Annotated in this window: 44 protein-coding genes; 21 read left to right on the top strand and 23 right to left on the bottom strand. The window is 70.2% G+C overall.

Annotated features, from left to right (window positions below; genetic code table 11):
• Positions 1 to 364: 364 nt before the first annotated feature.
• The 13 genes from ACFWYW_RS45740 to ACFWYW_RS45680 form a co-directional block, all read right to left on the bottom strand.
• Positions 365 to 1471: a hypothetical protein gene (locus ACFWYW_RS45740; protein WP_379610653.1), complete on the bottom strand. Its 1107-nt coding sequence runs from the start codon at positions 1469 to 1471 to the stop codon at positions 365 to 367.
• Positions 1472 to 1584: 113 nt separating this feature from the next.
• Positions 1585 to 2829, bottom strand: a complete 1245-nt coding sequence (locus ACFWYW_RS45735; protein ID WP_379610654.1) for a hypothetical protein — start codon at positions 2827 to 2829, stop codon at positions 1585 to 1587.
• Positions 2830 to 2888: 59 nt separating this feature from the next.
• The gene (locus tag ACFWYW_RS45730) at positions 2889 to 3278 is read right to left on the bottom strand and encodes a (deoxy)nucleoside triphosphate pyrophosphohydrolase (RefSeq protein ID WP_379610655.1); all 390 of its coding nucleotides are present in this window, start codon (positions 3276 to 3278) and stop codon (positions 2889 to 2891) included.
• The gene (locus ACFWYW_RS45725) at positions 3275 to 4372 is read right to left on the bottom strand and encodes an NlpC/P60 family protein (protein ID WP_379610656.1); all 1098 of its coding nucleotides are present in this window, start codon (positions 4370 to 4372) and stop codon (positions 3275 to 3277) included. Before ACFWYW_RS45725 ends, ACFWYW_RS45730 begins: the two co-directional genes overlap by 4 nt.
• Complete coding sequence (locus ACFWYW_RS45720) at positions 4369 to 4995, bottom strand: hypothetical protein (protein ID WP_379610657.1); 627 nt, start codon at positions 4993 to 4995, stop codon at positions 4369 to 4371. Before ACFWYW_RS45720 ends, ACFWYW_RS45725 begins: the two co-directional genes overlap by 4 nt.
• Before the next feature lies 1 nt (position 4996).
• The gene (locus tag ACFWYW_RS45715) at positions 4997 to 7249 is read right to left on the bottom strand and encodes a type IV secretion system protein (RefSeq protein WP_379610658.1); all 2253 of its coding nucleotides are present in this window, start codon (positions 7247 to 7249) and stop codon (positions 4997 to 4999) included.
• Positions 7246 to 9723, bottom strand: a complete 2478-nt coding sequence (locus ACFWYW_RS45710; RefSeq protein WP_379610659.1) for an ATP-binding protein — start codon at positions 9721 to 9723, stop codon at positions 7246 to 7248. Before ACFWYW_RS45710 ends, ACFWYW_RS45715 begins: the two co-directional genes overlap by 4 nt.
• Positions 9724 to 9770: 47 nt before the next feature.
• Complete coding sequence (locus ACFWYW_RS45705) at positions 9771 to 12338, bottom strand: TcpE family conjugal transfer membrane protein (RefSeq protein ID WP_379610660.1); 2568 nt, start codon at positions 12336 to 12338, stop codon at positions 9771 to 9773.
• 59 nt (positions 12339 to 12397) lie between these two features.
• On the bottom strand, positions 12398 to 12691 hold the full coding sequence (locus ACFWYW_RS45700; RefSeq protein WP_379610661.1) for a hypothetical protein: 294 nt from the start codon (positions 12689 to 12691) through the stop codon (positions 12398 to 12400).
• A gap of 47 nt (positions 12692 to 12738) precedes the next feature.
• Positions 12739 to 13563, bottom strand: coding sequence for a conjugal transfer protein (locus ACFWYW_RS45695; protein ID WP_379610662.1), 825 nt, complete (start codon positions 13561 to 13563; stop codon positions 12739 to 12741).
• Between the two features lie 548 nt (positions 13564 to 14111).
• On the bottom strand, positions 14112 to 14468 hold the full coding sequence (locus ACFWYW_RS45690) for a hypothetical protein (protein ID WP_379610663.1): 357 nt from the start codon (positions 14466 to 14468) through the stop codon (positions 14112 to 14114).
• A 73-nt stretch (positions 14469 to 14541) separates the two neighbouring features.
• The gene (ychF, locus tag ACFWYW_RS45685; protein ID WP_379610664.1) at positions 14542 to 15618 is read right to left on the bottom strand and encodes a redox-regulated ATPase YchF; all 1077 of its coding nucleotides are present in this window, start codon (positions 15616 to 15618) and stop codon (positions 14542 to 14544) included.
• 11 nt (positions 15619 to 15629) lie between these two features.
• Positions 15630 to 16382: a hypothetical protein gene (locus tag ACFWYW_RS45680; protein WP_379610665.1), complete on the bottom strand. Its 753-nt coding sequence runs from the start codon at positions 16380 to 16382 to the stop codon at positions 15630 to 15632.
• 87 nt (positions 16383 to 16469) lie between these two features.
• Here ACFWYW_RS45680 and rmuC point away from each other — a divergent pair, with 87 nt between their 5' ends.
• Both rmuC and ACFWYW_RS45670 read left to right on the top strand, forming a co-directional pair.
• A complete protein-coding gene (gene rmuC, locus ACFWYW_RS45675) occupies positions 16470 to 17735 on the top strand; it encodes a DNA recombination protein RmuC (protein WP_379610666.1) in 1266 nt (421 codons plus the stop codon).
• A gap of 41 nt (positions 17736 to 17776) precedes the next feature.
• Positions 17777 to 18268, top strand: coding sequence for a DUF6542 domain-containing protein (locus ACFWYW_RS45670; RefSeq protein WP_312896584.1), 492 nt, complete (start codon positions 17777 to 17779; stop codon positions 18266 to 18268).
• Between the two features lie 58 nt (positions 18269 to 18326).
• Here ACFWYW_RS45670 and ACFWYW_RS45665 read toward each other — a convergent pair whose 3' ends face one another.
• Positions 18327 to 19292: a 4-hydroxy-3-methylbut-2-enyl diphosphate reductase gene (locus tag ACFWYW_RS45665; RefSeq protein ID WP_379610668.1), complete on the bottom strand. Its 966-nt coding sequence runs from the start codon at positions 19290 to 19292 to the stop codon at positions 18327 to 18329.
• A 114-nt stretch (positions 19293 to 19406) separates the two neighbouring features.
• Between ACFWYW_RS45665 and ACFWYW_RS45660 the strand changes: the two genes are divergently transcribed.
• From ACFWYW_RS45660 to ACFWYW_RS45650, 3 genes are all read left to right on the top strand, one after another.
• The gene (locus ACFWYW_RS45660) at positions 19407 to 20555 is read left to right on the top strand and encodes a hypothetical protein (protein WP_379610669.1); all 1149 of its coding nucleotides are present in this window, start codon (positions 19407 to 19409) and stop codon (positions 20553 to 20555) included.
• A gap of 26 nt (positions 20556 to 20581) precedes the next feature.
• The gene (gene xseA, locus ACFWYW_RS45655) at positions 20582 to 21874 is read left to right on the top strand and encodes an exodeoxyribonuclease VII large subunit (RefSeq protein WP_379610670.1); all 1293 of its coding nucleotides are present in this window, start codon (positions 20582 to 20584) and stop codon (positions 21872 to 21874) included.
• A gap of 78 nt (positions 21875 to 21952) precedes the next feature.
• Positions 21953 to 22201, top strand: a complete 249-nt coding sequence (locus ACFWYW_RS45650) for an exodeoxyribonuclease VII small subunit (RefSeq protein ID WP_379610671.1) — start codon at positions 21953 to 21955, stop codon at positions 22199 to 22201.
• A 334-nt stretch (positions 22202 to 22535) separates the two neighbouring features.
• On the opposite strand, the gene ACFWYW_RS45645 is transcribed toward ACFWYW_RS45650, so the two are convergent.
• Complete coding sequence (locus ACFWYW_RS45645) at positions 22536 to 22943, bottom strand: nitroreductase family deazaflavin-dependent oxidoreductase (protein WP_379610672.1); 408 nt, start codon at positions 22941 to 22943, stop codon at positions 22536 to 22538.
• A gap of 86 nt (positions 22944 to 23029) precedes the next feature.
• Between ACFWYW_RS45645 and ACFWYW_RS45640 the strand changes: the two genes are divergently transcribed.
• The gene (locus ACFWYW_RS45640) at positions 23030 to 23629 is read left to right on the top strand and encodes a TetR/AcrR family transcriptional regulator (protein WP_379610673.1); all 600 of its coding nucleotides are present in this window, start codon (positions 23030 to 23032) and stop codon (positions 23627 to 23629) included.
• Position 23630: 1 nt separating this feature from the next.
• Here the strand turns inward: ACFWYW_RS45640 and ACFWYW_RS45635 are convergent, their stop codons facing one another.
• Positions 23631 to 24164: a DUF4245 domain-containing protein gene (locus ACFWYW_RS45635; protein WP_379610674.1), complete on the bottom strand. Its 534-nt coding sequence runs from the start codon at positions 24162 to 24164 to the stop codon at positions 23631 to 23633.
• Between the two features lie 11 nt (positions 24165 to 24175).
• Positions 24176 to 24757 carry a TetR/AcrR family transcriptional regulator gene (locus tag ACFWYW_RS45630; protein ID WP_379610676.1) on the bottom strand — a complete coding sequence of 194 codons (582 nt, stop codon included), beginning with the start codon at positions 24755 to 24757 and terminating at the stop codon, positions 24176 to 24178.
• Between the two features lie 82 nt (positions 24758 to 24839).
• On the opposite strand from ACFWYW_RS45630, the gene glpX reads away from it, so the two are divergent.
• Positions 24840 to 25874 carry a class II fructose-bisphosphatase gene (glpX, locus tag ACFWYW_RS45625; protein WP_379610677.1) on the top strand — a complete coding sequence of 345 codons (1035 nt, stop codon included), beginning with the start codon at positions 24840 to 24842 and terminating at the stop codon, positions 25872 to 25874.
• A gap of 42 nt (positions 25875 to 25916) precedes the next feature.
• On the opposite strand, the gene ACFWYW_RS45620 is transcribed toward glpX, so the two are convergent.
• Positions 25917 to 26567, bottom strand: a complete 651-nt coding sequence (locus ACFWYW_RS45620; protein WP_379610678.1) for a DUF1707 domain-containing protein — start codon at positions 26565 to 26567, stop codon at positions 25917 to 25919.
• Positions 26568 to 26626: 59 nt separating this feature from the next.
• Positions 26627 to 27175 carry a hypothetical protein gene (locus ACFWYW_RS45615; RefSeq protein WP_379610679.1) on the bottom strand — a complete coding sequence of 183 codons (549 nt, stop codon included), beginning with the start codon at positions 27173 to 27175 and terminating at the stop codon, positions 26627 to 26629.
• Between the two features lie 72 nt (positions 27176 to 27247).
• Here ACFWYW_RS45615 and ACFWYW_RS45610 point away from each other — a divergent pair, with 72 nt between their 5' ends.
• Positions 27248 to 27904 carry a DUF998 domain-containing protein gene (locus ACFWYW_RS45610; protein ID WP_379610680.1) on the top strand — a complete coding sequence of 219 codons (657 nt, stop codon included), beginning with the start codon at positions 27248 to 27250 and terminating at the stop codon, positions 27902 to 27904.
• A gap of 26 nt (positions 27905 to 27930) precedes the next feature.
• On the opposite strand, the gene ACFWYW_RS45605 is transcribed toward ACFWYW_RS45610, so the two are convergent.
• Positions 27931 to 28527, bottom strand: a complete 597-nt coding sequence (locus ACFWYW_RS45605) for a TetR/AcrR family transcriptional regulator (RefSeq protein WP_379610681.1) — start codon at positions 28525 to 28527, stop codon at positions 27931 to 27933.
• A 73-nt stretch (positions 28528 to 28600) separates the two neighbouring features.
• Between ACFWYW_RS45605 and ACFWYW_RS45600 the strand changes: the two genes are divergently transcribed.
• From ACFWYW_RS45600 to ACFWYW_RS45590, 3 genes are all read left to right on the top strand, one after another.
• A complete protein-coding gene (locus tag ACFWYW_RS45600; protein WP_379610682.1) occupies positions 28601 to 29248 on the top strand; it encodes a phosphatase PAP2 family protein in 648 nt (215 codons plus the stop codon).
• 32 nt (positions 29249 to 29280) lie between these two features.
• Positions 29281 to 30441 (top strand): MFS transporter, encoded by a 1161-nt coding sequence (locus ACFWYW_RS45595; protein WP_379610683.1) that lies wholly within the window; start codon positions 29281 to 29283, stop codon positions 30439 to 30441.
• Between the two features lie 271 nt (positions 30442 to 30712).
• Positions 30713 to 30838 carry a hypothetical protein gene (locus ACFWYW_RS45590; protein WP_379610684.1) on the top strand — a complete coding sequence of 42 codons (126 nt, stop codon included), beginning with the start codon at positions 30713 to 30715 and terminating at the stop codon, positions 30836 to 30838.
• Here the strand turns inward: ACFWYW_RS45590 and ACFWYW_RS45585 are convergent.
• A complete protein-coding gene (locus ACFWYW_RS45585) occupies positions 30804 to 31688 on the bottom strand; it encodes an EamA family transporter (RefSeq protein ID WP_379610685.1) in 885 nt (294 codons plus the stop codon). The two genes, ACFWYW_RS45590 and ACFWYW_RS45585, sit on opposite strands and share 35 nt — an antisense overlap.
• 68 nt (positions 31689 to 31756) lie before the next feature.
• Between ACFWYW_RS45585 and ACFWYW_RS45580 the strand changes: the two genes are divergently transcribed.
• The 3 genes from ACFWYW_RS45580 to ACFWYW_RS45570 are packed head-to-tail and all read left to right on the top strand — an operon-like array spanning position 31757 to position 34956.
• Positions 31757 to 33118, top strand: coding sequence for a PLP-dependent aminotransferase family protein (locus tag ACFWYW_RS45580; protein WP_379610686.1), 1362 nt, complete (start codon positions 31757 to 31759; stop codon positions 33116 to 33118).
• 46 nt (positions 33119 to 33164) lie between these two features.
• On the top strand, positions 33165 to 34103 hold the full coding sequence (locus ACFWYW_RS45575) for a Gfo/Idh/MocA family oxidoreductase (protein WP_379610688.1): 939 nt from the start codon (positions 33165 to 33167) through the stop codon (positions 34101 to 34103).
• Positions 34096 to 34956, top strand: a complete 861-nt coding sequence (locus ACFWYW_RS45570; RefSeq protein WP_379610689.1) for a deoxyribose-phosphate aldolase — start codon at positions 34096 to 34098, stop codon at positions 34954 to 34956. The genes ACFWYW_RS45575 and ACFWYW_RS45570 overlap by 8 nt, the downstream gene beginning before the upstream one ends.
• On the opposite strand, the gene ACFWYW_RS45565 is transcribed toward ACFWYW_RS45570, so the two are convergent.
• A complete protein-coding gene (locus ACFWYW_RS45565) occupies positions 34946 to 35794 on the bottom strand; it encodes an SDR family oxidoreductase (protein ID WP_379610690.1) in 849 nt (282 codons plus the stop codon). The two genes, ACFWYW_RS45570 and ACFWYW_RS45565, sit on opposite strands and share 11 nt — an antisense overlap.
• 98 nt (positions 35795 to 35892) lie before the next feature.
• Complete coding sequence (locus tag ACFWYW_RS45560) at positions 35893 to 36525, bottom strand: maleylpyruvate isomerase N-terminal domain-containing protein (RefSeq protein ID WP_379610691.1); 633 nt, start codon at positions 36523 to 36525, stop codon at positions 35893 to 35895.
• A gap of 264 nt (positions 36526 to 36789) precedes the next feature.
• On the opposite strand from ACFWYW_RS45560, the gene ACFWYW_RS45555 reads away from it, so the two are divergent.
• From ACFWYW_RS45555 to ACFWYW_RS45525, 7 genes are all read left to right on the top strand, one after another.
• A complete protein-coding gene (locus tag ACFWYW_RS45555) occupies positions 36790 to 38436 on the top strand; it encodes a fumarate hydratase (protein ID WP_379610692.1) in 1647 nt (548 codons plus the stop codon).
• Between the two features lie 174 nt (positions 38437 to 38610).
• Positions 38611 to 38862 (top strand): hypothetical protein, encoded by a 252-nt coding sequence (locus ACFWYW_RS45550; protein WP_379610693.1) that lies wholly within the window; start codon positions 38611 to 38613, stop codon positions 38860 to 38862.
• Positions 38828 to 39328 (top strand): DUF6879 family protein, encoded by a 501-nt coding sequence (locus tag ACFWYW_RS45545; protein WP_379610694.1) that lies wholly within the window; start codon positions 38828 to 38830, stop codon positions 39326 to 39328. Before ACFWYW_RS45550 ends, ACFWYW_RS45545 begins: the two co-directional genes overlap by 35 nt.
• 33 nt (positions 39329 to 39361) lie before the next feature.
• Complete coding sequence (locus tag ACFWYW_RS45540) at positions 39362 to 40222, top strand: DUF5753 domain-containing protein (RefSeq protein ID WP_379610695.1); 861 nt, start codon at positions 39362 to 39364, stop codon at positions 40220 to 40222.
• 61 nt (positions 40223 to 40283) lie between these two features.
• Positions 40284 to 40688, top strand: coding sequence for a hypothetical protein (locus tag ACFWYW_RS45535; protein WP_379610696.1), 405 nt, complete (start codon positions 40284 to 40286; stop codon positions 40686 to 40688).
• Positions 40685 to 41320 (top strand): hypothetical protein, encoded by a 636-nt coding sequence (locus ACFWYW_RS45530; RefSeq protein WP_379610697.1) that lies wholly within the window; start codon positions 40685 to 40687, stop codon positions 41318 to 41320. Before ACFWYW_RS45535 ends, ACFWYW_RS45530 begins: the two co-directional genes overlap by 4 nt.
• A 350-nt stretch (positions 41321 to 41670) precedes the next feature.
• On the top strand, positions 41671 to 41964 hold the full coding sequence (locus ACFWYW_RS45525) for a hypothetical protein (RefSeq protein WP_379610698.1): 294 nt from the start codon (positions 41671 to 41673) through the stop codon (positions 41962 to 41964).
• Positions 41965 to 42145: the final 181 nt, after the last annotated feature.

The raw sequence follows: 42145 nt of genomic DNA, 5'->3' as shown, positions 1-42145 counted from the left end.
CTTTCCGCCCCGTCAAGCGCCCGCCGCCCCCTGACTGCGGGCGCTTTTCCGCGCCTTCAAGCCGATGATCTGTTACGGCAAGCCGCCCCCACGCCACCCACCGCCGCTGGCTCACGTGTCGGGGGGATCGCTTCTCACGCCGGACAAACGCACCCCCGCCACGGCGCACCCTGCCCCGCCAAGTGGTCAAGGCTTTGAGGCTTGTCCGGCCAGCGGGGCGGTCGTTGCGGTGGGCGGCCATGCGCGGCCTGCCTGCCGTGACCCTGGAATGTCCTCAGCCACGTACGGCGGGTGGGGGTGGGGCGGCTGGCCGTAACGGATAAAAGCCCTGAAAGGCTTTGGAACTGCACGAACAGAAAGAAGACTAATCCCTGCGGAAAAGGTCCTCGTCGCCGGGCTCGGCGGCGGAGCCGGGGGAGAGGGGCATCTCGCGGGTCGCGTCGTACGGGCCGGAGCCGCCGGACGGGATGTCGGCGGGTGGGGCCTCCGGCGGGACCAGGGGCTCGAACGCGCCGCGCACCTTGTCGTCGTCCGGCTCGTGGCTGTAGGAGTCGAACTCGTCCGGGTGCAGCACCACGGGCTCGGGCGGCGGCTCGGGGGTGGGGGGCTGCTGCGGGTAAGGCTGGGTATAGGTGCCCGGGTCCTGGTAGGCGGGCTGGTTGGTCGGGTACGTCTGTACCGGCACGAAGCTGATGATCGGCGCATACGCCGTGCCGCCCGGATATCCGGGGTAGCCCTGCGGCGGATGCGGGCCGCTCGGGTGGGCGCCCGGGTAGGCGGTGTACGCGGGGCCGGCGGGGTAGCCGTGGGGGTCCTGGACGGGGCCGGCCTTGCGGACCGCGGCGGCGTGGGCCATGCGGCGGAGCCTGCCCTCGAAGATCAGTACGGCGAACAGGGTCAGCAGCACCAGAACCAGCGCCGGGATGCTCAGCTTCTGCGTCAGCGTCCGCTGGTCGAACTCGGGAGCCGCGTTCCGCAACTCCAGCTGCTGCGACTCCTCGGTGGGCTCCTCCGAGACCGGCGGGGTCGGCGACGTCGTCGTGGGCGGCTGCGAACCGGCCACCGTGGGCAGTTGCACCGGGGCCTCGGTCGTCGGCTGCTCCGCGGAGGGCGTCGGGACCGGGACGTTCGGCGAACTGGGCACGATCGGCTGCGGCTGGCTCGCCGGGCTGGACGCCTTGGGCGTGGGGGTGCTCTTGGGCGTCTTCGTGGGCTTGGGGGTCGGGGACTTGGTGACGGTCTTGGTGATCGTCGTCTCCGGCTGCTCAGGCTCCGGCGATTCGGTCACGGTCTGCGTGATGGTGACCTCGGGGTCACACACCTCGCCCGCGTCACAGCCCTCGATGGGCGGGGGCTCTAAGGCGTACGCGGACGCGCTGGCCGCCTGGATGACGAACGGCGAGACCGCCGCCCCGGTGAGACCGAGAGCGAGGAACAACGCGGACACGGCCGTCGCTCGTGTGCGTGCCACCGGTGCCCTCCGCGCCATCCCGGAACCATGGTCAAGGGAATACTAGTCAGGTCAAAGTAACAGTAAAGCCCTGTTCTCCGATGTTGTCACGCTGTGACCTGGGCTGGAACGGTTCAATGCTGATTTTCGGCGATCCTGCGGCGCTGCCCGCGGGCGACGAACCACAGCGCGACCAGCAGAACCGCGATCCCGCCTGCCGCGACGGACAGGCCGCGGTGACCGGTGAGCAGGTTCAGGGGCTCGGTGGTCTCGAACGTCTTGGCGGCCACCGCGATCTGCCGGGGCAGCGGCACACCGGCGGCCTCCGTCGTGGCGGCGGACGCGGGAGCGACCTTGGGCAGCCGGATGTTCGGGTCGTTCCACAACCCCTCCGGCCGGGCGGAGGCGACCTGAGCGGGGCGCGGCCCGACATAGGGGCTGACGTTGCGCGGGGCGACATAAGGGCCGGCACTGCGCGGGGCCGCGTTCTGGGTGGCGTTGCGCGGGCCGACGTTGGTGAGGGCGCCGCGTGGTCCGGTGTACGAGCTGCGCGGCCTGGCCTCGTCCCCCTTGCCGGGTCGCTGGGCCTGGGCGGGCTTGGCCATCGGGGTGGGCAGCGGGATCACCACGGTTTCCGGGGGCGGCGCGGCGGCGGGCCGGGGCATCGGCCCGGTCCCCACCGGGGTGCGGGCGCTCCCGCTGAGCGTGGACACGCCGCCGCTCCCCCACACCTGGGCCACCGCGGCCAGGACGACCTCGTTCACCCCCTGCGGCACCGTCAGACGCACGTCCACGGCCCGCTCCCCCGACACCTTCCCCAGCCTGCACACCTCGGCCCCACGCGCCGCCACGCCCACGGCGGGCGTCGGCGCGGTGCCGGGCGTCAGCGTCCCATCCACTTGAGGCACGCCCAACGCCCCCGCCGCCCTGCCGTCCGCCGAGCCGTCGTCCGCCGGAGCGCTCCCCGACGACACAAGAGGCGCCCCAGACACTTGTGAAGACACGGCTCCAAGCGCCTCAGGCGCTCCTGAAGACGCGGCGGCGGGCACCCCAGGCGCTTGTGCGGGCGGTGCGGCGATCACCCCTGGGTCGCCGGTGGCGGGGCTCCGGGGCGCGCAGGTGACCGTGGACAGGGCTTCGCCCGGACTGGCGGCCAGAGCGAGGCGGGCGTCCTGGGCGTCGCCGGCGAGCCGTACCCGGAAACGCAGGACATCCCCGGTCCGCACCCACGCGCCGATGTCGTCGGGGTCGCCCACGCGGTCGAAGACCAGAGCCACCTCGCCGGCCACAGCCGCCGACGCGGCCGACAGAGTCCCGAGGATCAGGGCACCGGTTCCCACCGCCACCGCGACCCCACGGGATCGCCTGCGCTCGAACATGACGGTTCCCCCCGAATGCAGACACACCTAGTAGTGGTTATGTCACAGAACGGAGTCGCCTAATCCTGTCCGAGCAGATCCGCCACAGCTTCCATCACCGGCAGGTCGGCGCCCAGCCAGTCGACGGCGAAGTACTCCTCCGGCCCCAGCCACCGCAGCGCCAGGTGTTCCTTGGCCACCGGCGTCCCCGCCTCCAGCGCGGCCAACCACACCCGCATCACGTACCCGGGCGAAAGCGGCCAGTCACCGCCCACCCGGCGCCCGACGGAGATCTCGACCCCGAGCTCCTCCCGGCACTCGCGGACCAGAGCCTCCTCCTCGCCCTCCCCCGGATCCACCTTGCCGCCGGGGAACTCCCATCCTCCGGCCAGCGCCGGCGGTTCGGCGCGCTGGGCGGCGAGCACCCGCCCGTCCGAGACGATGACGGCGGCCACCACGACGATGCTCATAGGGCCGCATTCTCCTGCTTCTTCAGCTGATCGAGGACGGCGGGGTTCTGCAGCGGCCGGGTGAAGCCCATCAGCGTGTCCCGCGTCTGGTAGCTGGTCACCTTGATCGGCCCGCACAGCCGGCAGCGCGCCTCGATCATCTTCCCCTTGGAGACGACCATGCCGACGTGGCCGGGGTTGTTGGGGCCGGTTCCGGGGCCGGCGTTGAAGAAGACCAGGTCGCCGGGCTGCTCGCTCCCCTGTTCGATCTTGATTCCGAACGGCCACTGGCCGAACGTGGTACGCGGGATCGTCAGGCCGACGCTGCGGTAGGCCATGAAGATGATCCCCGAGCAGTCGAAGGCGTCGGGTCCCGTCCCGCCCCAGAGGTACGGCTTGCCCCGCTGATCCAGCGCGTAGGAGAGGATCTTGGCCACCACGTCGGTCGGCGCCGCCTGCACCAGGGGCTCGTCGCACTGGGGGTCGGCCTGCGGGGGCAGCTTCACCTCACCGGACTTGGCGTACTTCTTGGCGATGGCCTCGACCTGGTCCACGTACCACCAGGCCCGGTTGTAGACGAACAGCGCCCGCCGTACGTTCTCCGGAGCCCCGTTGCGCTTCAGCATCCGCGCGGCGCCCAGGATGGCGTCGGCGGGGTTGTAGACGTCGGCGATACCGTCGCCGTCGCCGTCGGAGGCGTAGCCGTTGAACTTCGACGGGATCGGGATCCTGGCCTTGCCGCCCCACGTGCTGATCAGGAACTGCATCGGCCCGGCGGCGCCGGCGTAGTTGGTGCCGCTCTTGACGCCCTGCAGGTTGGAGCGGCCGTGGTCGGTCTCGCGTTTGCCCACGGCGGCCAGGATGTTCCACTGGACGCCGATCTTCTTGCCGTGCTTCTTGTACAGCTCCAGCAGGTCGGGCGGGATGTCGGAGGAGCCCGAGTCGGAGACGTCCTCGACCTGGGCGTCGTCCTCGCAGTCGGTGGTCGTGGAGTTGCCGATGAAGGACGGCATGCCGGGCATCATCATCATCGGCGACACGATGATGACGCCGAGAAGCAGCAGGCCCGCCAGGCCGACGGCCAGGCCGATGCGGGCGCGTGAGGAGACGTTCACCCTTCGGGGTCCCCGTCTTGGCCGTCCCCGGCCGGCTGCACGTCGAAGACCCGCCAGTCGTTGCCCACGGGCGTGAGCGTGACGGCGAGGTCCTCGGCGCGCTCGCTGGTGCCCGACTTGCCGGTGAGCTTCTGCGTGCTGGTGACCACGAAGATGATCGAGGTCGCGCCGACCTGCCTGATCTCCTTCATCTTCGCCGTGGCGGTGGCGACCGTCTGCTCGGTCTTGTTCTGCTCGATGGTGCCCGGCGAGGTGAGCGCCTTGGTGAGGAAGGCGGCCAGCTCGCCGGTGGTGAACACCTTGACCCGATCGGCGTAGACGGACGGGTCCTCGTCGTAGCGGAAGGAGCCGTAGCTGGCGGTGAACCGCTCGGCCAGGTCGGCGGCGGCGGCCAGCTGCTGCCTGCTCATCGGCAGGTAGTCGTAGATGTCGAACGGCGCGTCGCTGGCGGTGGCCAGCGGCTTGCTGGTGACCGGGACGCTCGGCGCCGCGCTGCCGGTCGTGGCGGTCACGGGCGCCGGGTCGGAGTCGCCCGGCCACATCGTCACATAGAGGCCGACCGCGGCCACGACCGCCACGATCGCGACGAAGATCACCCCGCGCTTGTCACCTGACTGCGCCATCTCAATCCTTGTCGGGACTATTGGGCTTCAACCAGAACGGCACCGACGGCTCGTCACCGCCCCGGCCACTGCCGCTCTGCCGGGTCGGCAGCCAGAGCGGGGGCGGCTCCGAGCCGCGCGCCTTGGGCACCTCGGCCGAGTTCCGGCCGCCGGATCCGCCCCCGAAAATGCCGCCACCCGACGAACCACCGGACCCGCCGAAGAAACCGCCGCCGCCCGAAGAGCGGCGCTCGGTCGAACCACGCCTGCTGCCGGACGAGCCGCCGCCGAACAGCCCACCGCCGCCGGAGCGCGAACCGCCCGAGGACGTGCGCGAACCACCGGACCGCGTACCCGGGCCGCCGGAGCGTGAGCCCGAGCCGCCGCGCGGCGCCCAGCCGCCACCGGACCGGCCGCCGAACCAGCCGCCGCCACCGGAACCACCGGACGCCGAACCTCCGGAGCCGCCGCCGCTCGTGCCACCGCCACCGCCACCTCCGCCACGGCCGCCGGAGCGGGGGGTGCGGGTGGGCGTGCCGCCCAGGTTGAGCGGCGGCGCCGAGCCGGTCCTGGCGGCGGGAGCCGTACGGGCTCCGCCCTTGCCTGGCTGGTCGGTGTTGAGCGGTGCGGGGGTCGCGGGCATCCGGTTGCCGGACGGCGTGCCGTTGCCGTTACCGTCGCCGCCGCCCGCGGTCGCGCGTGCCGCGGCCGCTCCGGCCGCCGCGCCCGCGGATCCGGCCGCCGCCGCCTGAAGCACCGGCTCGGCCTTGCGTACGCCCCAGTTCTTGACCTTGTTGGCCGCGACGGGAGGCAGCACGGTCGCCGCCTGGTTCAGCACCGGGGCGGTCGTGGCGTCGCCGAGCATGCGGGTGGTCAGCGTGTGCCCGTTCATGGAGGCGAACAGGTGCTGGAACGGCCGGCGGTAGAAGTAGACCGCGAGCGTCAGCAGCGCCATGAACAGGATCTGCATACCCCAGGGCAGCGCCGAGGACATGATCAGCGCGTAGCCGTAGACCAGGACACCGAGCACCAGCGCCAGTACGGCCTGCCGCAGCAGAGTGCCGATCAGCATCTCCACCCAGCGCATGGCGATGATGCGCCCGCTGCCCGGATGCACGCCGATCAGCAGGAAGATCGGCCCAAGGATGAGCAGGAGCAGGAAGCTGACCTTCAGTACCAGCAGCGAGACCGCCACCAGGAAGATCAGCAGACCGGCGACCAGAGCGGCGATGAGCGCGCCGATGGCCACGCCGACCCTGCTGGTCCACTCCTTGCCCTGGAAGACGAAGTAGCGCGGGTCGCCTCTGAGCTTGTCGGCGTACTCGGCGTACTTGGCCTGGTGGGCGCCGTTGTCCCGGCTGCCGCTGGCCATCTCGGCGGCGTCGATCGTCTGGATCTCCAGCATGGCCCGGCCGTAGTCGCGCACGATCGGCTGGTTGGGGTCGGCGGTGCCGAACATGCCCATCAGCCACGGCTTGCAGACCAGCGTGGACCAGAGGGCGTCGGCGTTCTGGTCGACCGTGGGCGTGCCCGTGTGGGCGTAGCCGCCCGCCTTGACCTGCGGGCTCGTCTGGCCTGGTCCGGGCAGGCAGGAGGTGCCGCCGGAGCCGGGCAGGCCGGAGAACGCGGAGTTGACCACCTCGCCGGTCTTGTCGGTGACCACCTTGCCGAGCCCGGTGAAGTCCTGCGGGCGGCTGAAGAACCAGGTGGCCACGGTGACGGCGAGGATCATCCAGATGACGCCCTCGGTGGTCGTGGTGGCCCGCTTGCGGATCAGCCCGTACCAGGCCAGCCAGATCGCGCCGAGGATGACGATCGGCCGCAGGTAGGGCCAGTACATGGCTTCCGACAGGTTCGTGACGATGTCGTCGACGACGTCCTTGATCGCCTCCAGCGGCCCCTCGGTGGCGGCCGCCTGGTACGTGGTGATCGTCAGCCGGTCGATCGCCTTGGCCCACAGGAACACCTGGTTGGCCCAGGAGTTGCCGATGAAGGAGCCGAAGTCGCAGCCGATGTCGTAGGTGTGCCAGAACTGGCCGCTGGTGCCGAACTGCTGGTAGTTGGTCGTCGGCGCGGCGGGCGCCGTACTGCTGGGCGCGGGGGGCGAGAGCAGCCCGTCCACGCCGCCGCCGACCAGCTCCGGCGCGAGCGTGCCGGAAAGATCACACGGAGCAGCGGCCGCGGGTGACGCGGCGCCGGCGATCGCGGGCAACACGATGATGCCCGCGAGCAGCGCCAGAGCAACCGCCAGCCGCCTGGCTAGCCGGACCTTCATGACCGCACCTCCTGCGCCCTGCTGCCCACTCCCCCTTGAAGATCATTCCCGCTGTCGCCGGGTTTGTCATGCGTAGGATTCGTGTCGAGCCAGCGCAGTAGCTCTTCAGAGATCAGGTCTACTGCAATGCGTCCCGCCCTGCCATCCAGATCGCGGAATACGCATTCGCCGTTGCCCAGCGAGCGCAGCACGGCCTTGTGCTCCTCCGAGGGGTCCACACCGAGCAGCGCCATCACGTGGTCGACCTCCACCCGTTCTGTCGATCGGAAGGCGAAGACCGACGAGAGGCAGTTGGTCACCTGCTCGTTCAGCAGGTCGCCGGCGTTCTGCGAGACCAGGACCAGCGCCGTGTTGCGGGAGCGGCCCATACGGCTGACCTCGGGCACCAGCTTGGCTCCCTCGGGCGTGGAGGTGATGGCCCACGCCTCGTCCAGGAAGATCGCCTTGGGCGCCCTCCTGTCGAGGCTGTTCATGAGCCTGCGGGCGAACTGGGAGACCAGGTAGAGCAGGGCCACCGACAGCCGCTGCTCGTAGGAGTAGTCGTCGCGGCCGGTGGCCACGTCGGGCAGCGTCAGCCCGCCCAGCGTGAACACCGTCGTCCAGCCCTCGGTGTCGATCTGCTCGCCGCCGGACGGGTCGAAGCAGAGCCGGGCCAGGTGCATCTCCGACATCGAACGGAGCACCGCGCCCAGGTTCTTGGAGGCGGCGTCGTCGGACTGCTCCAGGTAGTCCACGACCTTGCCCAGCGACGGGTCCGGCGCGTTCGAGACCGCGGCGACCGCCTGGATCATCGCCGACTCACGCTCCTCGGACATGCGCGGCAGCAGCAGCCGCAGCGTCTCGGTCGCCATCGTCTTCTTGGCCGCGATGTCGTCGCCGAAGGAGAACGGGTCGAGCAGGCCGGGCGCCGCCGAGCCCAGCGGGATCATCCGGGCCTTGCGCCCGCGCTTCTGCAGCAGTTGCACCAGCGAGTCGGCGTCGCCCTTGGGGTCGATCACCGCCACCGTGACGCCGCGCAACGCCATCTGGTAGATCATCAGCAGCGCCAGCGTGGTCTTGCCGCCGCCGGGCTCACCGGTGATCGCGATGGCCGTGGGCCGGTTGCGCATCGCCGCCACGAGCGGGTCGAAGTGCACGATGCTGCGCGCCCTTCCCACCGTCTCCCCGATGTACGGCCCGAGCCAGCCGGAAACCGGATCCTCCATCCGGTCGCCCAGGTCGACCGTGGCCGTGGCCATGCCGCCCGCGATCGTGCGCAGGGGCTGGCGTTGCGCGTAGGCGTTGACCCGTACCTTCTCCCCCGGCAGCGTCTCGCAGAACAGCGAGAACTGGTCGCCGGTGGAGTTGACCACGTCGATGCCCATGTCGCGGTAGTGCTCGACGACCGCCTCGACCCGTTGCACGCAGATCTCCTCGGTCGGGGCGCTGATGATCAGGCGGTGCCAGCCGTACACGAAGGGCAGGCGCTCCTTGGTGATCCCGTGCTCCAGCATGCGGGCGGCGTCGATCTGCTCGGCCAGCGCGATCGGCGCCTCTGCCCCCGCCTCGCGGATGTGGATGTCCATGTCACGGGCGTGCGCGAGCTTGCGCGCCACGTCCTTCGAGGCCCTGACCGGCGGGATCAGCCGCATCCTGCTGGAGATCTCGACCGGGAACGGCAACTGGTCGGAGAAGTGCATCCACGGCTCGCCGTCCGGGAACGGCATCAGGTCGGGGAAGCGGGCGAACGACAGGTGGGCCACATAAGAGTCGCCCTGCGGCTGCACCATGCGCAGCAGCGACCTGCCGTTGCGGATCTCGCCCTCGACCAGCGACTCGATCTCGCCCCTGCCCCAGCGGCGGCGCGGGCTTGCCGACGGCGGCGGGTCGCCGAGCGAGCCGGACGCGGCGTGCTGGAACAACCACGCCACCTCGGTCGAGGTGGCGTGCCGGGCGTAGAGTGCGCTGGATGCGAGTGCTCTGCCCAGGCGTTCCGCCTGTTCGGTCCATCTGCTGATCTCGCTGTCCGGCACGTGGTCGTCGTCGAGGCCGAGCACCTTCTCGGTGCGCTGGTAGAAGCCGAACAACTGGGCCAGGACTCCCTGCCCGAGCTGGCGGCCGCGGGAGCCCAGCCGTACCCCGATGTAGACCTCTTTCGACCAGAAGTCCTTCGCCCAGACGTGCCGGTACATCTCCTCCAGGTAGTCGCGCCAGCCCGCCCCCTCGTCGGAGGTGCCGTTCAGGGCCATCGCCCACTCGGCGGCGGGGTACGTGCGGTGCGCCACGCGCAGGTGCACCTCCGCGTCGGGCATCCTGATCGCCGCCAGCGCGATCGTGATGTTGGTCGCCAGAGCCTCGCGCTCCTCGGGCGTGACGAACTCATAGCTGACCGTCGGAAGCCGGAAATAGGCCCATGCGTTGGAGTCAGTGAGCAGGATGCGGTCGTCGAAGTAGCGGACCGCAAGACGCTGGTGCGCTCGCGACGCCCTGCTCATGCCGCCCCCTCGGCGCATGAACGGGCCTGACCTGCACGCATGTTCACTTAACGCTCACCGATTCTCGTGCCCGGGGGGTCACTCGCCAACTCCTCTTCGCTCGCTCGGACCGTCTGTGCCGCGAAGCCCGCCACCACGACCCCAGCGAGGGCCAGATAGGCCCGCCGCCCGGCCGCGCGCAACTGCCCCGGATCGACGGCGTCGACGCCGTCCGGCGCCAGCTCGTCCTCCCAGGGGACCCGGACGATCGCCCGGCACCTGCCACGGGCCACCGCCTCGGCCTGCTCGACGTCGGCCATCGAGCGCCTGCTCACACCGTTGACCACGATCACCGCGCGCCTGCGCAGATCGGCACAGCCGTGGCCGTCGAGCCACTCGAACGTCATCGCCACCGCCTCCGACGCCTCCTCGCTCGCGGGGACGACGAGGACCAGTTGGTCGGCGTACGGCAGGACGCGGGCGGCCAGCGCCGCGGCCGGATCGATCACGGCGAGCTTGTAGTGGCGGTCCAGCAGGTGAACCGCCTGGCCGAGCCGGTGGTCGGAGAACAACGTCCGGTCCGACATCCGCTGCTCGGCCCCCGCGTCGGTGTCGGCCCCGATCACCTCCAGCCCCGAAGAGGTACGGCTGGTGTAGCCACGCATCGTCAGATACCCGCTGACCCGGTCGAGCCCGGACAGCAGGCTGGCCAGCGTCTCGGGGGACTCGGGCTTGATGCGGCTGGTCAGGGTGTTGGCGCCGGTGTTGGCGTCGACGGCCACCACCCGGTCGTCGCGGATCTTGGCCAGGGTGTGGCCGAGCATCAACGCGGTCGTGCTCTGCCCGGCGCCGCCCGTACACCCGAGCACCACGATCCGGCGGCTGCCCCCGAACACGGCGCGGGCGCGCGCCTCGTCGATCTCCGACCCGTCGGTCCTGGGCCCGCCGCCGCCGACCACGACCTGCGCGATGCGCCGCCAGCCGCCGGAGTCCCGCCCGACGACGGACTCGACCCGCCGCACCCGCCCGTCACCCGTCCTGGGCCCCGGCACCCGCTCGTCCTGCCCCTCGCTCGGCCGCACCGCCTCGGCCCGCTTCCCCCCGGGCCCGCCGACCTGCTCGGCCCCCACGGGGTGACCGGCGACGGGCAGCCCGGCGGCCGGAAGCCCCGCCCCGGGCTTGCCGACCGGCTTCGCGTCCGGCTTGGACACGGGGTTGGTGACCGGCTTGGCGACCGGGCTCGTCACCGGCTTGGCGACGGGGTTGGTGAGAGGGTTCGTGACCGGCTTGGGCTCCTTGGGCTCCTTGGGCTCCTTCGCGGACGGCCAGGCGGGCTGGCCCCCCGGCAACGGCAGCGGAGCGCCCGGCCTGGGCGGCTGTCCCTTGCGATGCTGCAACCGCGCCTCGTCCGGAACCTGCTCCCCCGGCGCCTCGGGCAGCGGCGGACCTTGAACAGCGTCGCCCTGTGCGGCACCCGGGTCCGCGGTGGCCGCGAGCCGCCGCAACCTGCGCAACGCCTCGGCATCGATCGGCTTCCCCGCCGCGACGCCCTTCTCCGGTACGCGCCCAGCCCCGGCAACCTCGCGCCCCGTCCCAGCAACCTCGGGACCGGTCCCAGCAACCTCGGGGCCAGCCACATCCTGGCCAGACGCCCCAGCCGCTGTGGTGTCCTCCCGCACCCCCTCCAGCCGCACCGCCTCCGGGCGGGCCGCTTCAGGGCGTGCCGCTTCAGGGCGTGCCGTTTCGGGATGGGCAGCTTCAGGGCGGGCCGCTTCGGAGTGGGCAGGGTCGACGCGGGCCGTCTCGGCGTCCGCCGCCTGCGGACGGACCCCCTCCAGGCGCACCGGTTCCAGCCGCCCCGCCTCCGGTCGCACCATCTCCGGGCGTACCGGATCCGGGCGTACCGGATCCGGGTGTGCCTGTTCGGGGTGGGGTTGCTCGAAGGGGTCGGCGTGCCGTACCGGAATCTCGGCGGGGCGCTTGGTGGCGCGTCTCGACCCGGGCGCGCGCTGGGGCTCTTCGGCCCGCACGGGCGGGTCGGCGACCGGCTCGGCGGGAGAGAGCTGGGCGGTGGCCAGGGCCGGGGCGGTGCCGCGGCGGCCCGGTGTCGCGGCGCCCCAGCGGGTGGGCGGGGTGGCGACCGGCGCGGACGTCGCGGCGGCGGCCGCCGCGGCCACGGCGGGGCGGACGGAACGGACGGAGGGCGCGGGGGCCGTGGCGGGCTTGCGCATCGCGTGGCGGGCCTTCTTGGGCGCCTTCGCCCGGACGGGCAGCACCCGCCACACCCGGCCGGAGAACGTCACCGCCTCCGGCTCGGCGGCCGGAGCCATGCGGGTCCAGGCGCGCGGCTCGCCCATGTAGCGCAGCTGCGACTGCATGACCTCGGTCAGGCGCTTGTTCTCGATGACGGGGCGGGTGGACAGCCAGGTGACGATGCCGGGAGGCACGAGGTAGACCACGTGCCACGGAGTCTCGAACGGCAGGCCGACGATGTAGAGCAGGAACGACCACGGGGCCAGGACACCGGCGAAGATCCCGATCCAGACGATGGGGAGCGGCGTCGGCAGCCGTAGGTCGTACAGCTTGTAGAGCCGCTTCTCAATTCGCCAGATATTGGTATACGTGGGCAGGTCCACGCGGTCCTCCTCTCCACCCGCTCGCTCGTTCAATGACCGCCAGGGCCCGGGTTCAACCCTTACTTGATACCCAGAGCCCCAGCGATCGCCTTGGCCGTGACTTCGATGATGTTGGGAACGTAGAAGATCACGCCGATCCCCACAGCCAAGATCAGGAATTGCACGAATCTCGTGATCTCGCGGGTGAAGAGGAAGAAGAGCGCGACCACGGAGACGACGACGAGGAAGAGCGGGGCGAAGAAGCCGCGCAGGAAGTTGGCGAGCCCCGAGGTGTCGGGGCCCGTCGGTGCGGGCGAGGGCGTGAGCGCCGCCGCCAGGTCGATCAAGTTGAGCACTACGGTCTTCAAGATCACTTCTTGTCCTCCCGGGGGGTGCCGATCAGCAACGCGAGTGTGTGCGTCTATCCAACGGCCCGACCGGCGCCACGGATGTCCTGGACGTACCACTTGTCGCCCTGCTTCACGACAGTGAGGCGATAGGCCTGCTCGAGACGGCCGCCGACCGCGTTGGGGTCGGCGGTCGGTTCGGCCGACGGCGTCGCACCGGTCGGCACGACCCACACCACCTCGGCCTTGATCTCTCTGGTGGCACCCCCCACAGGCACCACGACACTCTTGAGCTCGCCGAAGGACAGCGCCCCGCCCAGGTCGGGCAGGGTCTCCCCCGCGACGAAGTAGCGCTTGAGCGACTGGGTGTCGCCCTGCGCGTAGGCCTTGAAGAAGGCTTCGAGCTGAGGCTTGAGCTCCGTCTGCGCCGCCTCGTCGCCCTCGGGCCCGGCCACCTGAGGCAGGTCGGCCGCGCCGGGAGCGGGCAGCAGGGCGGGCCTGCCGGAGACGACGAACTTCCGCCCGCCGTCGTCACCCGAGTAGTAGACCGGCACGGACAGCAGCAATCTGCGGTTGCCCGTCTGGAAGACCACCGAGACCACCGCGTTCTTCGCGTCGGTGACCTCGATGGTGTACGGCTGGATGCCGACCGCGCCGAGGCGGCCATAGCTGTCCCAGCCGAACTGCGGGTCGGCGCCGTCGGGCAGGAAGGCCGCGAGCTTGCCCGCCCTGCTCGCCGCCTCCGCCGCGGTGAAATTCAGGTAAACGCCGGCGAACTGCGCGGCGAAGGCGGAGGCCTGGTCGCTGGGGAATCCCTGCGCGACCTGCGAGGTCTCATTCGCGGCCGGGGTATTCGACTGGGTGGCCCGCTCGAATAGGGCACGAACCCCATTCACCACGATAACCACAATAAGCGCCCAGAGAATGGCGCGGCCGGCCCAGACCAGCCAGCGTCCGCCACCGCCCGACCAGCGGCCACGCCGCGGCCTGGTGGCCGGCGCGCCGAAGTCAGCCGTTTCAGGGCGCGCGGAAAGGTCAGGGTCGCCAGAGGTCCGAGGACCGTGCTGGACGGTTGACCTACGAGCCATCACGCCTCCGCTCGCGCCCGTCCCCCCGGCTGGCGCGGTGTCGTCCGTTGCCGATCCCCATCATCCGTGGTGAAGGTGTCACCTTATCCGGTCCCGCCAATTGTTCCAGGAAAGCCACGCCCATGCTGCAGGCATCGCCGCTCGGGGGCAAACCGAGTCCGTATGACAGGACGGAGTGCCGCCTCCTGTCCCTTTCCTGTGGAATTGGCATTCGACCAGGCCTGATGGGCGCCGCCCATTACCCAACGGCCAGAGATTGCTGTCCAAATGGCGCGGGGACTGTCCCGATCTGCGCATTTGGTATAAGACGCGACAAACCGCACCCCGAGCGGAGTGCGGTCTGACGATCTTCGCGCTGGTCAGGCGGGCTCAGGATCCTCCGCCTGGCGACGCCCGTGCAACTCGACGACGTTGCGGCCACGAAGGTCGATGACATTGCGCCGGGAGCCCCGGTCGATGGCCCGGTCGATGGCTCTGTGCCGGGGCAGCGCGCGCTCCAGCGAGTCGCGCAGCCCGGCAAGGATGTCCGCGGCGTCCGCGCCGTGCAGGCGGGCGGCGGCCTCGGCCCGCTCATCGACCTTCCTGCGCAGATAGGCCTCGCGGTTGACCCGCAGGCCGTACATGAGCTCAACCCTGAGCAAGGCGAGCTCCTCCTCCGTGCTGATGCCGGTCAGCGACGGCGTGGGGCGTCGTTTGCGAAGTATGCGACGGATCATCAGGCCCTCCCGAGTCAGCGTGAACGCCGTGACGATTCGACGCATGAGCGCCGGGAGGGGTTGACGTAGATGGTCAAACGTTGAAGCGAAACTCGACGACATCACCATCGCGCATGACGTAGTCCTTACCTTCGATCCGGGCCTTCCCCGCCGACCGGGCATTGGCGATCGAACCCGCACCGACCAGGTCACCGAAGGAGACGATCTCGGCCTTGATGAAGCCGCGCTGGAAGTCGGTGTGGATCACTCCGGCCGCCTCTGGGGCGGTGGCGCCCTTCTTGATCGTCCAGGCCCGCGTCTCCTTGGGACCGGCCGTCAGGTACGTCTGCAGACCCAGCGTCTCGAAGCCCACCCGAGCGAGCTGCGACAGTCCGGACTCCTCCTGGCCGACCGACTGGAGCAGCTCCAGGGCCTCCTCGTCGTCCAGCTCGACCAGCTCGGACTCGATCTTGGCGTCGAGGAAGACCGCTTCGGCCGGAGCCACCAGCGCGGACAGCTGCTCGCGCAGGGCGGGGTCGACGAGCTCGTCGGCGTCGAGGTTGAACACGTAGAGGAACGGCTTGGCCGTCAGCAGGTGCAGCTCGCGCAGCCCCTCCAGGTCCAGCCCGCTCTCGAAGACGGTCTTGCCGGTCTCCAGCACCTTGGCCGCGGCCTCCGCCGCCTCCAGCGCGCTCTTCTTGTCCTTGTTGGTACGCGCCTCCTTCTGCAGGCGCGGGATCGCCTTCTCCACGGTCTGCAGGTCGGCGTAGATGAGCTCGGTGTTGATCGTCTCGATGTCGCGCTTGGGAGAGATCTCGCCGTCGACGTGGGTCACGTCGGGATCGGCGAAGACCCGGATGACCTGGCAGATCGCGTCGGTGTCGCGGATGTTGGCGAGGAACTGGTTACCCCTGCCCTGCCCCTCGGAGGCGCCCCGCACCAGGCCCGCGATGTCGACGAACTCGACCTTCGCCGGGAGGATCCTGGCCGAGCCGAAGATCTCGGCCAGCTTGGGCAGCCGGTCGTCGGGCACGCCCACGATGCCCACGTTGGGCTCGATGGTGGCGAACGGGTAGTTGGCCGCCAGCGCGTTGCCGGTCTTGGTCAGCGCGTTGAAGAGCGTGGACTTACCGACGTTGGGCAGGCCGACGATGCCGATTGAGAGGCTCACGTCGGGTGAGTTTACTTGCTCACAAGGTGCAAGCAGGTCACCGGGCGAAAGGCGCCGCGAGCGCGCAGATAGCGGTCCGAGCCTTGGGGGCAGCCCCGGGCCGAGGTCCCGAACGAGGTGACGCGGGCCCAGGCGCGCGGCGACGAGCACGGTACGCCCGCGATGGCCGACCGCATGACCACGCCCTTGCCCGGCTTGGCCACGCACATCCCTTCGGCCAGGACGTTCCCGCCCCTGCCGAGGCAGACGACGCCGTCCCTGAGCGCCAGGGCGTCGAGGGTGGCCGCCGGGCAGGCGTCCGCTTCGCCGGTTATGGCGACGGCTCTGCCGTACCAGCTGGAGCTTGTGCAGGGACGCTCGCGGCCGTCCAAGGCCACGCAGTCGCCCGCGCGCAGCACGCCGCCGCCCGCGCCCGCGCGGCCGGGGTGGGGCTCCAGGAACGCGCGCACGCAGGCGGTACGGCCCCGCCCCACCCGCACCACCTCGTCGGTGTCGTCGGGACACCGGCCGCGGCCGGGCGGGTCGGCGGCGAGCGTGAGGACCTCGGCCTCGCCCCTGACGCACGGGGCCAGCGCGAAGCGGGCGCCGTCGCGGCTCACGCAGGCGCCGGGCGACCACATCAGCGTCTGGCGGGGCGGCTGGGCGAGTGGGGGCGGCGCGGGCCCGGAGCGGCCCGCGATGACCGTGCTCGCCGCGGCGAGCACGACGGCGGCCACCGCGACGGTGGCGGCGAGCGAGACGATCATCCGCGATCCGGTAGCCATATGGGTACTCTGAGTGACGCGAGATGTACCGCACAAGCGGAATGCACAAGCGTGTCGGGAAGATCCACTGCCCGATGTCATGCGACCATGCGTGGAGTGGATGTCGTCTCGCTTCTCATCGGACTGGCCGTCGGGGTCGCCATCGGGTTCCTGCTGGCGCGGACCAGGATGGCGGTACGGGTGGCCGAGGCCGACGCGAGGGCGAAGGCGTCCGCCGACAAGCTCGCCTACGTCGAGGGGCAGCTCGCGGAGCGGTTCCAGGCGCTGTCGACCCGCGCGCTCGACGTCAACAACATCCGCTTCCTCGAACTCGCCGAGACCCGCTTCGCCGCCACCCGCGCCGAGGCAAGCGGCGAGCTGGAACAGCGCAAGCAGGCCGTCGAGCACCTGGTGGAGCCACTGAAGGACCTGCTGGCCCGGGTCGAGACGCAGCTGCGCGACAGCGAGACGGGCGCGCGCGCCGCCCGCGCCGAGCTGTCACAGCAGATGGAGTTCGTACGGCAGAGCAACGAACAACTCCGCTCCCAGACGACGACGCTCGTGCGCGCATTGCAGCGGCCGGAGGCGCGCGGACGCTGGGGCGAACTGCAGCTGCGCCGCGTGGCCGAGATCGCCGGCATGCAGCGCCACTGCGACTTCGACGAGCAGGTCACCGAGGGCGCCCAGCGCCCCGACATGGTCGTACGGCTGGCCGGCGGCAAGAACATCGTGGTCGACTCCAAGGTCTCCCTCGCCGCCTACCTGGAGGCCGCGGAGGCCGGGGACGAGTCCCTGGCATCGGTACGCCTCGACGCCCACGCCAAGCACGTACGCCAGCACGTCGACCAGCTCGCCTCGAAGGCGTACTGGCAGGGGTTCAACCCGTCGCCCGAGTTCGTGGTGCTGTTCATCCCGGGCGAGGCGTTCCTGGCGCCGGCGTTGGAACGTGACCCGGGGCTGCTGGAGTACGCGATGGTCAGGCGGGTGCACATCGCCACCCCGACCACGCTGATCACGATGCTGCGCACCGCGCACTACGCCTGGCAGCAGGCGGCGCTGAGCGAGAACGCGCGGGCGGTGTTCGAGCTGGGCAAGGAACTGTACGAGCGGCTGTCGTCGCTGGGGCGTAACGTGGACGCGCTGGGCAAGGCTCTGACGCGGTCCGTGGAGGCGTACAACAAGACGGTCGGTTCGCTCGAAAGCCGTGTTCTGGTCACGGCGCGCAAGCTTCACGATCTCGGCGTCGTCGACGGCGACCTCGACGCGCCCGAGATGCTCGAGGGGCTGCCCAGGCCCCTCGCCTCCCCCGAACTACTGGAAACCTCGTCTCTGCTTTCGCAGGCGAACGGTAAGTTGGCCAACGGGTCGCAGTAAGGGGGGCGGGACCGGTGAGTGGGAAAGGCAGGCGTTCGGCTGTGAAGCTGACCGCCCGGGGCGCGGTCGCGCTCGCCTTCGTGGCCACCGTGGCGGGATATGTCCTGGCATCGGTGTTCGGGCTGGGGTTCCTGATGGGACTGGTCTTCATCGCGGGGAACCTGTTCGGGGCGATGCTCGTCAACCGGCGCGAACTGTTGTCGCTGGTGGTGACGCCGCCTCTGGTGTTCTTCTGCGCCACGTTCATCGTCGAGCTGCTGCGGGCCTTCAGCTCCGCGTCGGTGCTCGGCTCACTCGCGCTCGGCCTCTACACCTCGATGTCGGCGGGCGCGCCCTGGCTGTTCGCGGGGTCGGCGATCGTGCTGGCCGTCGCCTGGCGGCGCGGCCTGCGCGACAACGTGCGCGACCTGCGCGAGGAGCTGCGGTCGGTGACGGACGTGCCGCGCCCGCGCAGGGAGCAGGCCTTCGCGCCCGAACCCGAGGGCTACTTCGAGCCTCGCGTGTACGGCACCGCCCGCCGCGACGAGCCCTGACCACCCTTTGCCGGGGGCCCACCAGGGCCTTCGTCCCTCGCGGCGGGTCCATCTGGGCTCAGGAGGCGCGCAGGTCCTTGCGCAGCTCGTGGGGCAGGGCGAAGCGCACGCGCTCGTCCACCGGCTGCACTTCGCGCACGTCGTCGAAGCCGTGCTTGGCCAGGCGGACCAGCACCTCCTCGACCAGTTCCTCGGGAACCGAGGCGCCGCTGGTCACGCCGACTGTGTCGACGCCCTCCAGCCACTCGTCCCGGATGTCGGCGGCGTAGTCGACCAGGTAGGAGGCGTCGGCGCCGTAGTCCTTGGCCACCTCGACCAGGCGCTTGGAGTTGGAGGAGTTCTCCGAGCCGACCACGATGACGAGCTGTGACTCCGCGGCGATCTCCTTCACCGCGACCTGGCGGTTCTGGGTGGCGTAGCAGATGTCGTCGCTCGGCGGGTCGAGCAGCGTCGGGAAGCGCTCCTTCAGGCGGTTGACCGTCTCGACGGTCTCGTCGACCGACAGGGTCGTCTGCGAGAGCCAGACCAGCCGGCTCGGGTCCTTGACCTGGATGCGCTCGACCGAGTCGAGGCCGTCGACGAGCTGGATGTGCTCCGGGGCCTCGCCCGCGGTGCCTTCCACCTCTTCGTGGCCCTCGTGGCCGATGAGCAGGATGTCGTAGTCCTGGCCGGCGAAGCGCTTGGCCTCGTTGTGGACCTTCGTCACCAGCGGGCAGGTGGCGTCGATCGTGCGCAGCTGCCGGTTGCGGGCCTCCTCGTGGACCGCCGGGCTCACGCCGTGGGCGGAGAAGACCACGATCTCGCCTTCGGGGACCTCCTCGGTCTCCTCGACGAAAATGGCGCCCCTGGCCTCCAGGGTCTTGACCACGTGGGTGTTGTGGACGATCTGCTTGCGCACGTAAATGGGGGCGCCGTACTGCTCCAAAGCCTTCTCGACCGCGACCACGGCTCGATCGACTCCGGCGCAGTAGCCGCGGGGCTTGGCCACGAGGACGCGTCGGCTGGTGGGGGTCTTCGGCTCCATGCTCCCTATGCTACGTGGAGCGGCGAACCGGCCGGCGCGTGCGTGCCCGTTACGCGTTTGCCAGACTAGCCGTCCAATACGGGCCCCCCGCCCCGCGTAAACCAGGGAGTCCTCATGTCCCTCAGCGACGTGATACGGAACATCGCCAAGACCATCACCAACAAGGAAAAGGCCAAGGAGCTGCCACTCGTCGTCATCCAGTCCACCTTGAGCGCCGCCGGGCAGGCGTTGCTGCTCGTGGACCGGGTCAAGAACTCGATCAAGGGGCTGGCCTCACGGGAAGAGGCGGAGGAGACCAAGCGTCCCGCCACCGAACAGCTGGCCGAGAGCACGGAGGACAAGCCCGCGCGCCGGGAGCCGGTCATCTTCGCGCCCCGTCCGAGCGCCACGGGCGCCGCCGAGCCGAACGGCACCGCCCCGAAGGCCAAGGCGGACCCGGTCATCTTCACCCCGTCCGCCAAGCCGGACCCCACCCCCTCGGCCACCGAGCCCACCCCGCCCGCATCCCCGGCGACCGAGGCCACCACCGCGGCCGAGGCTGTTTCCGCCACTGAGGCTGTCGAGGTCAAGCCGGTTGTCGTGGAGGAACCGGCTCCCAAGAAGCCCACCGCCACCGATGCCGCCACCACCGAGCCCGTCGCCAAGGAGGCCGTCACCACCGAGGCCGTCGCCGAGGAGCCCGTCAGCGCGGAGCCCGTCGCCAAGGACGCCGTCATCGAGGCGGTTGTCGTCGAGTCGGCCGAGCCTGTGGCCAAGCGCACGACCGCCAAGCGCGCGAGCGCCAAGCCGAAGACCGCGGCTCCGAAGGCCGCGACCCCGGAGGCCGCCACCACGGCTACCGCTTCCGAAGCCGCGATCGGGACCGAGGCCGAGGCGCCGGTCAAGAAGCCCGCGCGGAAGGCGCCTGCCAGGACCGCCACCGCGAAGCCCGCCGCCGCGAAGCCCGCCGCCTCCAAGCCCGCCGCTTCCAAGCCCGCCGCTTCCAAGGCCCCCGCTTCAAGGGCCGCTGCTTCCAAGCCCGCCGCCAAGAAGGCTGTTGCCGAGCCGGGTGCCGGGGAGGCTGTTCAGGGGGCGGGAGCCGTACCTGGGGAGCCTTTGGTGGGGTATGGGGAGCTGACGGTTGCTTCGCTCCGCGCGCGGATGCGTGGGAAGAGCGCGGCGCAGATCGGTGAGCTGCTCGCCTACGAGCGGGCCACGCAGGGGCGGCCGGAGGTCGTGAAGATGTACGAGAACCGCCTGGCCAAGCTCGAAGCCGGAGAATAGTCGGCCGGGCACCGTAGTCTGCCGCCATGAGCTCGAAGACCTCTCCCGAGTCGCCCTTGCCGATCCGTACGGTCCTGCAGATGGTCGGCGGGTGGATCGGCAAGCTCGGCACGGTCTGGGTCGAGGGCCAGATCACCGACCTGAGCGCGCGCGGCGGCACGGTCTTCCTGACCCTGCGCGACCCGGTGGCCAACGTCAGCGCGCGGGTCACCGCGCCGCGCGGCGTCTACGAGGCGACCGTGCCGAGGCCGACCGACGGCGCCAGGGTCGTCGTGCACGTCAAGCCGGACTTCTGGGTCAACAGGGGATCGTTCGCGTTCACCGCCCTGGAGATCCGGCCGGTCGGTGTGGGCGAACTGCTGGCCAGGCTGGAGCGGTTGCGGCAGTTGCTGGCCGCCGAAGGGCTGTTCAACGCCGACCGCAAGCGCAGGCTGCCGTTCCTGCCGGGCACGATCGGGCTGATCTGCGGCCGTGACTCGGCGGCCGAGCGCGACGTGCTGGAGAACTCGCGGCGCCGCTGGCCGGCGGTGCGGTTCAAGGTCGAGGAGGTGGCCGTCCAGGGGCCTTACGCCGTGGGCGAGGTCACCGAGGCGCTCGGCAAGCTCGACGCCGACCGCGAGGTCGACGTGATCGTGGTCGCGCGGGGCGGGGGTTCGCTGGAGGACCTGCTGCCGTTCTCGGACGAGAGCCTGGTCAGGGCGGTGGCGGCCTGCCGTACCCCGGTGGTGAGCGCGATCGGCCACGAGCAGGACAGTCCGCTGCTCGACCTGGTGGCCGACGTGCGCGCCTCCACGCCGACGGACGCGGCCAAGAAGGTCGTGCCGGACGTCGGCGAGCAGCTGACGCTGGTGCGGCAACTGCGTGACCGGGGGCGCCGGGTGGTGGGCGGCTGGCTCGACCGCGAGATGTCGTGGCTGACGTCGGTGCGTTCGCGCCCGTCGCTGGCGGATCCGGTACGCGAGCTCGAACGCAGGGCCGAGCAGGTCGACGCGCTGCGGGATCGCACGCGGCGCAGCCTGACGGGTTCGCTGGACCGGGCCGCCGACTCGCTGTCGCACCTGCGGGCCCAGCTCGTGGCCCTGTCTCCGGCGGCGACGTTGGAGCGGGGGTATGCGATCGTGCAGCGTCCCGACGGGGACGTGGTACGGCTGGCCAAGGATGTGGCGCCGGGCGACGTGCTGACGATCCGGCTGAGCGACGACCGGCTGGCCGTACGGGCCGAGGGCGGCACCGGTTCTGGGGGTGACGCGGCGCCGAAGCCTGCCAGGAAGCCGCGCAAGAAGGCCGCGCCCGAGCAGCCCGCCCTCGACGAGTCCTAGGCGAACCAGGTCAGGGCCGGGTACGGCCATCGGCGGGCCAGGGCGCGATTGTCGGTCTCTGACTCTAGGGTGGGTCGCGTGGCAGATGAGAACGCACCCGGGGCCTCCTCCGACAGGACACCGTCGTACGAGCAGGCTCGGGAGGAGCTGACCGAGGTGGTGCGCCGCCTGGAGACGGGCGGGCTGACCTTGGAGCAGTCGATCGAGCTGTGGGAGCGGGGGGAGAAGCTGGCCGCGGTGTGCGAGGAGTGGCTGCAGGGGGCCCGCGTCAAACTCGCCGCCGCCATGGCCCGCCGCACCGAACCCACCGACGACACCCCGTTCTAGCACCACGCCACGGGGTTCGGAACCGGCGGTCCGCGCCTGGTTCCGGCCGGCGAACCCGCCGCGTGGGCTCGGGGTTGGCGGTGAGCGCGGGGTCGGGGTTGGTGGGCTGCCGCGTGGTCGGACCCGTGGACCACGCGGGTGGCCGGCGGGGCGGTCGTTACGGTGGCCCGCCACGCACGCTGGACGACCGTTCCCCTGGACGGGGCCCAGCCACGGACGGCGGGTGGGGCTCACTTGGCTGGGCCGTAAATGCTGGGCGGGGTTGAAGCAGTTTGAAGGGGTTTGGGCGTGCGCGCGAGACGCCCAAGGCGCGCAGGAAGCGTGAAGAGAGATATCAGGTGCGGTGGAGGGAGAGGACGGGGATGCGGCGCGTGGTTTTGGCCTCGTATTCGGCGAAGCCGGGGGCGATGGCGACCATGCGGGCGTAGAGCTCGTCGCGTTCCTTGCCGTCGATCTGCTGGGCCTTGGCGGAGAACGTCTCGGTGCCGATCTCGGCGGTCAACTCCGGGTTGGCCAGCAGGTTGTGGTACCAGGCCGGGTGGTTGTCGGCGCCGGCGTTCGAGGCGATGATCACGTAGCGGTCGCCGTCCGGGAGGTACATCACCGGCGAGGTCGTCTCGTTGCCGGTCTTGGCGCCCTTGGTGGTGAGAAGGACGAGGTCGTGACCTTCGAAGTATCCGCCGACCTTTCCGGCGTTGGCCCGGAACTCCTCGATCACCTTCTGGTTGAAGTCGTTCGGCATTGCCACTCCCAAAACATATAAACGGAGAACTCTCCGCATCAGACTAACCGGAGAAGTCTCCGTTTCCAAGTGGCTATGCTCAAGCTGTGTGCGAACGCCAGCTCCTCCCCGTTCTCGGGCAACCTCCTCCCGAACGCGCCGATGCCGCACGCAACCGGCAGAAGATCGTCGACTGCGCCGCCCGCATGATCGCCGAACGCGGCGCCGAGCAGCTCTCGCTCGACGAGGTGGCGCGTGAGGCCTGCGTGGGAGTCGGGACCGTCTACCGCCGCTTCGGCGACCGCGCGGGGCTGCTCTACGCGCTCATCGACGAGCGGGAACGGCACTTCCAGGCGGCGTTCCTGAGCGGTCCCTCACCGCTGGGGCCGGGGGGCACGCCCGGCGAGCGGATCTCCGCGTTCCTGCGCGCCCTCGTCGACCACTTCTTCGGGCAGGAAGAACTCTTTCTGCTCCTGGAGAAGAGTTCGCCGAAGGCCCGCTTCACCGGCCCGTACCACGTCTACCACGCCCACCTGACCGCGCTGCTCGCCCAGCTCCGGCCGGGCGCCGACCAGCGTTTCCTGGCCGACGTACTGCTCGCGCCCGTCAACGTGGGCCTGCTCAGCTTCCAGCGCACCGAGCGCGGGTTCACGGTCGAGCAGATCAAGGACGGGCTCGACGCGCTGGTCGGGGCGATCGCGCGGTAGCTCAGGCGGCGGGCTTGGGGACTTCCTTGAGGGCGGCGGCCAGCTGGGCGAGTTCGGGCCAGTCGGCCGTGCCGGTGACCACGAGGGTGACTCCGGGCAGCGTTCTGATCAGGGTCCGCTGGTTCTTGTCCTCGCGGAAGCGCTTGTCCCAGGGCTGGCCGTTGACCTGCTCGGTGCCGACGGACTTGTCGCTGTTGGCCATGCGGTTGCCGAACCCGGCGCTCGGCTGCTCACCCGACTGGGCGAACATGGCATGCTCGCGCTTCGCGGTCGCGTACCCCAGATAGAGGACCTTCGCGCCGTTCGCGCCGTCGGCGATGCGGTTGCTGTTGGGGACCCAGCCGCCGGGGTCCTGGGCGGGGCCCCACACCTTGTACGGCACGGCCCGGTTGAAGTTGGCCAGCGTGATCGAGTAGTCCCGCTTGGGGATGCGCTCTGTCCTGCTCTGGGGCGTCATCAGCAGGAACAGGCCCACCGCCGCCAGGCAGACGAGCAGGGCCACCACGTAGGAGTAGAAAGTTCGGGTCAACCGCACAACTGATGAGGCTACCCTGCCGGGGCGACGGGTCGGAGTTGGCCGATGATGGCGAGGACGTCGTCGGCCAGCTTGCGGTCGCCGGAGAGCGTGACCTCGTTCACGGCCGCGGCCAGCGCGCCGGTGATGGCGATCACCAGGGCGGGCTGTCCCTCGAACAGGGCGGCGTTGCGCGAGGCCCACGTGCGGAGCCGATCGCGCATGACGACCTCGAATCCGGGCGGCCCGTCCCCGCGCAGGAACAGCGCGGCCAGCTCGCGCTCTTCCAGGCAGCCGTCGAGGTAGGCGCGGGCGGCGCGCAGGAAGACGCGCATCGGGTCCTGGTCGCCCGTCTCGCGGGCCTCGCGGGCGGCCCGCTTGGTCCGCTGCGTCTGTCTGCCCTGGAAGTCCTCGAACAGCGTGAGGTAGAGATCGGCCTTGCCGGAGAAGTGGTGGTAGAGGCTGCCGACGCTTGCGTTGGCGCGCGCCACCACATCGGTCACGCCCGCCTCCGCGAAACCCTTCGAGACGAAGACCTCTTTGGCCGCCGTGAGAAGGCCGACACGGGTGGCCGCGCCCCGGCCCGTCACCGCCCGTTCCACATCGCTGCTCATGAGAGGCACATTATCCTCCGCTGACCGGGGATAGAGGGGCAACTACGATCGAGGCAGTTGTCCACGAGGAGGCCCCACCATCATGTCCGATCAGACGTCTGTACCCGCAGCGCTGGCCACGGGCGAGCACGCCCCTGATCGAAACCTCGCCATGGAGCTCGTCCGCGTCACCGAGGCGGCCGCGATGGCCGCCGCGCGCTGGGTGGGCAGAGGCGACAAGAACGGCGCGGACGGCGCCGCCGTCAACGCGATGCGCCAGCTCATCAACACCGTGTCCATGAACGGTGTCGTCGTGATCGGCGAGGGCGAGAAGGACCACGCGCCCATGTTGTTCAACGGCGAGCAGGTCGGTGACGGGAGCGGTCCCGAGTGCGACGTGGCCGTCGACCCGATCGACGGCACCCGGCTCACGGCGCTCGGCATGCCGGACGCGGTCTCGGTGATCGCGGTGAGCGAGCGGGGCTCGATGTTCGACCCGTCGGCCGTGTTCTACATGGAGAAGCTCGTCACCGGCCCGGAAGCGGCCGACGTGGTGGACATCGAAGCCCCCGTGGCGGCGAACATCCAGGCCGTCGCCCGCGCCAAGGGCTCCTCCCCCGCCGACGTCACCGTGGTCATCCTCGACCGCCCGCGGCACGACCAGATCGTCAAGGAGATCAGGGAGACGGGCGCGCGGATCAAGTTCATCCCCGACGGCGACGTGGCCGGCGCCATCATGGCCGCGCGCGCCGGCACGGGCATCGACCTGATGCTCGGCATCGGCGGCACCCCGGAAGGCATCGTGGCCGCCTGCGCGCTGAAGTGCCTGGGCGGCGTCATCCAGGGCAAGCTGTGGCCGCGTGACGAGGCCGAGCGGCGCAAGGCGCTCGACGCCGGCCTGAACCTCGGCCAGGTCCTCACCACCAACGACCTCGTCCGCTCCGACGACGTCTTCTTCGCCGCGACCGGGATCACGCAGGGCGAGCTCATGCAGGGTGTGCGCTTCCGCGGTGGCGTGGCGGTGACGCACTCGCTGGTGATGCGCGGCCGTTCGGGAACGATCAGGAAGATCGAGAGCGAGCACCAGCTCTGGAAGCTGCGCGCCTACTCCGCGATCAACTTCGACACCGCGGGCTGAGCCCGCTTTTCCGGCTTCCGGTACGGCGGGCCGTACCGGAAGTCAGCGACGGCGCTTACGGCGAGGCGGCTCCTTGACCTTGACGTCGCCCATGAAGTTGGTGGTGCGGACCTCGACCACCGGCCCGTCGGGCTCGGTGGGCTGCTTGGTGAGGCGCACGGTCTTGTCCTTGGACACGCGGATCACCTCAAGCCCCTCGGGCACGTGGATCTCCAGCCCGCCGAGTACCAGCGTCGCGTTGATGATGACGCGCCGGTTCTGCAGGATCGCGTCGCGCAGGTCGAGTTTGGTCGTCCCGAACATCGCGGTCACGGCGAGCTCCGCCGGAACCACCCAGCGGCCGCCGCGCTCCTCCTTCTTGAAGATCGCCGCGACCGGCCGCCCGTCCAGGAGCAGCGGCTGCTCGTCGGCGGGGAGCAGGTCGACGGTGAGGCCGGCCAGGTCGCCGAGGGTGCGGGCGGAGTAGAGGACGCCGAGGCGTTCCTCCAGCTCGTCGAGGGTGATGCGGCCGTCGGCGTGGGCGTCCTGGAGCACTTGGGCGACGCGCTCGCGGTCGGCGTCGGAGGCGCGCAGTTCGTGCGGCTGGGGCAGGTCGCTCGCGCGCTGCTGGCCGCGCGCCGACTGCCATTCCTCGGCCAGCCGCTCGCCCACCTCGGCGAGTTTCGGCAGCCAGGATCCGGGACGTTCATTCACACTTCGACGATATCCGGCGCGCGGCGGAAACTGTCGGTGCCGACGCCTAACGTTTCGGCTCAATGAAGGGTGGGGCCGCTCACGTCCAGGGTGGTGAGCACCTCGCCGTCCTCGCCGAGCGCCTCCACCGCGGGTGCCCGGCGGGCCGACCAGACCACGATCAGGAAGCCGTGGAAGGGGACTTCGATGAGGCGTCCGCGCACCCGCACCCGCCGTACCTCGGCCGAGGCGGTCAGCTCGGCGTGCCGTAGATACCAGCCGGTCCAGGGCAGCCGGTGCTCCGGGTTCATCAGCACCCCGCCGTTACCCGGGCACCGCAGGTAGTCCTCGGGCCCCTTCGCCGGCACGCGGCCGACCAGCGGATACTCGATCGTCCCGCCTCCGCCGCCGCCCCGGTGCTCCCAGTCGCCACCCCGCTTCTTGAACAGGTGGACCATGATCATGGGCCCGCCGTTGCGGTCGGACAGCACCGCCACCGCCCCGCCCTCACCCGATCTGTCCATGGCCAGCGGCAGGTAGCCCCGATCGGCGTCGAACGCCGTGCGGACCTCTTGCGGCATGCCGTGATCGAGCAGGTGACGGCATTCGGCAAGCATCCCCTTGTCCATCTTCCGAACGTAACCCAGCCCCTCCACGTTTCCACCCGGAATCGGGCCGGGATCGCGGCCGTTGTCTTCTGCATGGAGAGAGCGGCACGGGCGGGGCTCGGGGCGGTCGTGGCCGGGGTGGCGGTGATCATCGGGCTGGATCTCGCCTACCTGGGCGAGGTCAACCCCCTGCGCCGCACGATCAGCGAGCACGGCCTGGGCGACCAGGGATGGATCTTCGGACTCGGCGTGGGCACGCTGGCCCTCGGCTCGGCGGCGATCGGGCTGTCACTGGCCAGGCGGCGCATCGCCGGCTGGTTCGGGACCGTCGCACTGCTGGCCTGGAGCGTGGGGCTGCTGATCACGGCGTCGTTCCCCAAGCACGACTGGGCGGTCGGGCCGAGCCTGAGCGGCAGCATCCACCGGGTGGGCAGCTTCATCGCCTTCCTGAGCCTGCCGATCGCGGCGCTGGTCATCGCGCGGCCGTGGCGGCATCGGCACGGGATGTCCTGGGTGACGTTCCTGCTCGGGCTCGGGTCGGTGATGTGGGTGGCGGGCATCGGCGCGGCCATCGTGCTGGCCACCCGCAACGGGCTCGCGTGGTGGCAGGTCATGCCGCTCGGCCTGGTCGAACGCGGCATGGCCGCCACGGAGGTGGCCGCGGTCATCGCCCTGGGCGCCTGGGCCGGCCTCAGGGGTCCCGAACGGGCTCCAGCCGTCGCTCCGGTCCGGGAGGCGGCCTCCGGTTGAGCGGGGTCAGGATGTGCGGCGCGTGGTCAGGGCTCGCGGAGGGCGGCGGCCAGGTCGGTGACGTAGCCGCGGAAGATCGCCGGCATGTCCACGCGGTCCGGGTCGAGGAGCCACTGGGTCTGCAGGCCGTCCATCATGGCGATGAGGCGGTCGGCGTGGGCCTCGGCGTCGAGGTCGGCGCGGAACTGGCCGCTCTCGGCGCTGCGGCGCAGGGCGGCGGCGACGCCTTCGCGCAGGCGGTGGTAACGGTTCCTGGCCCACTCGTGGCCGGGGTGGTCGGCCGTCACGGCCTCGCCGCTGATGACGGAGAACAGTTGCACGAGGCCGGGCACGCGGGAGTTGTACTCGACCACGTCCACCAGCACCTTCAGCATCTCCGGCCCGTCGCTGGCGTCGAAGCCGTAGCGGCGCATGTCCATCTCGTCCCGGTAGTCGAGGACGGCCAGGAGCAGGCGTTCCTTGCTCTTGAAGTGGTGGAGCAGGCCGGCCTGGGTGAGCTCCGCGCGTTCGGCTATGCGGGCCAGTGAGGCGCCGCGGTAGCCGTTCTCGGCGAACTCGAGCAGGGCGATGGCGAGGATGCGCTCGCGCCGTGCCTCCCCAGTGGCGTATCCCCGGCGTTTCACCCCGGCACCTTACCAGGTCACATAATTGCAACAAACCTACCGAGCATTAAGGGGTTCGCCTATCTTCCCCGGCATGGAAATCCGCCCCCGCTGGACGCTCGCGTGCGGCCTCGTCCTTCTCGCCCTGGGCGCCGTCTTCACCGGGATCATGCTGGCCGACCCGGCGGCGCCGTTCACGCAAGGCTTCGACACCGCGTGGCACGAGGCCATGCTCGGCACCCGCAACGACGCGCTCACCCTGCTGTCGCACCTGCTCAACCTCAGCGGCGGGCGGGGCAGTGTGGTGATCATGGTGGTCCTGATGGCCTGGTGGCTGGCGACGGGGCGGCGCTGGGGCGCGGTGCTGCTGCTCACCGCCGCCGCTGCCACCACCGTCGTGGCGCAGGGCGTCAAGCGGCTGGTGCTGCGCGAGCGGCCGGCCGATCCGATGGTGAGCGTGGACATCGGCTCGTTCCCTTCTGGGCACGTGGTGACGGCGGTGGCGTTCTGCCTGGTCATCGTGGCCGTGATGGCCGCCGGGAATCTGCGGGCCGGGCTGACGGCGAGCGCCGTCTTCACGGTCCTGATGGTCTGGGACCGCACCTACCTCAGCGCCCACTGGTTCTCCGACACGATCGGCGGCGTACTGCTGGGCGGGGGCACGACGCTGCTGCTGTGGTGGGGGTTCGCGCCGCTGCTGCGGCAGGACCTGGTCAGGAGAGAGGCCAAGGCACTAACCTGACGCCACCTCATGTTTACTGCAGGAGGCACGCGGTGAAGACCCCCCGAAACCGCCTGGCCCGCTCCGGCACGTTCGCCGTGTTCGCGGTGCAAGGACTCTCCTTCGCCACCCTGCTCACGCAGGTCGCCGCCATTCAGGGCCGGCATCGGCTCGACGAAGGCGAACTGACCCTCCTGTTGCTGATCGTCCCGGTATTGGCCGGGGTCGGCAGCGTCGGCGCGGGCACGCTGGCCGCGCGCCTGGGCAGCAAGTGGCTGCTCCGCCTGGCCCAGCCGCTGGTCGCCGCCGCCGTCGTCCTCACCGGCCTGGCGCCCAACGTGCCCGTCCTGCTCGTGGCCCTGCTCCTGTTCGGGCTGGGCGTCGGCGCGGTCGACGCCGGCATGAACATGCAGGGCGTCGCCGTCGAGCGCCGGTACGGCCGGCCGCTGCTCAACGGCTTCCACTGCGTATGGAGCGTCGCCAGCCTGCTCGGCGCGCTGTGGGCGTCGGCCATGGCCGCCGTCCTCCCTCTGTCGCTGACGATGGCCCTGCCCATGGTGCTGGCCGTCGCGGGCTCACTGATCGCCGGGCCGCTGCTCTGCACGATCGAGGAGGAGAAGACCGAGCAGACCGCGCCCGCCGCCGCCCGCTTCCCGTGGAAGCCGATCATCCCGCTCTGCCTGGCGATGGCCTTCCTGTACGTCGGGGACGCCGCCATCTCCAACTTCTCCACCGTCTACATGAAGGACGTCCTGGCCGCCGGCGCCTCGGTCATCCCGCTGGCCTACGCCGCGTACCAGGCGACCACGCTGCTCGTGCGCCTCGGCGGCGACTTCGCCGTCAGAAGGTACGGCCCCGCGGCCATCGTGCGGATCGGCGGCGCGATCGCCGCCCTGGGCTTCCTGGGCATCGTCCTGGCCCCGAACCAGCCGCTCGCCATCGTCGCCTTCGGCCTGACCGGGGTGGGACTGTCGGTGGTGGCGCCCCAGTCGTTCTCGGCCGCCGGACGCCTGGACCCGGCGGGCACGGGGGTGGCGATCGCCCGCGTGAACCTCTTCAACTACGTGGGCTTCATCGTGGGCGCCGCACTGGTCGGCGGCATCGCGGACGCGGCCGGGATGCAGGTGGCGTTCGCGGCACCCCTGGTCCTGGCGGCCGCCATCATCGCCCTGGCCCCCGGCTTCCACCCCAAACTCCCCGCCCAGACCTCCTGACCCGGTTCAGGCGCGAGCAACCGAACCCCACAGGCGCCACCCACCCCGCACCGCACCGGGCCCGCCCAGCGGCCTGCCCCGCAGAGGGTGGCCGGCGGGCTGCGGGCGGTCCAAGAGAGGGCGGTTGCGGGCAGATGGCAGTGGGGAGCGGAGGATCCCGGGGCGGGTGGTCTCTGTGGCTAGTGGCGCAAAATCTCGGTAAAACGCGAAATATCGGGACACCAGGTGCCTTCCTCCCGGCGTTTCATCCGGTAAGAGGAGGGAGGCCGCCATGGAAGTCGGATACATCGTCGTCATGGCCATCGGCCTGCTCGTCGTGGGCGGCATCGGGGTCGCCACCGTGTTCATCGTGCTGAGCGGCATCAAGAGCGGACAGTGGCCGACGCTGAAACGCTAGCCGCGGAGGGCCCGCGCCGAGCGGTGAGCCCGGCCACGATGCCGACGATCACCAGCCCGGCACCCAGCAGGTCGTAGGCGGAGGGTGTGGCGACGCCGAGCAGCATCCCGGTCACGATCGCACCGACCGGGATCATCCCGGCGAACAATCCCGCCCGCCCCGCCCCGAGCCTGGGCAACGCCGAGTACCAGAGGAAGAACGCCACCACCGTCACCACAACGGCCAGGTAGAGCAGCCCGAGCGCCTCCGGCATCGTGGGCGCCCGGAGCATCGACGTGCCCTCGACCGCCACCCCCGCCACGGCCAGCATGGGCACCGCCAGCGCCGTCGAGTAGGCCGACACCCGGATCGCCCCCAGCTTCGGCAGCAGCGGAATGGCCAGGAGCGAGAAGCTCACCTCGCCCACCAGCGCGCCGAGCGCCCACAGCAGCCCGCCGGTGCTCCCCGTCCCGAGCCCGGTGGCCAGCGTCGCGCCCGCCACGACGACGACCGCCCCCGCCAGCAGCCGCGGCGCCGGTCGGCCGCTGACCAGCGCGAGCACCAGCGGTACGGTCCCCAGTACGGTGCCGACCAGCGCCGGGCCGGAGTCGCGCGTGGACTCGATCACGCAGATGTTGAACACGACCAGCCCCAGTACGGCCAGCCCCACCAGGCAACCGGTCTCCCGGAGCGTCAGCCGGACGAACCGCAGCCCGAGCGCCCTGGTCACCACCAGCAGGACCGCCGCGGCAAGGAGGTAGCGCACGGCCTGCCCGCCGTACACCGGATAGTCCTTGATCAGGCCGGATACGGCGGCGAGCGTTCCCACCATGAACATGGCCGTGGCCGCGCCGAGGGCTCCGTTTCTCATGGTCAGCATGCTAGAAAGACAATGGCTTGCCGAAACAGTCCAATATCCCGCGATAAACGGGGACCAATGTGACCGATCTTCATGTTCCGCTCGATCGGGAGCGGGGCGGGCTGGCCGCGCAGATCGCCGCCGAGCTGCGCGGGTCGATCCGCGACGGCCGCCTCGCGCCCGGTACGCGCCTGCCCGCCAGCCGGGACCTCGCCGCCGATCTGGCCGTGTCGCGAGGCGTGGTGGTCGAGGCGTATGAGCAGCTGGTCGCGGAGGGGTTCCTGGTCTCGCGGGTGGGCAAGGGCACGCACGTGGCCGCCGCCGTCGCCGCGCCGCGCCAGGCGCCGCCGCCGCGCCAGGACACCGTCTGCGCCCCCTTCTACGGCCATCGCCCCACCTCGCCCGACCTCAGCGGTTTCCCGCGCGAGCGCTGGCTGGCCTCGGTCAGGCACGTGCTGGCCACGCTGCCCTCCGACGCGTTCGACTACGGCGACCCGGGCGGCGTGCCGGAGCTCAGGCAGGAGCTGGCCGGCTACCTCAAGCGGGTCAGGGCCGCCGACGTGCGCCCGGAGAACCTCATCATCGTCGGCGGCGTGGCGCAGGGACTCAGCCTGAGCCTGCTCGTACTCGGCGTCGAACGGCTGGCCATCGAGGACCCCAGCAGCCCGCGCCAGGTCCCGCTGGTCAGGAGGGCGGGCGCGACGCCGGTACCGGTGCCCAGCGACGACGAGGGCCTGAACGTGAAGGCGCTGGCAGCCAGCGGGGCGGACACGGTGTTGCTCACACCGGCCCACCACTACCCGACCGGCGTCGTGCTCTCCCCCGGCCGCCGCGCCGAGCTCATCGAGTGGGGCGGGATCGTCCTGGAGGACGACTACGACGCCGAGTTCCGCTTCGACCGCGACCCCGTCGGCTGCCTGCAGGGGCTCGCGCCCGACCGGGTGATCCTCTCCGGCAGCGTGAGCAAGTCGCTGGCGCCGGGCCTGCGGCTGGGCTGGGTGGCCGCGCCGGAAGACCTCGCCGCCGCCGTACGGCGGGCGCGCGGCGAACTCGACCTCGGCTCCCCGGTGATCGAGCAGTACGCGCTGGCCCACTTCCTGCGCACCGGCGGCTACGACCGGCACCTGCGGCGCACCCGCAGGGAGTACAGGAGGCGCAGGGACGCCCTGGTCACCGCGCTGAACGAGGAACTGCCCGAGATCCGGGTGCGGGGCATCGAGGCCGGGCTGCACATGTACCTGGAGCTGCCCGAGGACTGGGACGAGGCGGCCGCGGCCGCCGCCGCGCAGGCGCTCGGGCTGGCCGCCGAGCCGGTGGGGCCGATGCGGTTCAGCCCGGGGCCGCCGGCGATGGTGGTCGGCTTCGCGCGGGTGCCGGTGCATCGGGCGGCGGGAGCCGTACAGGAGCTAAAGGTCAGAATGTCAGGACAAAGTCTTGACTGAGGCAGAGGCGTCGCCTAGAAAGAAAGCCGACACCCTTGGAGGCGCGATGCGCGTCGGACTGCTCGGCCTGGGCAGGATCGGAGCCTTCCACGCGGCCACGCTGGCCGCCCACCCGCTCGTCGAGGAACTGATCGTCGCCGACCCGGTGCGCACGTCGCCGCACGGGCGGCCGGGTGACCCGTTCACCTGCGACGCGCTGGTCATCGCCACGCCGACCGGAACGCACGCCGAACTGCTGAGGACGGCCATCGAGCGTGGCATCCCGGCCTTCTGCGAGAAGCCGGTCGCCGCGACCGTCGAGGAGACCCGCGCGCTGGCCGAACTGGCCGCCAAGAAGGGCGCGCACGTGCAGATCGGCTTCCAGCGCCGCTTCGACCCCGGTTTCGCCGAAGCCGCTCGGGCGCTGCGCGCGGGTGAGCTGGGCGAACCACACCGGCTCCACCTCATCACCGCGGACCCGGCTCCGCCGTCCGCCGAGTACATCGCCACCTCGGGCGGGATCTTCCGCGACTGCCACATCCACGACTTCGACCTCGTGCGCTGGATCACCGGCCGCGAGGTGGCCACCGTCTACGCCACCGGCTCGAACCTGGGCCCGGCGGACTTCTTCGCCGCCGCGGGGGACGTGGACACCAGCGCCGCGCTGCTCACACTCGACGACGGCACGCTGGCCACCGTACAGGGCTCGCGCTACAACGGCGCCGGCTACGACGTGCGGATGGAACTGGCCGGGAGCAAGGCCACCCACGTGGTCGGGCTGGGCCCGCGCGCGCCGATCAGCGGGTTCGACGGGCCGCCGTGGCCGGACTTCGTGACCCGGTTCGCCGAGGCGTACGCGCTGGAGATCGATGCCTTTCTGCGCGGCTCGACCGGTCAGTGCACGATCGGGGACGCGCTGGCCGCCCTCTACGTGGCCGAGGCGGCGGAGCTGTCGCGGCGCGAGCGGCGTCCTGTCGAAATCACTGAGATGGTGGGCATTGGCTGACTACCGCGAGATCAGGCAGATCAGGGCCCTGTATCCGGAGCGCATCGCGGACGCGGCGGCCTCGCGGCGGCGCCGTCCCGCCACCGGCGCGCGCGGCCAGCTCATGATCATCGCGGCCGACCATCCCGCGCGCGGCGCGCTGAGGGCGGGCCCGCGCCCGCTGGCGATGGGCAGCCGGGTGGAGCTGCTCGACCGCCTGGTGACCGCGCTGGCCAGGCCGGGCGTGGACGGGCTGCTGGCCACGCCGGACGTCATCGAGGACCTGTTGCTGCTCGGCGCCCTGCACGGCAAGATCGTGATCGGCTCCATGAACCGGGGCGGCATCCAGGGAGCGGTCTTCGAGTTCGACGACCGCTTCACCGCCTACGACGTGCCGACGATCGCCCGGATGCGGCTCGACGGCGGCAAGATGCTCTGCCGCATCGCCCTCGACGAGCCGGGCACCGCCGCCACGCTGGAATCCTGCGGCAGGGCGGTGACCGAACTCGCCGCCGGTGGCCTGATCGCCATGGTCGAGCCGTTCTGGTCGGCGCGCTCCGGCCACGACCTGTCGCCCGAGGGCGTCATCAAGGCCGTCAACGTCGCCCAGGGCCTCGGCGCGACCTCGGCCAGGACCTGGCTGAAGATCCCGGTCGTGGCGGACATGGAGCGCGTCATGGCCGCCACCACCCTGCCCACGCTTCTGCTGGGCGGCGATCCCGGTGACGCGCCCGACCTGGCGTACGCGGCGTGGCGCAAGGCCCTGCAGTTGCCCGGTGTGCGCGGGCTGGTCGTGGGCCGGGCACTGCTGTACCCGCAGGACGACGACGTGGCCGGGGCCGTGGACACCGCCGTCTCCATGCTCACGCCGTGAGCCCGGGAGCGGGCACCGCCTTCTCGGCGGCCCGGCTGACCTCCTCCCAGGCGGCCCACGTCTCCATGCGCTGCTGGGAGACGCTGAACGCCAGGTCGTAGACCAGGCTGCCGAGCAGGAGCCGCAGCGGCGGGTTCGGGCTGTCGACCAGCTTCAGCATGGCCTCGGCGGCCAGGCGCGGCTCGCTGTCCACCGAACCCTCCGCCCACTGCTTGGCCAGTTCGGCCCGCAGTTCGGCGTACTCCGGGCGCGGCTCGGCCGTGGCCATGCTCGTGTACAGATCGGTCCAGTAGCCGCCCGGCTGGACCATCGTGAGCTTGACCCCGAACTGGGCGGCCTCCATGGCCAGCGCCTCGCTCATGCCCTCAAGCGCGAACTTGCTCGCGCTGTACAGGCCGGTCGTGGGGAACGCGCCGAGCGCCCCGATGCTGGAGATCTGCACGATGTGCCCCGACCTCTGCTCTCTCAGGTACGGCATCGCCGCCTGAGCCACCCACAACGCCCCGAAGAAGTTGACCTCGAACTGCGCCCTGGCCTCCTGCTCGGTGAACTCCTCGATCATGCCGGAGGACATGGTCCCGGCGTTGTTGACCACGATGTCCAGGCGGCCGAAGTGCTCGTGCGCGGCCTTCACGGCGGCGAACACCGCGTCCCGGTCGGTCACGTCGAGCACCTGGACCAGCAGCCCGTCCGGGTACTTCTCCTGCAGCTCACGCAAGGAACCGACGTTCCTGGCCACGGCCGCCACCCGGTCACCGCGCTCCAGCGCGGCCTCAGTGAACGCGCGGCCGAGGCCGCGGCTGGCACCGGTGATGAACCACGTTTGGGCGGTACGCATACTGTGTCTCCTCAGAAAGTGAACCGAGACGGTTCGTCTCGCTTCGAGAAGTATGCGGTCGCGCTCCATCCATGTCAAGACGGACCGTCTCGTCTCATTCAGAAGGCGGCGATACTCCCCGGCGAACGCTCGGCCCGAGACAGCGCCCGCAACACCTCAGTCCCCCCATGACGCCGTACGGCCAGCCGCGCCAGCAGGTCGATCACCGTCTCCATCACCGCGTCGGGCAGCACCGGAGTCGCCACCCCCACGCTCACGGCCAGATCGTCGCTGTGCACCGCCAGCTCCATCATCCGCGTACGGAGAAAGTCGGACAGCGACAGCGACCACGGCCCCCACAACGGGATGCGCACCGCCCGCTCCGGCACCACGGCCAGCGTCCGCGTCAGCTCGTCCACCGCCGCGTCGAGCGCACCGGCCAGGGCGTCCGCGCCCTCCGCCGCGACCTGCTCGCCGCCGTCCCTGATCCGGACGTTCACCGGGTCGTCGGGAGCCGATCCGATCCACTCCACGCGCGCGTAGTGGCCGAGCAGGGTGACCGTCTCCTCCTCCGGAACCGGGTCGGCCAGCGCGTGCCGTACACCCAGAACCTGATAGGCGAGATGCCCGGCGAGGCCGGACACGCTGAAGCCGGCGAGCGCGCTCGGACCGTCCCAGGCGGCGGCCACCTCCGGCGCGCGCAGCAGCCCCGCCGCCGAGCGGGCGGCGGCGAGGAAGTCATCCCTGACCATGCTGGAACACCCCTTTCCCCGTGCACGAGACTCTGAGCATGACCGATCACAAGGCGCAGCTCCACCGCTACCTGCGCGACGCCCGCGCGCCCACGCCGACGCCACCATCGAGGAACTGGACGCCGGAGCAACGACGACCTCCCCTCCGGCGAGGCCGCGTGGTGGGAGAGACACCTCGCCCGGGTGCAGGCCGCCGCCCGGCAGGCGGGCGGGCACTGACCTCCGGTGGGCGTACCCTCTATGGGGACCGAAAGGATCGAGAGAATGCCCGAGTTCGACTACACCGACCTGCTTCCGCTTGGCGCAGACGAGACCGAGTACCGGCTCATCACCACGGAGGGGGTGCGGAAGGTCGAGGCGGCCGGGCGGACGTTCCTCGAAGTCGACCCCGAGGTGCTGCGGTCGCTGACCGAGACCGCGATCCACGACATCTCCCACTACCTGCGGCCCAGCCACCTGGCCCAGCTACGGAAGATCGTCGATGACCCCGAGTCGAGCGGCAACGACCGCTTCGTCGCGCTCGACCTGCTCAAGAACGCGTCGATCTCGGCCGGCGGCGTGCTGCCCATGTGCCAGGACACCGGCACCGCGATCGTCATGGGCAAGCGCGGGCGCCACGTGCTCACCGACGGACGCGACGCCGAGCACATCTCCCGCGGCGTCTACGACGCCTACACCAAGCTCAACCTCCGCTACTCGCAGATGGCGCCGCTGACGATGTGGGAGGAGAAGAACACCGGCAGCAACCTGCCCGCCCAGATCGAGCTGTACGCCGAGGGCGACGACAGCTACAAGCTGCTCTTCATGGCCAAGGGCGGCGGGTCGGCCAACAAGTCGTTCCTGTACCAGGAGACCAAGGCGGTGCTCAACGAGAAGCGCATGCTGGCGTTCCTGGAGGAGAAGATCCGCTCACTCGGTACGGCGGCCTGCCCGCCGTACCATCTGGCGGTGGTCGTGGGCGGCACCAGCGCGGAGTACGCGCTGAAGACGGCCAAGTACGCCAGCGCCCGCTACCTCGACGCGCTGCCCACGGAGGGGTCGGCGGCCGGGCACGGCTTCCGTGACGTGGAGCTGGAGCAGAAGGTGTTCGAGCTGACCCAGAAGCTCGGCATCGGGGCGCAGTTCGGCGGCAAGTACTTCTGCCACGACGTGCGGGTGATCAGGCTGCCGCGGCACGGGGCGTCCTGCCCGGTGGCGATCGCGGTGTCGTGCTCGGCGGACCGGCAGGCGCTGGCGAAGATCACGCCGGAGGGCGTCTTCCTGGAGAAGCTGGAGACCGACCCGGCCCGCTTCCTGCCGGAGACCACGGACGAGCACCTGTCCGACGACGTGGTGGAGATCAACCTCAACCGCCCCATGCAGGAGATCCTCGCCGAGCTCACGAAGTATCCGGTCAAGACGCGGCTGTCGCTCACCGGCCCGCTCGTCGTCGCCCGCGACATCGCCCACGCGAAGATCGGCGAACTGCTCGACAACGGCGGCGAGATGCCGCAGTACCTGAAGGACCACGCGGTCTACTACGCCGGCCCCGCCAAGACGCCCGAGGGATACGCCTCCGGCTCCTTCGGGCCGACGACCGCGGGCCGGATGGACTCCTACGTCGAACGGTTCCAGGCCGCGGGCGGATCCATGGTGATGCTGGCCAAGGGCAACCGGTCCAAGCAGGTGACCGAGGCGTGCGCGGCGTACGGCGGGTTCTACCTCGGCTCCATCGGCGGACCGGCGGCGAGGCTGGCACAGGACTGCATCAAGAAGGTCGAGGTGCTGGAGTATCCCGAGCTGGGGATGGAGGCCGTGTGGAAGATCGAGGTGGCGGACTTCCCGGCGTTCATCGTGGTCGATGACAAGGGCGAAGACTTCTTCACCGATAGAACCGGCCCCGTCCTGTCGATCACCCGCCCGCCGCGCTAGATAGATCTCCCGCCGGCCTCGGACTTGGCGTGTGCGAAGTCCGAGGCTTCTCGTCGTTCCGGGGTGATCCATCGTTGTCAGCACCAGCGCTGATGTTGTATTGACGCCGGCCGTTTGAGAGTTCAGGCTCGCAAGTGCGCAAGGAATCGCAAGCCCCAAACGTAGGAGATCGCCATGGCGCTAGCGTTCTACGGCAAGGATCCCGACAACCCAGGCAACAACTGCCCGGCCGTCTTCAGGGATTCCGTCACGGGTGACTTCCTCTTCCAAGGCGCGACCATAACGGACTCGGAGCTACTCGCATGGGTCAATGACAAGAGCCCGATTCTGGACAGCGAATCGGTGGTGCGCCTTCCGGCGCGCATGATCGAGATCATCATGGAGGCGTGCCATGGCGAACTTCAGCGAACTCCTGGCGACGTGTGAGCATACGGCGTTCAAGCTGGAGATGCGCGACCAGTACATGACCGGAGACCCTGGCTATCTGGCCTGGGAAGCTGGAGATCTCAGTGAGGCTGTCCGCCAGTACTCGGACTGGACGGCTACGGCGCGGACTGCTGTCAGGCGGCGCGTGGCCATGCATCGAGTCCGCATCGTGTCGGAGCCTGTCAGCACCTATATCGCCTTCGAGCACGCAGTTACTCCCGGCGTCAACCTTGCCGCCGGGGAAGTGATCAGGTGGCTCCCTCGGCGTCTGGCGTCTGACCTGGCTCTGCCGGGAAACGATGTGTGGATCTTCGATGACAGGTTGGTGCAGTTCTGTCATTTCGCCGGGGACGGCACGTGGATCTCCAACGACGAAACCGACGACGCAACCACGGTGAAGCACTGTGCCGCCGCCTTCGCGGCGGCATGGGAACGGGCGATCAATCATTCGGAGTATCGGATCTGAGCGCCCTGCTGATCGCACCGGTCGCATAGATCCATGCGCAGTTCGCACTCGCCCAGTTCCAGCGCCCAGGCGGCCAGGCAGGCGCTTGCGTTGCGGCTACGCGAAATCCGCCTTGATGCCGGCCTGAACGCCAGGGCGCTCGCAGCCCTTGCCGGTTGGCACGAGTCCAAGACGTCTCGGATCGAGAACGCCAAGAAGCAACCGTCCGAAAACGATCTTGCCGCTTGGGTGCAAGCGTGTGGAGTGCCTGGCCTACTGCCTGAGTTGATCGCTGAGCTACGTGCGGTGGACTCGGCATGGCTGGACTGGCGACGGGCGGAAAAGACTGGCCTCACCCATCTGAACGTCGCGGTGCGCGCGTTGTACGAACGTACCCGTCTCTATCGGTCGTACTGCCAGGACGTCATTCCAGGTCTCCTTCAGACAGCCGGATACACCACAGCGACGTTGGCGGCCATCCGCGACGGCAGAAAGGTGCCAGTGGATGATGTCGCCGATGCCGTCGCAGAGCGCATGGCCCGTCAGCACATCCTCTACGAGGGTAATCATCGGTTTGTCTTCATCTTGGAGACAGCGGCGCTCACCTATCGGCGTGGTGGGCCTGAGGTGATGATCGGACAGCTCGGTTACCTGCTGGAGGCAATGGCGTTGCCATCGGTGTCGCTGGCTGTGATCCCGCCCGACACGGAGCGCGCGGGCCGCTGGCCTGTCGAGAACTTCTACATCTTCGATGACGCGCAGGCCAACGTGGAGTTGGTATCGGGCTTCCTTACGATCACGCAACCGCGAGAGATCGGGATGTACGCCGAGACGTTCATGCGGTTCCACGAAATAGCCGTTTTCGGGCGAGAAGCCCGAGCCCTAATCAAGCGAGCGATGGACTCCCTCGAGTAGGCGCCCGCAAGTGTCCGCAAGTTTGTGGAGCCGTCGAAACGCTCCCTCCTACCGTCGACGCATGACCCGCACACACAGCACATCATCGGCTGATGACCTGCTATGCCAGCCGATACCGGAGGACGAAGCGGCAGCGCAGAACGCGGCTCTTGACCGGGTTCTTGAGTATCTGACGGCAGCGTGCATCCATGCCCAACTGATCAAGCGGATTGCCGACCGATGCGCGATCAAGCTCTACTCCACTGGCGAGACCCTTTGGCACCCTCCCAAGCTCATCATCTACGCGAACGCCGGATGGAGAATCGCCACAGTCACCGTCGGCCCTCGCTCCGGTAGTTACGCCGTCGAGTTGGCGCGCGGCGGCCCGGACAACGAGCCTCGGCACAGCCGAATCGAGATGGTGCCAAGCGACTACCCGGACCGCGTCGGCCTGCTGGTCACGCAGAACGCCGGAGCGTCGGCATGACAACGGCCACGGCAAGCGAGCGAGCGTTCCGCTGTCCGTACGTGATCGGGTGGACAGGAGAGGCTCAGAACCCTCCGCTGAAGTGGGTACCCGACCACGGCGGGTTGCGACTGAGCTACGCGGTGCCGCAACGAGACGACTTCCGCAACGGTGTCCTCCTGCTGCGGCAGAGCCAGAACCGCACGGGCCGGCCTGACTTCAAGTCGGTCAACACGCTGAGGCAATGGCGCTGCATGGACAAGCGGCTGTGCCAGGTGTGCGCGCGGTCCGCTGTAGATCGGGAGACGGGTCGGATTTGGTGGCTGTTGTCGTCCGGCAACGGCGGTGATGGCGACGGCTATACCAACGCACCGCCGACGTGCCCGGCGTGCATCCCGGAAGCGATCTCACGATGTTCTCACCTACGGCTCAACGCCGCCGTCTTCACCGTGGGCGACTGCTCCCCTTTCGGAGTGCGGGCGGATTTGTTCGCTTATTACTTGCCGCCGGTGGTTCCGGTCGAACGCAACGCCATCCTCAGGTTCGATGAGGATGAGTACGACATGCAGCACGTGGTGGCTCGTGAGCTGCTTGTGCGGCTGGACGACGTGCAAGCGGGCGTGACGGTCCGAGACGCCAGTCACTCCGCATGAAGCCGGACAAGGTCAACTACACAGTGCACGATGGGCTCGGGCAAGACTCGGAGTCCGGTGGAAGCCGCACGCCGACCGTCTGCTCAAGGGGTTCATGAGGGACTTCCTGGCAAGTGCGCCGACCGCCGAGCCCTCGGCCGGGAGCGCTGCCAAGGAGATATCGTGATCACGGGTTTCGAACCGGCGGCCGCTCTTCTGCCGGTCCTACTACACCTGATATCCACTCGACTACGCCTGACCTGCCGGAGGAGGCTGACCAGGTGGACGAGCAGCCCGGCACGCATGAATGCGACCGGCCTGTCGCCTTAGCAGGGAACCCCTCGCCATGGCGGTGTCCAGCGTGCGGGCAGGTGTGGGAACTGCTCCCCGCCGAAGGCGTGCACGTCGGCCAACGGCGGTCCATCGGCATCACGGACCGGGTCGTGCTCATGCTGATGTTCGCGGGAGCGATCACAGTGGGCGGGATGAGCGCCTGGGCCCCAGAACTGCTGCTGTCCGCAGGTGGCGTCGCGGTGATGGTCGGCCTGCTGCTCGCTGCCGTCGTGGCCGCTATCTGGCAGAACAGGCTGCGACGGGGACAGTGGCCGGACCTGTATGAGGAGCCGGCATGGCGGCGGCGTGCCGACGAGACGGACGGAAATTAGGCGATCTTGTCCAGGCTCCCCGCCGGAGACATCCAAGCCCCAACCGCGGAAGGCGTCCAGCCGGGATTGAGCGTCTCGTCCTGACCCTGGGGCGCCAGCGGTGGGCGCCGGAGGCGCGCCCGGGGGGGAAGGGCCGGGCCGAGCGGAGAACCCCAAGGGTAGAGCATGAGCTGGTCGGGGA

The sequence above is a fragment of the Nonomuraea sp. NPDC059023 genome (assembly GCF_042740095.1).
Taxonomy (GTDB): Bacteria; Actinomycetota; Actinomycetes; order Streptosporangiales; family Streptosporangiaceae; genus Nonomuraea.
The sequence above is the reverse complement of the archived record's forward strand: the minus strand, read 5'-3'. Positions and strand labels throughout refer to the sequence as shown.

Excerpts from the sequence above, each read along its gene's own strand:
- ACFWYW_RS45610 (WP_379610680.1), top strand. The coding sequence starts at position 27,248 with ATGGAGAGAGCGGCACGGGCGGGGCTCGGGGCGGTCGTGGCCGGGGTG.
- ACFWYW_RS45680 (WP_379610665.1), bottom strand. The coding sequence starts at position 16,382 with ATGGCTACCGGATCGCGGATGATCGTCTCGCTCGCCGCCACCGTCGCG.
- ACFWYW_RS45555 (WP_379610692.1), top strand. The coding sequence starts at position 36,790 with ATGCCCGAGTTCGACTACACCGACCTGCTTCCGCTTGGCGCAGACGAG.
- ACFWYW_RS45545 (WP_379610694.1), top strand. The coding sequence starts at position 38,828 with ATGGCGAACTTCAGCGAACTCCTGGCGACGTGTGAGCATACGGCGTTC.
- ACFWYW_RS45715 (WP_379610658.1), bottom strand. The coding sequence starts at position 7,249 with ATGAAGGTCCGGCTAGCCAGGCGGCTGGCGGTTGCTCTGGCGCTGCTC.
- ACFWYW_RS45710 (WP_379610659.1), bottom strand. The coding sequence starts at position 9,723 with ATGAGCAGGGCGTCGCGAGCGCACCAGCGTCTTGCGGTCCGCTACTTC.
- xseA (WP_379610670.1), top strand. The coding sequence starts at position 20,582 with ATGAGCTCGAAGACCTCTCCCGAGTCGCCCTTGCCGATCCGTACGGTC.
- ACFWYW_RS45550 (WP_379610693.1), top strand. The coding sequence starts at position 38,611 with ATGGCGCTAGCGTTCTACGGCAAGGATCCCGACAACCCAGGCAACAAC.
- ACFWYW_RS45530 (WP_379610697.1), top strand. The coding sequence starts at position 40,685 with ATGACAACGGCCACGGCAAGCGAGCGAGCGTTCCGCTGTCCGTACGTG.
- ACFWYW_RS45630 (WP_379610676.1), bottom strand. The coding sequence starts at position 24,757 with ATGAGCAGCGATGTGGAACGGGCGGTGACGGGCCGGGGCGCGGCCACC.
- ACFWYW_RS45565 (WP_379610690.1), bottom strand. The coding sequence starts at position 35,794 with ATGCGTACCGCCCAAACGTGGTTCATCACCGGTGCCAGCCGCGGCCTC.
- ACFWYW_RS45720 (WP_379610657.1), bottom strand. The coding sequence starts at position 4,995 with ATGGCGCAGTCAGGTGACAAGCGCGGGGTGATCTTCGTCGCGATCGTG.
- ACFWYW_RS45575 (WP_379610688.1), top strand. The coding sequence starts at position 33,165 with ATGCGCGTCGGACTGCTCGGCCTGGGCAGGATCGGAGCCTTCCACGCG.
- ACFWYW_RS45615 (WP_379610679.1), bottom strand. The coding sequence starts at position 27,175 with ATGGACAAGGGGATGCTTGCCGAATGCCGTCACCTGCTCGATCACGGC.
- ACFWYW_RS45600 (WP_379610682.1), top strand. The coding sequence starts at position 28,601 with ATGGAAATCCGCCCCCGCTGGACGCTCGCGTGCGGCCTCGTCCTTCTC.
- ACFWYW_RS45730 (WP_379610655.1), bottom strand. The coding sequence starts at position 3,278 with ATGAGCATCGTCGTGGTGGCCGCCGTCATCGTCTCGGACGGGCGGGTG.
- ACFWYW_RS45735 (WP_379610654.1), bottom strand. The coding sequence starts at position 2,829 with ATGTTCGAGCGCAGGCGATCCCGTGGGGTCGCGGTGGCGGTGGGAACC.
- ACFWYW_RS45690 (WP_379610663.1), bottom strand. The coding sequence starts at position 14,468 with ATGATCCGTCGCATACTTCGCAAACGACGCCCCACGCCGTCGCTGACC.
- ACFWYW_RS45590 (WP_379610684.1), top strand. The coding sequence starts at position 30,713 with ATGGAAGTCGGATACATCGTCGTCATGGCCATCGGCCTGCTCGTCGTG.
- ACFWYW_RS45560 (WP_379610691.1), bottom strand. The coding sequence starts at position 36,525 with ATGGTCAGGGATGACTTCCTCGCCGCCGCCCGCTCGGCGGCGGGGCTG.
- ACFWYW_RS45535 (WP_379610696.1), top strand. The coding sequence starts at position 40,284 with ATGACCCGCACACACAGCACATCATCGGCTGATGACCTGCTATGCCAG.
- ACFWYW_RS45540 (WP_379610695.1), top strand. The coding sequence starts at position 39,362 with ATGCGCAGTTCGCACTCGCCCAGTTCCAGCGCCCAGGCGGCCAGGCAG.
- rmuC (WP_379610666.1), top strand. The coding sequence starts at position 16,470 with ATGCGTGGAGTGGATGTCGTCTCGCTTCTCATCGGACTGGCCGTCGGG.
- ACFWYW_RS45645 (WP_379610672.1), bottom strand. The coding sequence starts at position 22,943 with ATGCCGAACGACTTCAACCAGAAGGTGATCGAGGAGTTCCGGGCCAAC.
- ACFWYW_RS45665 (WP_379610668.1), bottom strand. The coding sequence starts at position 19,292 with ATGGAGCCGAAGACCCCCACCAGCCGACGCGTCCTCGTGGCCAAGCCC.
- glpX (WP_379610677.1), top strand. The coding sequence starts at position 24,840 with ATGTCCGATCAGACGTCTGTACCCGCAGCGCTGGCCACGGGCGAGCAC.
- ACFWYW_RS45585 (WP_379610685.1), bottom strand. The coding sequence starts at position 31,688 with ATGAGAAACGGAGCCCTCGGCGCGGCCACGGCCATGTTCATGGTGGGA.
- ACFWYW_RS45660 (WP_379610669.1), top strand. The coding sequence starts at position 19,407 with ATGTCCCTCAGCGACGTGATACGGAACATCGCCAAGACCATCACCAAC.